At 65.8% G+C, this 56,157-nt stretch carries 50 protein-coding genes; 29 read left to right on the forward strand and 21 right to left on the reverse strand.

Features of this window, described 5'->3' with window-relative positions; translation table 11 throughout:
- Window positions 1–99 precede the first annotated feature (99 nt).
- Complete coding sequence (locus tag IVB46_RS09300) at window positions 100–1,608, forward strand: glycosyltransferase family 39 protein (protein ID WP_247314286.1); 1,509 nt, start codon at window positions 100–102, stop codon at window positions 1,606–1,608.
- Between the two features lie 144 nt (window positions 1,609–1,752).
- Here the strand turns inward: IVB46_RS09300 and IVB46_RS09305 are convergent, their stop codons facing one another.
- Window positions 1,753–2,559, reverse strand: coding sequence for a uracil-DNA glycosylase (locus tag IVB46_RS09305; RefSeq protein WP_247314283.1), 807 nt, complete (start codon window positions 2,557–2,559; stop codon window positions 1,753–1,755).
- 139 nt (window positions 2,560–2,698) lie between these two features.
- Between IVB46_RS09305 and IVB46_RS09310 the strand changes: the two genes are divergently transcribed.
- From IVB46_RS09310 to IVB46_RS09320, 3 genes are all read left to right on the forward strand, one after another.
- On the forward strand, window positions 2,699–4,360 hold the full coding sequence (locus IVB46_RS09310) for an electron transfer flavoprotein-ubiquinone oxidoreductase (RefSeq protein ID WP_247314282.1): 1,662 nt from the start codon (window positions 2,699–2,701) through the stop codon (window positions 4,358–4,360).
- A gap of 315 nt (window positions 4,361–4,675) precedes the next feature.
- On the forward strand, window positions 4,676–6,469 hold the full coding sequence (locus IVB46_RS09315; protein WP_247314279.1) for a tetratricopeptide repeat protein: 1,794 nt from the start codon (window positions 4,676–4,678) through the stop codon (window positions 6,467–6,469).
- A gap of 25 nt (window positions 6,470–6,494) precedes the next feature.
- Window positions 6,495–7,379: a 4-(cytidine 5'-diphospho)-2-C-methyl-D-erythritol kinase gene (locus tag IVB46_RS09320; RefSeq protein WP_247314277.1), complete on the forward strand. Its 885-nt coding sequence runs from the start codon at window positions 6,495–6,497 to the stop codon at window positions 7,377–7,379.
- Window positions 7,380–7,487: 108 nt separating this feature from the next.
- Here IVB46_RS09320 and IVB46_RS09325 read toward each other — a convergent pair whose 3' ends face one another.
- Entirely contained in the window at window positions 7,488–8,423 is a 936-nt protein-coding gene (locus tag IVB46_RS09325) for an AEC family transporter (RefSeq protein ID WP_247314275.1), read from the reverse strand.
- 99 nt (window positions 8,424–8,522) lie between these two features.
- Between IVB46_RS09325 and IVB46_RS09330 the strand changes: the two genes are divergently transcribed.
- Window positions 8,523–9,416, forward strand: a complete 894-nt coding sequence (locus tag IVB46_RS09330) for a LysR substrate-binding domain-containing protein (RefSeq protein WP_247314273.1) — start codon at window positions 8,523–8,525, stop codon at window positions 9,414–9,416.
- Here IVB46_RS09330 and IVB46_RS09335 read toward each other — a convergent pair.
- Entirely contained in the window at window positions 9,413–10,279 is an 867-nt protein-coding gene (locus tag IVB46_RS09335; protein WP_247314271.1) for an alpha/beta hydrolase, read from the reverse strand. The genes IVB46_RS09330 and IVB46_RS09335 overlap by 4 nt on opposite strands.
- 483 nt (window positions 10,280–10,762) lie before the next feature.
- Here IVB46_RS09335 and IVB46_RS09340 point away from each other — a divergent pair, with 483 nt between their 5' ends.
- Window positions 10,763–11,026, forward strand: a complete 264-nt coding sequence (locus IVB46_RS09340) for a hypothetical protein (RefSeq protein WP_247314269.1) — start codon at window positions 10,763–10,765, stop codon at window positions 11,024–11,026.
- A gap of 64 nt (window positions 11,027–11,090) precedes the next feature.
- Here the strand turns inward: IVB46_RS09340 and IVB46_RS09345 are convergent, their stop codons facing one another.
- The 4 genes from IVB46_RS09345 to IVB46_RS09360 all read right to left on the reverse strand — a co-directional run bounded on the left by IVB46_RS09345 (window position 11,091) and on the right by IVB46_RS09360 (window position 15,001).
- Complete coding sequence (locus IVB46_RS09345) at window positions 11,091–11,723, reverse strand: LysE family translocator (protein WP_247314267.1); 633 nt, start codon at window positions 11,721–11,723, stop codon at window positions 11,091–11,093.
- Between the two features lie 44 nt (window positions 11,724–11,767).
- Complete coding sequence (gene fabF, locus IVB46_RS09350; RefSeq protein ID WP_247314266.1) at window positions 11,768–13,030, reverse strand: beta-ketoacyl-ACP synthase II; 1,263 nt, start codon at window positions 13,028–13,030, stop codon at window positions 11,768–11,770.
- Window position 13,031: 1 nt separating this feature from the next.
- Window positions 13,032–13,547 (reverse strand): helix-turn-helix domain-containing protein, encoded by a 516-nt coding sequence (locus IVB46_RS09355; RefSeq protein WP_247314264.1) that lies wholly within the window; start codon window positions 13,545–13,547, stop codon window positions 13,032–13,034.
- 446 nt (window positions 13,548–13,993) lie between these two features.
- Complete coding sequence (locus tag IVB46_RS09360; protein WP_085402593.1) at window positions 13,994–15,001, reverse strand: polyprenyl synthetase family protein; 1,008 nt, start codon at window positions 14,999–15,001, stop codon at window positions 13,994–13,996.
- A gap of 133 nt (window positions 15,002–15,134) precedes the next feature.
- Here IVB46_RS09360 and IVB46_RS09365 point away from each other — a divergent pair, with 133 nt between their 5' ends.
- From IVB46_RS09365 to glyS, 6 genes are all read left to right on the forward strand, one after another.
- A complete protein-coding gene (locus IVB46_RS09365) occupies window positions 15,135–15,362 on the forward strand; it encodes a DUF2007 domain-containing protein (protein WP_014497336.1) in 228 nt (75 codons plus the stop codon).
- Window positions 15,355–16,185 carry a methyltransferase gene (locus IVB46_RS09370; RefSeq protein ID WP_247314261.1) on the forward strand — a complete coding sequence of 277 codons (831 nt, stop codon included), beginning with the start codon at window positions 15,355–15,357 and terminating at the stop codon, window positions 16,183–16,185. The genes IVB46_RS09365 and IVB46_RS09370 overlap by 8 nt, the downstream gene beginning before the upstream one ends.
- Before the next feature lie 151 nt (window positions 16,186–16,336).
- Window positions 16,337–17,245, forward strand: coding sequence for a S49 family peptidase (locus IVB46_RS09375; RefSeq protein WP_247314258.1), 909 nt, complete (start codon window positions 16,337–16,339; stop codon window positions 17,243–17,245).
- A gap of 104 nt (window positions 17,246–17,349) precedes the next feature.
- Window positions 17,350–17,541 carry a hypothetical protein gene (locus tag IVB46_RS09380; RefSeq protein WP_071916131.1) on the forward strand — a complete coding sequence of 64 codons (192 nt, stop codon included), beginning with the start codon at window positions 17,350–17,352 and terminating at the stop codon, window positions 17,539–17,541.
- A gap of 256 nt (window positions 17,542–17,797) precedes the next feature.
- Complete coding sequence (locus tag IVB46_RS09385; RefSeq protein WP_028153882.1) at window positions 17,798–18,745, forward strand: glycine--tRNA ligase subunit alpha; 948 nt, start codon at window positions 17,798–17,800, stop codon at window positions 18,743–18,745.
- Window positions 18,745–20,844, forward strand: a complete 2,100-nt coding sequence (gene glyS / locus IVB46_RS09390) for a glycine--tRNA ligase subunit beta (protein ID WP_247314256.1) — start codon at window positions 18,745–18,747, stop codon at window positions 20,842–20,844. Before IVB46_RS09385 ends, glyS begins: the two co-directional genes overlap by 1 nt.
- Before the next feature lie 312 nt (window positions 20,845–21,156).
- Here the strand turns inward: glyS and IVB46_RS09395 are convergent, their stop codons facing one another.
- On the reverse strand, window positions 21,157–21,510 hold the full coding sequence (locus IVB46_RS09395; protein ID WP_038944551.1) for a DUF1236 domain-containing protein: 354 nt from the start codon (window positions 21,508–21,510) through the stop codon (window positions 21,157–21,159).
- Between the two features lie 223 nt (window positions 21,511–21,733).
- Between IVB46_RS09395 and IVB46_RS09400 the strand changes: the two genes are divergently transcribed.
- The 3 genes from IVB46_RS09400 (at window position 21,734) to IVB46_RS09410 (ending at window position 26,887) form a co-directional block, all read left to right on the forward strand.
- Window positions 21,734–21,889 carry a DUF3096 domain-containing protein gene (locus tag IVB46_RS09400; RefSeq protein ID WP_014497329.1) on the forward strand — a complete coding sequence of 52 codons (156 nt, stop codon included), beginning with the start codon at window positions 21,734–21,736 and terminating at the stop codon, window positions 21,887–21,889.
- A 96-nt stretch (window positions 21,890–21,985) separates the two neighbouring features.
- Window positions 21,986–24,925 carry a pyruvate, phosphate dikinase gene (gene ppdK / locus IVB46_RS09405; protein WP_247314254.1) on the forward strand — a complete coding sequence of 980 codons (2,940 nt, stop codon included), beginning with the start codon at window positions 21,986–21,988 and terminating at the stop codon, window positions 24,923–24,925.
- 507 nt (window positions 24,926–25,432) lie between these two features.
- Window positions 25,433–26,887 carry a cell wall hydrolase gene (locus IVB46_RS09410; protein ID WP_247314253.1) on the forward strand — a complete coding sequence of 485 codons (1,455 nt, stop codon included), beginning with the start codon at window positions 25,433–25,435 and terminating at the stop codon, window positions 26,885–26,887.
- A 108-nt stretch (window positions 26,888–26,995) separates the two neighbouring features.
- Here IVB46_RS09410 and nadC read toward each other — a convergent pair whose 3' ends face one another.
- Genes nadC through nadA form a run of 3 tightly spaced genes read right to left on the reverse strand, consistent with a single transcriptional unit; the run spans window position 26,996 to window position 30,609 of the window.
- Window positions 26,996–27,874, reverse strand: a complete 879-nt coding sequence (gene nadC / locus IVB46_RS09415) for a carboxylating nicotinate-nucleotide diphosphorylase (RefSeq protein ID WP_247314251.1) — start codon at window positions 27,872–27,874, stop codon at window positions 26,996–26,998.
- An 11-nt stretch (window positions 27,875–27,885) separates the two neighbouring features.
- Window positions 27,886–29,493, reverse strand: a complete 1,608-nt coding sequence (locus IVB46_RS09420) for an L-aspartate oxidase (protein ID WP_247314249.1) — start codon at window positions 29,491–29,493, stop codon at window positions 27,886–27,888.
- Window positions 29,494–29,502: 9 nt separating this feature from the next.
- Window positions 29,503–30,609 carry a quinolinate synthase NadA gene (gene nadA / locus IVB46_RS09425; RefSeq protein ID WP_247342554.1) on the reverse strand — a complete coding sequence of 369 codons (1,107 nt, stop codon included), beginning with the start codon at window positions 30,607–30,609 and terminating at the stop codon, window positions 29,503–29,505.
- Window positions 30,610–30,945: 336 nt separating this feature from the next.
- Here nadA and IVB46_RS09430 point away from each other — a divergent pair, with 336 nt between their 5' ends.
- The 8 genes from IVB46_RS09430 (at window position 30,946) to IVB46_RS09465 (ending at window position 42,328) form a co-directional block, all read left to right on the forward strand.
- Window positions 30,946–32,199, forward strand: a complete 1,254-nt coding sequence (locus tag IVB46_RS09430) for an MFS transporter (RefSeq protein WP_247314244.1) — start codon at window positions 30,946–30,948, stop codon at window positions 32,197–32,199.
- Between the two features lie 41 nt (window positions 32,200–32,240).
- Window positions 32,241–33,227, forward strand: a complete 987-nt coding sequence (locus tag IVB46_RS09435) for an MDR family oxidoreductase (protein WP_247342557.1) — start codon at window positions 32,241–32,243, stop codon at window positions 33,225–33,227.
- Window positions 33,228–33,339: 112 nt separating this feature from the next.
- The gene (locus IVB46_RS09440) at window positions 33,340–33,939 is read left to right on the forward strand and encodes a hypothetical protein (RefSeq protein ID WP_166086373.1); all 600 of its coding nucleotides are present in this window, start codon (window positions 33,340–33,342) and stop codon (window positions 33,937–33,939) included.
- Window positions 33,940–34,093: 154 nt separating this feature from the next.
- Window positions 34,094–34,327, forward strand: a complete 234-nt coding sequence (locus tag IVB46_RS09445) for a hypothetical protein (RefSeq protein WP_028152150.1) — start codon at window positions 34,094–34,096, stop codon at window positions 34,325–34,327.
- A 223-nt stretch (window positions 34,328–34,550) separates the two neighbouring features.
- Window positions 34,551–36,293 carry a HAMP domain-containing methyl-accepting chemotaxis protein gene (locus IVB46_RS09450; RefSeq protein WP_247314242.1) on the forward strand — a complete coding sequence of 581 codons (1,743 nt, stop codon included), beginning with the start codon at window positions 34,551–34,553 and terminating at the stop codon, window positions 36,291–36,293.
- Between the two features lie 179 nt (window positions 36,294–36,472).
- Complete coding sequence (locus tag IVB46_RS09455; RefSeq protein WP_247314240.1) at window positions 36,473–38,179, forward strand: methyl-accepting chemotaxis protein; 1,707 nt, start codon at window positions 36,473–36,475, stop codon at window positions 38,177–38,179.
- Window positions 38,180–38,384: 205 nt separating this feature from the next.
- Window positions 38,385–40,355, forward strand: coding sequence for a HAMP domain-containing methyl-accepting chemotaxis protein (locus tag IVB46_RS09460; RefSeq protein ID WP_247314238.1), 1,971 nt, complete (start codon window positions 38,385–38,387; stop codon window positions 40,353–40,355).
- 284 nt (window positions 40,356–40,639) lie between these two features.
- Window positions 40,640–42,328: a methyl-accepting chemotaxis protein gene (locus tag IVB46_RS09465; RefSeq protein WP_247314236.1), complete on the forward strand. Its 1,689-nt coding sequence runs from the start codon at window positions 40,640–40,642 to the stop codon at window positions 42,326–42,328.
- Window positions 42,329–42,331: 3 nt separating this feature from the next.
- Here IVB46_RS09465 and IVB46_RS09470 read toward each other — a convergent pair whose 3' ends face one another.
- The 6 genes from IVB46_RS09470 to IVB46_RS09495 all read right to left on the reverse strand — a co-directional run bounded on the left by IVB46_RS09470 (window position 42,332) and on the right by IVB46_RS09495 (window position 48,888).
- On the reverse strand, window positions 42,332–45,088 hold the full coding sequence (locus IVB46_RS09470) for a DUF2339 domain-containing protein (RefSeq protein ID WP_247314233.1): 2,757 nt from the start codon (window positions 45,086–45,088) through the stop codon (window positions 42,332–42,334).
- Window positions 45,089–45,139: 51 nt separating this feature from the next.
- On the reverse strand, window positions 45,140–46,108 hold the full coding sequence (locus IVB46_RS09475) for an NAD regulator (RefSeq protein ID WP_071916118.1): 969 nt from the start codon (window positions 46,106–46,108) through the stop codon (window positions 45,140–45,142).
- A 19-nt stretch (window positions 46,109–46,127) separates the two neighbouring features.
- Window positions 46,128–46,634, reverse strand: coding sequence for a protein-tyrosine-phosphatase (locus tag IVB46_RS09480; RefSeq protein ID WP_028152156.1), 507 nt, complete (start codon window positions 46,632–46,634; stop codon window positions 46,128–46,130).
- Between the two features lie 144 nt (window positions 46,635–46,778).
- Window positions 46,779–47,393: an HD family hydrolase gene (locus IVB46_RS09485; protein ID WP_085402572.1), complete on the reverse strand. Its 615-nt coding sequence runs from the start codon at window positions 47,391–47,393 to the stop codon at window positions 46,779–46,781.
- Entirely contained in the window at window positions 47,390–48,016 is a 627-nt protein-coding gene (locus IVB46_RS09490; RefSeq protein WP_247314229.1) for a DNA-3-methyladenine glycosylase I, read from the reverse strand. The genes IVB46_RS09485 and IVB46_RS09490 overlap by 4 nt, the downstream gene beginning before the upstream one ends.
- On the reverse strand, window positions 48,013–48,888 hold the full coding sequence (locus IVB46_RS09495; protein WP_247314227.1) for a folate-binding protein: 876 nt from the start codon (window positions 48,886–48,888) through the stop codon (window positions 48,013–48,015). Before IVB46_RS09495 ends, IVB46_RS09490 begins: the two co-directional genes overlap by 4 nt.
- Before the next feature lie 101 nt (window positions 48,889–48,989).
- Between IVB46_RS09495 and IVB46_RS09500 the strand changes: the two genes are divergently transcribed.
- The 5 genes from IVB46_RS09500 (at window position 48,990) to IVB46_RS09520 (ending at window position 53,115) form a co-directional block, all read left to right on the forward strand.
- Window positions 48,990–50,324 (forward strand): dihydroorotase, encoded by a 1,335-nt coding sequence (locus tag IVB46_RS09500; RefSeq protein ID WP_247314225.1) that lies wholly within the window; start codon window positions 48,990–48,992, stop codon window positions 50,322–50,324.
- A 168-nt stretch (window positions 50,325–50,492) separates the two neighbouring features.
- Entirely contained in the window at window positions 50,493–51,362 is an 870-nt protein-coding gene (locus tag IVB46_RS09505; RefSeq protein WP_247314223.1) for a sulfurtransferase, read from the forward strand.
- Window positions 51,363–51,473: 111 nt separating this feature from the next.
- Complete coding sequence (locus IVB46_RS09510) at window positions 51,474–52,163, forward strand: RNA polymerase sigma factor (RefSeq protein ID WP_247314221.1); 690 nt, start codon at window positions 51,474–51,476, stop codon at window positions 52,161–52,163.
- Window positions 52,164–52,251: 88 nt separating this feature from the next.
- Complete coding sequence (locus IVB46_RS09515) at window positions 52,252–52,785, forward strand: DUF4142 domain-containing protein (protein ID WP_247314219.1); 534 nt, start codon at window positions 52,252–52,254, stop codon at window positions 52,783–52,785.
- Window positions 52,786–52,794: 9 nt separating this feature from the next.
- Window positions 52,795–53,115: a cupredoxin family copper-binding protein gene (locus IVB46_RS09520; protein WP_028152164.1), complete on the forward strand. Its 321-nt coding sequence runs from the start codon at window positions 52,795–52,797 to the stop codon at window positions 53,113–53,115.
- 196 nt (window positions 53,116–53,311) lie between these two features.
- On the opposite strand, the gene IVB46_RS09525 is transcribed toward IVB46_RS09520, so the two are convergent.
- The 4 genes from IVB46_RS09525 to IVB46_RS09540 form a co-directional block, all read right to left on the reverse strand.
- Window positions 53,312–53,578, reverse strand: a complete 267-nt coding sequence (locus IVB46_RS09525; protein WP_014497305.1) for a hypothetical protein — start codon at window positions 53,576–53,578, stop codon at window positions 53,312–53,314.
- A gap of 277 nt (window positions 53,579–53,855) precedes the next feature.
- Window positions 53,856–54,233 carry a TIGR02301 family protein gene (locus IVB46_RS09530; RefSeq protein WP_011085347.1) on the reverse strand — a complete coding sequence of 126 codons (378 nt, stop codon included), beginning with the start codon at window positions 54,231–54,233 and terminating at the stop codon, window positions 53,856–53,858.
- Between the two features lie 47 nt (window positions 54,234–54,280).
- The gene (locus IVB46_RS09535; RefSeq protein WP_247314217.1) at window positions 54,281–54,715 is read right to left on the reverse strand and encodes an NUDIX hydrolase; all 435 of its coding nucleotides are present in this window, start codon (window positions 54,713–54,715) and stop codon (window positions 54,281–54,283) included.
- 30 nt (window positions 54,716–54,745) lie between these two features.
- Window positions 54,746–55,246, reverse strand: coding sequence for a hypothetical protein (locus IVB46_RS09540; protein ID WP_028152167.1), 501 nt, complete (start codon window positions 55,244–55,246; stop codon window positions 54,746–54,748).
- A 63-nt stretch (window positions 55,247–55,309) separates the two neighbouring features.
- Here IVB46_RS09540 and IVB46_RS09545 point away from each other — a divergent pair, with 63 nt between their 5' ends.
- On the forward strand, window positions 55,310–56,074 hold the full coding sequence (locus IVB46_RS09545) for an SOS response-associated peptidase (RefSeq protein ID WP_247342562.1): 765 nt from the start codon (window positions 55,310–55,312) through the stop codon (window positions 56,072–56,074).
- Window positions 56,075–56,157 lie beyond the last annotated feature (83 nt).

Raw genomic sequence — 56,157 nt, forward strand, 5'->3', positions numbered from 1 at the left:
GGCAGACGGTCGTTGCCACAACGCGCAGCGCCCTTTATCAAAACAGATCTGAGCGAATAGGGCCGGCTGGACGGGTTGGCTGCATCTTTCGGACGTTGCATGCGGTTTACCTCCCTGGTCATCGAGCTCATTCGCGCCCGGCCGCGGCTGATCGTGTGGATCGCCGTGCTGCTCCAGGCCGCGATGTGGCTGTTCGTGGCGCTGGTGTTCTATCGCAGCCCGCCCGGCACGCTCGCGACCCTGCTCGCGTTCGGGCGCGAGTACCAGGTCGGTACCGATCTGGGCCCGCCCTTGCCGGTCTGGCTTGCCGACATCGCCTATCGCGCCGCCGGCGGCCACATGTTCGGCGTCTATGTCCTCGCCCAGCTCTGCGAGGTCGCGACCTTCATCGCGCTCTATCATCTCTCCCGCGCCGTGGTCGGCTCACAGCAGGCGGTGCTCGCTGTGCTGCTGACCATGACCGTGCTGGCCTTCTCCTCGCCGGCGCTCGACTTTGGCCCGCTGGTGCTGGCGCGGCCGCTCTGGGCGCTGCTGCTGCTGCATTCCTGGCAGATCATCGGCCAGCGCCGCGGCAATGCCTGGTTTGCCTGGTCGATCGAGGCGGGCCTGCTGCTATTGACCACGCCCGCGGCGATCTTCCTTCTCCTCCTGCTCGTCGTCTTCGCGATCTCGACCGCCGGCGGACGCCGGACGCTGCGCGCGCTCGATCCGCTGTTCGCGCTGATCGTCGTCGCCGTGCTGGCGCTGCCCTATGCGGTCTGGCTGATGCGCGCGGAGACGCTTGTCATGCCGACCCTGCCTGAGGTCGCCGCGCTGAACGCCCGCGCGCTGCACGCGGCCTGGCTGCTCGGCGGGCTCGTGCTCGGCGCGGCGGCGATCCCGGCGCTGACCTTTCTCAATAGCGGCCTGTTCGTCGCCAAGGGCGAGGAAGCGCCGATCATCTACCGGCCGCCGGTCGAGCCGCTCGCGCACAACTTCGTCTATTTCTTCGCGCTGGCGCCTGCGCTCGGCGCGGTCCTGATCTCCGGCGTGCTCGGGCTCGATGCCGTTGTCGGCGGCGCCGGTGTCGTGCTGGTGGTGTCGGGACTTGCTGTGGTGGTGGCGGCTGGCGACCTCATCGCGATGCGCCGCGCGCGGGTGCTGCGGACGGTGTGGGGTGCCGCCGTCCTGGCGCCCGCAGCCGGCGTCGTGCTCGCCGTGTTGTTTCTGCCCTTGACCGGCGCCAACGAGATTGCGACCTCGATGCCGGCGCGCGCGATCTCGGACTTCTTCGACGAGAGCTTTGCCCGCCGCACCAATCATCGCCTGCGCGCGGTCGCCGGCGAGACCCAGCTCGCGAGCCTGATCACGCTGCATTCCGGCCGGCCGCATCTCTTCATCGATGCCCAGCCCGCGCGCACGCCGTGGATCAATCAGGCCAAATTCAGCGAGACCGGCGGCGTCGTGGTCTGGCGCGCCTCCGACACCGCCGGCACGCCGCCACCCGAAATCCTCGCGCGCTTTCCCGGCATCGTTCCGGAAGTGCCGCGCGCCTTCGAATGGCTGGTGACCGGCCGCCAGCAGCTGCTGCGCATCGGCTGGGCCATCGTGCGGCCGAAGGGGATGTAAGTCGGGAATCGTAGGGTGGGCAAAGCGACTTGTCCGCCGTAGCTCGAAGAGCGAAGGCGGAAGCGTGCCCACCACGCATCCATGATCGCGGAGAGAGACGGTGGGCACGGCGCTTTGCGCCTTTGCCCACCCTACGACAGCTCGCTATCCCGCCATCACCTTCGCGATCGCGCGCAGATCCTGCCAGGCCAGCCGCTTGTACGATGGCGAGCGCAAGAGATAGGCCGGGTGAAACGTCGGCAGCGCGCGGATGGTGCGCCCACCCGTCTCATAATCGAACCAGCGGCCGCGGGTGCGCATGATGCCTTCGCGCGTCGACAGTAGCGTCTGCGTCGAGGGATTGCCGAGCGTCACCAGCACGTCGGGATTCACCAGCTCGATCTGGCGCTGGATGAACGGCAGGCAGATCTGCGTCTCCTGCGGCGTCGGCGTGCGGTTGCCGGGCGGCCGCCAGGGAATCACGTTGGCGATGTAGGCGGTGGTGCGGTTGAGCCCGATCGCGCCGATCATGAGGTCGAGCAGCTTGCCGCTGCGCCCGACGAAGGGCAGCCCCTCGATGTCCTCGTCGCGGCCCGGCGCCTCGCCGACGAACATGATGCGCGCCTGCGGATTGCCGTCGGCGAACACCAGCCGCGTCGCGGTATGCTTCAGCGCGCAGCCTTCAAAATTCTGCATCAGCTCGCGCAGTGCCTCGAGCGTCGGCGCGGTACGCGCGGCCTCGCGCGCGGAGGCGATCGCAATGTCCGGCGCAGGTGCGGCCTCGCCGCGCATCACCGCGGGCGCGGCAACAGGCCGTGGTGCCTCGACCGGAGGTGCGGCGCGTGGGGCCGGCGGCGGAGCATCCAATTCCGCCAGGCGGTCGACAGGTTCCTCCGCGAGCGCGCAATCGACCCCGGCCTCCAGATAGAAGGCGAGAAGCTCTCGGACGGTGGGTGCGGGTTCGGGGATCATTTGGAAAGTCAGACTTTTACTATATCAGTTTGGGGTGCCTTGCATCCCAGTGGAACGCATTTCCGTGGTTGTCCTACCCGGAAAAATCGGAAACAAGGGGGCGCAAATGACGAGGAACCGTCTCAAGGGCTGAGATCAGATGAGCACCGAAGAACTTCCCCCGCGCGAATCCATGGAATTCGACGTCGTCATCGTCGGCGCCGGCCCGTCTGGCCTGGCGGCCGCGATCCGGCTGAAGCAGCTCAATGCCGATCTCAACGTCGTCGTGGTGGAGAAGGGCTCCGAGGTCGGTGCGCACATTCTCTCCGGCGCCGTGATCGATCCGGCCGGGCTCGACAAGCTGATCCCGGACTGGCGCGAGGATTCCGACTGCCCGCTGAAGACGCAGGTGAAGGACGACCGCTTCTACTGGATGACGGGAGGCGGCGCGATCAAGCTGCCGAACTTCATCATGCCGCCGCTGATGGACAATCATCACTGCTATATCGGCTCGCTCGGCAATGTCTGCCGCTGGCTGGCGCGCAAGGCCGAGGCGCTCGGCGTCGAGATCTATCCGGGCTTTGCCGCAGCCGAAGTGCTCTATGACGAGCAGGGCGCGGTGAAGGGCATCGCCACAGGCGACATGGGCATCGGCAGGGACGGCAAGCCGAAGGACTCCTTTACCCGTGGCATGGAATTGCTCGGCAAGTACACCCTGTTCGCCGAAGGCGCGCGCGGCAGCCTGACCAAGCAGCTGATCGCGAAGTTCGCGCTGGACTCCAAGAGCGAGCCGGCGAAGTTCGGCATCGGCCTCAAGGAAGTCTGGCAGATCGATCCCGCCAAGCACCAGAAGGGCATGATCCAGCATTCCTTCGGCTGGCCGCTCGACCTGAAGACCGGCGGCGGCTCGTTCCTCTATCATTACGACGACAATCTCGTCGCCGTCGGCTTCGTCGTGCATCTCAACTACGACGATCCGTATCTGTCGCCGTTCGACGAGTTCCAGCGCTTCAAGACCCATCCCTCGATCCGCGGTACTTTCGAAGGCGCCAAGCGGCTCGCCTATGGTGCGCGCGCCATCACCGAAGGCGGCTATCAGTCGGTGCCGAAGCTGAGCTTCCCCGGCGGCGCGCTGGTCGGCTGTGCGGCCGGCTTCGTCAACGTGCCTCGCATCAAGGGCGTGCACAATGCGATGGGCACCGGCATGCTCGCCGCAGAGCATGTCGCGGCGGCCCTTGCTGCCGATCGCGCCAATGACGAGATCGTCGCGTACGAGAACGCCTGGCGGTCCTCGTCGGTCGGCAAGGATCTGTTCCTGGTCCGCAACGTCAAGCCGCTATGGTCGAAGTTCGGCACCGTGCTCGGCGTCGCGCTCGGTGGCTTCGACATGTGGTGCAACACGCTGTTCGGTGGCTCGCTGTTCGGCACGCAGTCGCATGCGAAGCCCGATCGCGCCACCCTCGATCCGGCGAAGAGCCACGCGCCGAAGAACTACCCGAAGCCGGACGGCAAGATCTCGTTCGACAAGCTCTCGTCGGTGTTCCTGTCCAACACCAATCATGAGGAGGACCAGCCGGTCCATCTCAAGGTCACCGACATGAACCTGCAGAAGACCTCGGAGCACGACGTCTTCGCCGGTCCCTCGAATCGCTATTGCCCGGCCGGGGTCTATGAGTGGGTCGAGGAAGGCGCGAGCCCGCGCTTCCAGATCAATGCCCAGAACTGCGTCCACTGCAAAACCTGCGACGTGAAGGACCCCAACGGCAACATCACCTGGGTTCCCCCGGAGGGCGGCGGCGGTCCGAACTACGAGGCGATGTAAGCCGGGATCATTGGACCAAAGCGATCGGGCCGGGGCCAATGTGACGTGCCCCCGGCATTGTGACGCACGTTCGCGTGAGAACCGGCCCGGGGTAGCGGTCTGCGGCCACGATAAGGCCATACTGGCAGCGTCTTGGGGCGTAGTCGGCCGATTTGGGGCGTGCGGAGGGGATCGCATGCCCGAATCCTTGCGGTGAAGCGCCAAAAGCGGCATTGTCGGCCCGACGGTTCCGGGTCCCCATGCCACCGGCCGCGTTCGCATGCGATACGGCCTACTGCTGCAAACCCAGGCACTACAACTCAAGGCGAGCCCCTGATGTTCTCAAATCGTTTCAACCGCTGGACTGTTGCCGCCATCGCCCTCATGGGCACCGCGATTGCGACGGTCCCCGGCGCGGTCCTGGCGCAGACGCCGGACCATCCGTCCGACACGGCGGCGCAATTCCCGACCCGGAACGATCTGAAGTCGCTGACCACCTCCGGCAGCTATCTCGCCGCCCGCCACGCCAGCGTCGAGCGCGACGCGGCCTCGGCCGCCGCATTCTACCGCTCGGCGCTCCGCACCGATCCCAAGAACAATGAGCTGCTCGATCGCGCCTTCATCTCGTCGGTTGCCGACGGTGACATCGACGAGGCGGTCAAGCTCGCCGAGCGCGTCCTGACCATCGACAAGACCAACCGCGTCGCGCGCCTCGTCGTCGGGGTGCACGATCTCAAGATGAAGAAATACGCCACCGCGCAAACCAACATCAACCAGTCGATCCGCGGTCCGATCACCGATCTCGTCGCCACGCTGCTGTCGGGCTGGGCCGCCTATGGCGCGGGCGATGCCAAGGGCGGCGTCGCCACCATCGACAAGCTCGCCGGTCCGGAATGGTATCCGCTGTTCAAGGACCTCCATGCCGGCATGATCCTCGAGCTCTCCGGCAAGGAGAAGGACGCCGGCATCCGTTTCGAGCGCGCCTACAAGCTCGACGATTCCATGCTGCGCGTCACCGAGGCCTATGCGCGCTGGCTGTCGCGCAACAAGGATTCCGCGGCCGCGACCACCGTCTACCTGGCTTTCGACAAGAAGCTCGCCCGCCATCCGCTGATCGTGGAAGGCCTGCGCGACACCAAGGCCGGCAAGAAGATGCCGCCGCTGGCCGACTCCGCCCAAGCCGGTGCCGCCGAAGCACTCTACGGCATCGGCGCCACGCTGACCCGCCGCGGCGGCGAGGATCTGGCGCTGGTCTATCTCCAGCTCGCGCTCTATCTCCAGCCGACCCATCCGTTGGCGCTGCTCTCGCTCGCCGACCTCTATGAATCGGTGAAGCGGCCGCAGATGGCGATCAAGGTTTATGAGCGGGTGCCCGCGACCTCGCCGTTGAAGCGCAACGCGCAGATCCAGCTCGCGATCGACCTGGATTCCGCCGACCGCACCGACGAGGCGATCAAGATCCTCAAGGGCGTCACATCGGACGATTCCAAGGATCTCGAAGCCATCATGGCGCTCGGCAACATCGAGCGCGGTCGCAAGAAGTTCGGCGATTGCGGCGCGACCTATTCGCGGGGCATCGACGTGCTGCCGGCCGGCAACGACAAGGCCAACAGCGTCTGGTATTATTATCGCGGCATTTGCGAGGAGCGCTCCAAGGAGTGGAGCAAGGCCGAAGCCGACATGAAGAAGGCGCTCGAGCTCCAGCCCGACCAGCCGCATGTCCTCAACTATCTCGGCTATTCCTGGATCGACCAGGGCGTGAATCTCGACGAAGGCATGAAGATGATCAAGCGTGCCGTCGAGCAGCGTCCCGACGACGGCTACATCGTCGACTCCCTCGGCTGGGCCTATTACCGCATCGGCAATTACGAAGAGGCGGTGAAGAACCTCGAGCGCGCGATCGACCTCAAGCCCGAGGATCCCACCATCAACGATCACCTCGGCGATGCCTATTGGCGCGTCGGCCGTACGCTGGAAGCAAAATTCCAGTGGGCCCATGCCCGCGATCTCAAGCCCGAGCCGGAGGAGCTTCCGAAGATCGAGGCCAAGATCGCCAACGGTATGACCGACGATTCGAACTCTTCGGCCGCGCAGGCGGACAAGAAGAAGGACGACGGCAAGGGCGGCTAAGAGTGCGTTTGGGGGCTGATCGCCAATGTCGGCGTTGATTGAAGAAGGGCGCGCGAAGGTCAATCTGAGCCTTCGCGTCGTCGGCCGTCGTGCCGACGGCTATCATGATCTCGAAAGCGTGGTCGCGTTTGCCGACTGCGCGGACCAGCTGACGCTGGAGCCGGGCGGCGAGCTGAAGCTCGACACCACCGGGCCGCTGGCCGCGGCCTGCGGCGATACCGCGGACAATCTCGTGGTCAAGGCGGCCAGGCTCCTGGGCGAGGCCGTGCCGAACCTGAAGCTCGGGGCCTTCGCGCTCGACAAGGTGCTTCCCGTCGCGGCCGGCATCGGCGGCGGCTCGGCCGATGCCGCGGCGGCGCTGCGGCTGCTCGCCCGTCTCAACAATCTGTCGCTCGATGATCCGCGCTTGCAGAAAGTCGCGCTCGCGACCGGCGCCGATGTGCCGGTGTGCCTGGTCTCGCGCGCCTGCGACATGACCGGCGTCGGCGAGCAGCTGCTGCCGCTGGCGCTGCCGAGCATGCCCTGCGTGATGGTCAATCCGCGCGTGCCGGTCGCAACCAAGGACGTGTTCCAGGCGCTGGGCCTGCGCAACGGCGAATTGCTGGTGGGCGCCACCTCCGTCCTCGACGCGCCGGCCTGGCCGGACGAGGGCGCCTCCATTGCCGATTGGGTCGACGTTCTCGAAACCGTGGCCAACGATCTCGAAGCCCCTGCGCTGCGCATCGAGCCTGTGATCGGCGAGGTGCTGGAAGCCTTGCGTGACTCCGCCGGCGTCAAGCTTGCCCGCATGTCGGGCTCCGGCGCGACGTGCTTTGCGATCTACGGCGCAGCGAACGAGGCGCATGCCGCCGCGGAAAAGATCCGGCGCGACCACCCCGGCTGGTGGGTGCATGCGGGGACGTTGAGTTAGGTCTCCCCTGGGTCGAGGCTGTCGTAGCCCGGATGGAGCGAAGCGCAATCCGGGATTCTTCCGCCGCGGCGTCCCGGATTGCACTTCGCTCCATCCGGGCTACGATCGCTACCTTGCCAGCGCCAGATAGCCGCTGATGGTCACGATCGACGTGATCGTCGATGCCAGAATGACATTGGACGTCATCGCCGCCTCGCGCTTGTAAAACTCCGCCAGCATGAACGGGCCCGTACCGGTCGGGAGCGCGGCCAGCAGCACGGCTGCATGCGTGAGCAGCGGGGAGAGGCCGAACACGGCGGTCGCCATCACCCAGGTGATAGCCGGCTGAAGCACGAGCTTGAAGCTCACGAGCAGCGCCGCCGATCCGACGTTCGTTTCCGAACTCTCGCGCCTGGTCGCAAGGAACAACCCGAGTGCAACAAGGGCACAGGGTGAGGCCGCGCCCCCCAGGAGTTTCAGGAAGCTTTCGGCGGCATCGGGCACGCTGAGACCGGTGACCGGAACGATCGCAGCCACGGCGGGAGCGACGAGCAGCGGATTGCGCATCAGGGAGCCGCCAACCTTGGTGACGAGGTGCCTGCGCCGCTTCTCGGTCTGCAGCCCGGTCTCGATCAGCACGATCGCGATCGCAAAGAGCACGCAGACCGTGATGATCGTGGCAATCAGCGTCGGCGCCAGCGCCTCGCGGCCGAGCGCCGCGAGCGCAAGCGGGAAACCGACGAAACCGGTGTTGGCGTAGCCGGCATTGAGCGCGTCGATGGCAGCGTCGGCGAGATGGCGCGGGCGGCGCAGCCGAACGGCGATGGTCAGGCAGAACACCAGCGCCGCGCCGATGCCGAAGGCGGCGATGAAGCGCGGTTGCCAGACCTCGGCCCATTGCGCGTGGGCGACGATGTCGAACAGCAGAGCGGGAAGGGCGAGATAGACGACGAAGCGGTTCAGCTCGCCGGTGGCATGCGGGCCGAGGACGCCGATCCGCCGGGCCAGCCAGCCGGCGAAGATGAGCGCGAAAATGGGGAGGACGGCCGCGAGGGTGGAGAGCATCGGGAAACCAGGCATTGGAGGGACGAATTAGCCCTATCCAATCCAATCGATGTCATCCAATACTGATTGCTGCACTGCTTCATACCTTTTCGGTATAAAATGATCGACATCAGACAGATGCGCTACTTCGTGGCCGTCGCCGAGACGTTGCATTTCGGCCGTGCTGCCGAGCGCCTCCACATCAGCCAGCCGCCGCTCAGCCGGCAGATCGCGGCCCTGGAGAAGGAACTCGGGGTTCGCCTGTTCGACCGCCAGTCGCGGCGTGCGACGCTGACGCCAGCGGGCCGGCGCTTCCTGGAGGACGCGCGGGTGGTGCTGATCGGTTTCGATCAGGCCTGCCAGAACGCGCGCATGGCCGAGCGGGGCGAAATCGGCGAACTCTCGGTCGGCTTCATGATGCACGCGGCCTACACGGTTCTGCCGGGTCTGACGCGGCGCTACATGGCGAGCCATCCCGGCGTGCGCGTCGAGCTGCGCGAGGTGATCCCGGGAATCCTCGGCGACGCGGTGCTGACCGGGCGCTTCGATGCCGCGATCCTGTTCGATCCCGGTCCCGTGCGCGGTCTTGCGACGCAAGTCATCTTTCGTGAGCCGCTCAGCCTTGCGGTGCACGTCAGTCATCCGCTCGCCGCGCAGAAGACGGTATCTGCGGGGCAGCTCAATGGTGAAGCCTTCATCGCCGCGCCGGCCGAAGTCGCGCCGAGGCTGCGCCAGTCGATCGCCGGCTATTGTCGTTCGGGCGGGTTCGAGCCGACGTTCAGGCTCGAAGTCGAACTGCAGCAGACCATCGTCAGCCTCGTGGCGGAGAATCTCGGCATTGCGCTGATACCGCGGTCGATGGCGAAGCTCGGAATTGCAAACCTGGCCTTCCGCGATCTCGAAGATGCGCCGATCATCGAGCACGTCGTCGCATGGCGGCCGGGCAATCTCAATCCGGCGCTGGCGCCATTTCTGGCGGAAGCGCACAGCGATGTCGCGGCTGGTCTGGATTAGCCCTCGGCCAGCCCGAGAAACCGCAGGATCTCACCCAGCACCTCTTGCGGCTTGTCATGCTGCAGCCAGTGCCCCGCGCCGGCGATGGTCTCGACACGCGCCTGCGGGAAATAGCGCTCCAGGCCTGCAGCCCTGGCGCCCGCGAGAAAACTTTCTCCGGCATTCAGCAGCAGCGTCGGACTGGTGATGCGCGACCACAGCGCGACGTGATCGTCCGGCCAGAGCCGGTGCGGCGCAGAGGCGCGCTGGTAGGGATCGAACTTCCAGCTATAGGTGCCGTCCTCATTCCGCCGCGAGCCGTGCGTTGCAAGATGCAGCGCGAGGTCGCGGGCGAGGCGCTTGTTGTGAAGCACCATCTGCGCGGCCGCGTCTTCGAGGGTCGAATAGCGGCGCGGCGTGCGGTCGTGCAGCCTGTCGAGCTGGCTGACCCATTTGCTGATGCGCTCATGCGTCGGCGCTTTGGGGGTGTCCGGCAACATGGTGACGCCGTCGAGGACGACGAGCTTCGTGACCAGCTCGGGGAACGACCCCGAAAAGATCAGGCTCACCATGCCGCCCATGGAATGGCCGATCAGAGTCACTTGAGGCGCTGCGATGCTGCGAATGAGCTGCGCGAGGTCGTAGACATACTCGGTCAGCGCGTAGCTGCCGCCCTTGGTCCAGTCGGAATCGCCATGACCGCGCAGATCGGGCGCGAGTACGTGAAAGTGCGGCTGAAGCGAGCGGGCGATGGCGTCCCAGCTCCGGCAATGATCGCGGCCGCCATGGACCAGGATGGCGACGGGCGCGCCGTCATTGCCCCAATCGGCATAGTGCAGCCGCAGGCCGTGTGACTCGTAAGTGCGACTTTGCGGGGCAAGCATCGGGCGCCGATCCTTCGAAATGCCGGACGAGATAACAGCACGACTGGAGTAGCCTGCTGCCGGCCATTCCACAAGCAAGCCGCAGGTCACGGGCGCTTCGGCGGCGAGCTCCTGCCGGCTAGGCGGCGCATGGCGCGTCGGCGCTGCCGGGTCTTGCGCATCTTCGCGTCGTGACAGCGACGCGCGGTGCGCGACAACGACCTTGTCAGGAGGCGATAACGCGACCAGGACATCATCCTCATCGAACTCTCCATCGCAACAGCCATGGGTGAGCCGCAAGCGATGGGTCGTTCGAATTCCACGCGTTACGTCTTGGTCATTACGGGTCGGAAAGTCTTTCGGGCCGATGGCGACAATGTCGCGCGCACGCCGTCATCAGTTGCGGATCGCCTCATCGAAATCGTTCATCGGTATTAAACCTGCGTAAGGCGCCGAACGCAGGACGCACTCGTCGCCTCCAACGGATGTTAGGAGGTGAACATCATGAAACTTGTATCTGCGTTTGTCGGCCTTGCCGCGCTTGGCGGGGTCACGCTGTCGAGCGGGGCTGCGTCAGCAGCACCGATCGAGGTGCCGACCGGCTATGTCTGCAATGAATGGGGTAATTGCTGGCAACGGCACTACCATGGAGGCTACTACCGTCCGCACTACTGGGGTGGTTACGGCTGGCACCATCATTGGGGTGACGGCTGGCGCTGGCATCATTGGGCTCGCTGGCACCGCTGGCATCATTGGCACCACTGGTGAAATCTGAGAAAGGGGCTTCGGCCCCTTTCTTTTTTCGGTGGATGCCCGTCGGGAATGACGCGAGCTAGCTCTGCGCCGGCCGCCGCGCCAGCGCCAGCGAGAGGCCAAGGCCCGCGATGAAGACACCGGAGCCCTGCGTGAGACGCCGCATCAGATGCGGCCTGCCAATCAGCTGCGTGCGCGTTGCAGTTGCCATCAGCACGACGACGACATCGGCGAGCGTGTTCAGGATCACCGAGATCGCGCCGAGCACGATGAATTGCAGCGTGGGGCTCGATCCCGCGGGATCGAGGAACTGCGGAATGAAGGCGAGGAAGAATGCGGCGGTCTTCGGGTTCAGCGCCTCGACCAGCACGCCGTCGCGGAATGCGCGCCTGTCGCCGACGGGCTCGCTCTCCAGCGAGAGCGCGCGACCGGCGTTGCGGAAGGTCTTGATGCCGAGCCAGATCAGGTAGAGCGCGCCGATGAATTTTACGGCGGCAAACAGCTCCGCACTGGCAAGGATGATCGCGGAGATGCCGAGGCTGCCTGCGACGACATGAACCAGCCCGCCCAGCGCCGTGCCCGCGGTTGATGCAAAGCCGCTGGCGCGCCCTTCGGACAAGGTCCGTGCCGCGACGTAGAAGATGCCGGGGCCGGGAACGGCGGCAATGAGACACGCTGCGGCCAGGAACAGCCAGAAATTCGTTTCGATCATCCCGTTTTGGTAACGTAGCGTGCTGCGATTGCAAGGCCTCTCGTTCAGCCCATCCGGCGGAAGATCACGCTGGCATTCACCCCGCCGAAGCCAAATCCGTTGGAGATGGCGTTGAGCATCGGCATCGGCCGCGCGCTGCCTGCGACGATGTCGATGCCATCAGCGCCGGGATCTGCGTTTTCGAAATTGCGCGTCGGCGGCGCGACCTGGTCGCGCAAGGCGAGGACGGTGAAGATCGCCTCGAGGCCGCCGGCGGCGCCGAGCAGATGGCCGGTGGCCGATTTGGTCGCGCTGACCGCGATGCCGCGGTTGCGGCCAAACAGCGCGGCGATCGCACCGAGCTCGCTTTCGTCGCCGGCCGGCGTCGACGTCGCATGTGCGTTCAAATGCTGCAAATCCGCGGGCGCAAGCTTCGCCTGGCGCAGCGCGATCTCCATCGCACGGCGGGCGCCGTCGCCGTCGGGCGGCCCCGACGTCATGTGATAAGCGTCCGCCGTCGTGCCGTAGCCCACGATTTCCGCAATCGGGGAGGCGCCGCGCGCTAGCGCATGCTCCAGCTCCTCGATCACCAGGATGCCCGCGCCTTCGCCCATGACAAAGCCGTCGCGGTCGCGATCGAACGGGCGCGAGGCGCGCGCGGGCTCGTCGTTGAATCCGCTCGACAGCGCGCGGGCTGCGGCAAAGCCGCCAATGCTGACGATATCGATGCAGGCTTCCGCGCCGCCGCAGATCGCGACATCGGCTTCGCCTGCGCGGATCATGCGCGCGGCATCGCCGATTGCCTGGACGCCGGCGGCACAGGCCGTGACCGGTGTGCCCAGCGCGCCCTTGTAGCCGTATTTGATCGAGACGTGGCCGGCGGCGAGATTGGCGAGAAATGAGGGAATGGTGAAGGGCGAGAGCCGGCGCGCGCCGCGCTGCTCGGTGATGCGCACCGCCTCCGCCATTGCCGGGAAGCCGCCGACGCCGGAAGCGATGATCGTCGCGGTGCGTTCCTGTGCGCTCGCGTCCTGCGGCGCCCATTTGGCCTGCGCGACCGCCTCTGCGGTCGCGAGCAGGGCGAACAGGATGAAGCGGTCCATCTTGCGCTGGTCTTTTGGCGCGGCGGCTTGCGCGGGGTCGAAGCCGCCTTCGGCATCGTCGGCCTTGTCGGGCACGAGACCGGCAATGCGGGCAGGGAGTGCCTGCGACCATTCGGGCAGAGGACGCAGTCCGCTCTGGCCGGCGAGCAGCCGGCGCCAGGAGAGTTCAACACCACAGCCGAGCGGCGACACCGCCCCCATTCCCGTCACGACGATACGACGCATGTCAGTCTCCAGCCGGCGCAACGGCCGGGTTCATGGCTTTGAGCGAGCCGAGCCGCTTGCGCATCCCGCGGCTGGCGCGGGGACCCGGGACGACGACCGCATTGGCGAGGGTGATCGGACGCATGTCGGCGGCATCGACCACGATCGGATCGAACGGGCGAGCGTCGCTCCGATTCGCCAGCACGATGGATTCGCCCTTGGGCGCGAGATGCCTGTTGCCCCAGGCCAGCAGTGCCACGACCACAGGGAAGAAATCCCGCGCCTTCTCCGTCAGCACATATTCGTACCGCGGCGGCCGTTCATGATAGCGGCGGCGGACGAACATGCCGCTCTCGGTGAGATGGGCAAGGCGCCGCGACAGGATGTTCGGCGCGATGCCGAGGCTTTGCGAAAATTCGTCGAACTTCGTCGCGCCCTGGAACGCATCCCGCAGGATCAAGATGCTCCACCATTCACCGACCGTCTCAACAGCGCGGCCGACCGGGCATTCCAGGATTGAGGGGGATTTGGGCTGCATGGCGGGAACGTAGGAGAGTGGCTTGCAAAATGCAAGTCACTGGGCAGGCGGCGGCAGGTAGAGTGAGCGGTGAGGATGCGGAGGTGGGGCTGGCGGTGAGGTGCGCGGCGGGCGAGCGGTAAGTATGTGAAAGCAGGTCTGGTGGTGGGATTAAGGTAGCCGCCGGATAGCCGCTATCGTGCCCCGGACGCAGCGCAGCGCCTCTTGGCGGTGCGCTGCAGAGCCGGGGCCCATGTTGCGGAGAGCCTTGCGTGTCGCTTCCCGGCTCTGCGCACAGCAGCGTTTCCCGCTGCAGCGCGTCCGGGACAAGAGGGGGAATGCGCCGTTGCCTAGCTCTCCGTCATTGCGAGCGCAGCGAAGCAATCCAGACTGTCTCCGCGGAGGGATTCTGGATTGCTTCGCTGCGCTCGCAATGACGACGTGGAAAGAGCGTCAGGCCCTCGCGCCTAATGCGACCGGGCCAGGCAGAAAGCGACCACCTGCTCCAGCGCGCTCTTCATCGGCGAGGACGGGAACAGCGCCAGCGCGTCGACGGCCATGGCGCCGTAGTGCTGGGCGCGGCTGAGCGTATCTTCCAGCGCGCGGTGCTTGTTCATCAGGCCGAGGGCGTGGTCGAGGTCGGTGTCGCCGATCTCGCCGCGCTCCAGCGCGCGGATCCAGAAGGCGCGCTCGGTGTCGTTGCCGCGGCGGAAGGCGAGCACGACCGGCAGCGTGATCTTGCCCTCGCGGAAATCGTCGCCGGTGTTCTTGCCGAGCTTGGCGCTCTTGCCGCCATAGTCGAGCACGTCGTCGACGAGCTGGAAGGCGATGCCGAGATTCATGCCGACCGAGCGGCACGCGGTCTGCTCCGCCTTCGGGCGGTTGGCGATCACGGGGCCGACCTCGCAGGCGGCCGCGAACAGCTCGGCGGTCTTGCCGCGGATCACGGCGAGATATTCGTCCTCGGTGGTCGCGGTGTTCTTGGCGGCGGCAAGCTGCATCACCTCGCCCTCGGCGATGGTGGCGGCGGCCGCGGAGAGGATGTCGAGCGCGCGGAGCGAGCCGACCTCGACCATCATGCGGAACGCCTGGCCGAGCAGGAAGTCGCCGACCAGCACGCTCGCCTCATTGCCCCAGAGCATGCGCGCCGACAGCTTGCCGCGGCGCATCTCGCTCTCGTCGACCACGTCGTCGTGAAGGAGCGTCGCGGTATGCATGAACTCGACGCTTGCAGCGAGCTTGATGTGACCGTCGCCGGCGTAGCCGGCGAGGTTGGCCATGGCGAGCGTCAGCATGGGCCGCAGGCGCTTGCCGCCGGAGGAGATGAGGTGGTTGGCGACCTCCGGGATCATGGTGACATCCGACCCGGTCCGCGACAGGATCGTGGCGTTGACGCGCTCCATGTCACCAGCGACAAGGGCAACCAGCTGTTCGATCGACGCGCCGGGAGTTTCGAAAGGTACGATGACGGCCACGCCGGTCTCCAATATTTGCCCCGGAGGGGCTATTCTGATGCAAATACAATAGAAACTGGCAGCGGATGCGGCAAGTGCCGCGGAACCATTGACATTTGCCGCTTTAGCCCCTTTCAGGCAGGAGACCTGCGTTTTGCGTGAACTGGTTCGGACCAACGACATGGTGCTGGTGTCGGCGATCGGCGCGCTGCTCGACGGCGCCAACATCCATCATCTGGTGCTGGACCAAAACATGAGCATCATCGAGGGCTCGCTGGGCATCCTGCCGCGGCGGATCCTGGTCCATGAGGACGACGCCCAGGAGGCCAGGGAACTCCTCACCGAGGCGGGCCTCAGCCATGAACTGCGCGGCGATGATTGAGGCCGCGGCAGAAATTACCGAGGACGCCTTTCTCGGCGGGCAGTTGCGGCTGAAGCAAAAGCGCTCTGGCCACCGCGCCGGCCACGACGCCATCCTGCTCGCGGCGGCGACGGAAGCGCGGGCGGGCGACCGTGTCGTCGATCTCGGCGCCGGCATCGGCGCGGCTGGGCTGGCGCTCGCCCGGCGCGTGGCTGGCATCAGCCTCAGCCTGGTCGAGATCGATCCGGAACTGGCCGAGCTTGCGCGCGCCAATGCGGTGGCGAATGCGATTGCTGCCGAGACGATTGTGCTCGACGTCACGGCGGACGCGCAGGCGTTTGCGGCAAATGGCCTCGTGCCCGACAGCGTCGATGTGGTGCTGATGAACCCGCCCTTCAACGATCCCGCACGCCATCGCGGTTCGCCCGATCAGGCACGCCGCACCGCGCATGTTGCGCGGGAGGAGACGCTGAATGCATGGGTGCATGCGGCGCGGCGCATCCTCCGATCGGACGGCGCGCTGACCCTGATCTGGCGCGCCGATGGGATCGCGGAGGTTTTGACTGCGCTGTCACGCGGTTTTGGAAGCCTGTCGATCCTGCCGGTTCACGGCGAGGCAGGACGGCCCGCGATCCGCGTGCTGGTGCGCGCAGTCAAAGGCGGCCGGGCTCCGACGCGGCTGCTGCCGGGCCTCATGCTCAACGACGAGTCAGGCGTGCCTAAAAATCAGGTGACGGAGATTCTGGAGGGGAGGGCGCTCTTGCCGCTGGCGGAGCCGCGACGACTTACTGCGGAAGCGATTCCGACTGCTGCTCTTGCGGGGTCGTCAGACGGATCGCCATGAACAGCGCACCGACCAGCAGCAACAGCAGATAGATTTTCATGGTGTTCTCCGCTGCCTCATTGCAGCTTCCCAACGGGGAATCTGCAAAACACGTTCCGGGCACTTCCAATGACAGTCGCGTGATAAGAAATGGTTAAGCAGGGGTAACGGCATGGCCGAACAATTGAACGATCGCGCAGGTTCCGGCCTGGCCGACAAGCTCATGCAATATCTGCCGGCGCGCTTCCGTCCCGGCACGGCGGTGGTGCCGGTGGTGCGCCTGTCCGGTGTGATCGGTGCGGTGACGCCGTTGCGCCCGGGCATGACGCTTGCGGGCGTCGCGCGGGTGCTGGAGCGGGCGTTTTCGTACCGGAACGCCAAGGCGGTGGCGCTGGTGATCAATTCGCCCGGCGGCTCGCCGGTGCAGTCGCGCCAGATCTATCTGCGCATCAAGCAGCTCGCGGCGGAGAAGAAGCTGCCCGTGCTGGTGTTCGTCGAGGACGTCGCGGCGTCCGGCGGCTACATGATCGCCTGCGCCGGCGACGAGATCATCTGCGATCCGTCCTCCATCCTCGGCTCGATCGGCGTGGTCGGCGGCAGTTTCGGTTTCCAGGAGGCAATCAGGCGGCTCGGCATCGAGCGGCGGCTCTACACGGCCGGCGCGCACAAGGCGATGCTCGATCCGTTCCTCCCGGAAAACCCCGACGACGTGGCGCGGCTGAAGGCGCTCCAGCGCGAGATCCACCAGATCTTCATCGCGCTGGTGAAGGAGAGCCGCGGCGCGCGGCTGAAGGGCGCCGACGACACCCTGTTCACCGGCGAATACTGGGCCGGCGAGAGTTCGATCGCGCTGGGGCTTGCCGACGGCATCGGCGATCTCCGCTCAACTCTTCGTGCCCGCTATGGCGAGAAGGTTCTCACCCCTGTGATTGCGCAGCCGACCGGTCTGCTCTCGGGCCTTTTGGGGCGGAAATCGCCCGGTGCGGGCCAGCTTTCGGCCATGGAATCAATGGCCGGCCTGCCGGACGAGTTGATCTCGGCGGTCGAGACGCGGGCGATTTGGGCGAAATTCGGGTTCTAGGCGACACCCTCCCGCGCCATTTGGTCCGAGCCGAGCCAATTGCGGCGCGGCCCGGTCTGCGCAAGAATGTCTGTGGGGGCTGAGCACTAGACAAGGATCGACCGATGCCGCCGTTTGTCGCTTTCGCGGGCGTCCTGGGCGGGCTTGCCGTGGTCCGCTGGGCCTACAAGACCGCTGTCCGGATCAACCATGAGCTGGAGGAGATGCGCCTGTCGCGCGTCGCTGAAGCCGCCCATGCCGGGGATATTCAGAAGCTGAAACGTGACCCCGTGACCGGAGCGTATCGGCCCGGCTAGGCCGCGCTGCCGTAGGGTGGGCAAAGGCGCTCTTGCGCCGTGCCCACCATTCCTTTTGCAATTGTGGTGACGATGGTGGGCACGCTTCCGCCTTCGCTCTTCGAGCTACGGCGGACAAGTCGCTTTGCCCACCCTACCGCACCGTCTCAGGACGAAGGCGATCGGCCCGAACCCGCCCCCTTTGCCTTGATTCCCATCCCCGCCGTCGATACGGTCCCGCGCGATTCAAAACCCCCCGCGAGAGCCTGATCTGACGATGGACGCCTCATTGCCCGCCCATATGCGCCCGGAACGCTCGTTCCAGGGCTTTATCCTCGCGCTCCAGCGGTTCTGGGCCGAGCAGGGCTGCGTGATCCTGCAGCCCTACGACATGGAGATGGGCGCAGGCACCTTCCATCCAGCGACCACGCTGCGCGCGCTCGGGCCAAAGCCGTGGAACGCCGCCTATGTGCAGCCCTCGCGCCGGCCCAAGGATGGCCGCTACGGCGAGAATCCAAACCGGATGCAGCACTACTACCAGTTCCAGGTGATCATGAAGCCGTCGCCGCCGAACCTTCAGGAGCTGTACCTGAAGTCGCTCGCCGCGATCGGCATCGATTCCGCCGTGCACGACATCCGCTTCGTTGAGGACGATTGGGAAAGCCCGACACTGGGCGCCTGGGGTCTCGGCTGGGAGTGCTGGTGCGACGGCATGGAAGTCAGCCAGTTCACCTATTTCCAGCAGGTCGCCGGCTTCGAATGCGCGCCTGTTGCCGGCGAGCTCACCTACGGGCTCGAGCGCCTCGCGATGTATGTGCAGGGCGTCGACCGCGTCTACGACCTCAACTTCAACGGCCGCGAGGGCGACGCCAAGGTGACCTATGGCGACGTGTTCCTGCAGGCCGAGCGTGAATATTCGAAGCACAATTTCGAAGTCGCCGACACCGCGATGCTGTTCGAGCAGTTCAAGATGGCGGAAGCCGCGTGCCGGAAGTACCTCGACGCCGGCTGGCAAAAAAACTCAGAGTCCGGCAAGCGCGAGGCGCACCTGATGGCGCTGCCGGCCTACGATCAGTGCATCAAGGCGAGCCACGTCTTCAACCTGCTCGATGCGCGCGGCGTGATCTCCGTGACCGAGCGGCAGAGCTACATTCTTCGCGTGCGCGAGCTGGCCAAGGCCTGCGGCGAGGCCTGGATCCATACTGAAGCGGGCGGAGCGGCCTGATGCCCGATCTTTTGCTTGAACTGTTCTCGGAAGAAATCCCCGCGCGCATGCAGGCCAAGGCGGCCGACGATTTGCGCCGCATGGTCACCGACAAGCTGGTCGCCGAGGGCCTCGTCTACGAGGGTGCGAAAGCGTTCGCCACGCCGCGTCGCCTTGCGCTCACCGTGCACGGCATCCCCGCGCGCCAGCCCGATCTGAAGACCGAACGCCGCGGTCCGAAAATGGGCGCGCCCGATGCGGCCGTGCAGGGTTTTCTGAAAGCGACAGGTCTAAACTCGCTCGACGAAGCCAAGATCCAGCGCGACCCGAAGGGCGACTTCTACATCGCGCTGATCGAGAAACCCGGCCGCGACGCGATCGACGTGCTCGCCGAGATTCTGCCGGTCATCATCCGCACCTTCCCCTGGCCGAAATCGATGCGCTGGGGCGCGCGCTCAGGCAAGCCCGGCTCGCTGAGCTGGGTGCGGCCGCTGCACGCGATCACCGCGACCTTCGGGCCCGAGACGGAAGAGCCCGATGTCGTCAAATTCTCAATCGATGGCATCGAGACCGGCCAGACCACCTACGGCCATCGCTTCATGGCGCCGGCTGCGATCAACGTACGCCGCTTCGAGGACTATGAGGCGAAGCTGAAGGCTGCAAAAGTCATCCTCGATCCGCAGGCGCGCAAGGACATCATCTTCGCCGACGCCAAGGAGCTGACGTTCGCACAAGGGTTCGAGCTGGTCGAAGATCAGGTGCTGCTGGACGAGGTGTCGGGCCTCGTCGAATGGCCCGTCGTCATGATGGGATCGTTCGAGCCGGAATATCTCGCGATCCCGGAAGAGGTGATCCGCGCCACCATCCGCAACAACCAGAAGTGCTTTGTCGTCAGGGATTCCAAGACGGGCAAGCTGACCAACAAGTTCGTCCTCACGGCGAATATCGAGGCGGCCGACGGCGGCAAGACTGTCGTATCAGGCAACGAGCGCGTGATCCGCCCGCGCCTGTCGGATGCGAAGTTCTTCTACGAGACGGATCTCAAGACGAAGCTTGAAGACCGGCTGCCGAAGTTCGAGCAGATCGTGTTCCACGAGAAGCTCGGAACTCAGGCTGAGCGCATCAAGCGCATCGAACGCCTCGCCGCCGAGATCGCGCCTTTGGTCGGTGCCGATGTCGCCAAGGCCAAGCGCGCCGCGCATCTCGCCAAGGCCGATTTGCTGACCGAAGTCGTCGGCGAATTCCCGGAGGTGCAGGGTCTGATGGGCAAGTACTACGCGCTGGCGCAGGGCGAGGATACCTCGGTCGCCGCCGCGTGCGAGGAGCACTACAAGCCGCAGGGGCCTACCGATCGCGTGCCGACCGATCCGGTCAGCGTCGCGGTCGCGCTCGCCGACAAGCTCGATACGCTCGTCGGCTTCTGGGCGATCGACGAGAAGCCGACCGGCAGCAAGGACCCGTATGCGCTGCGGCGTGCGGCGCTCGGTGTGATCAGGCTGATCGCTGAGAACAACCTGCGTCTGTCGCTCATGAAGGTGGCAGCATCTGCACTCGCGGGCCTGTCGGTGAAGTCGGCCGACGCGGAGAAGCTTCCAAGCGATCTCCTCGCCTTCTTCGCCGACCGCCTGAAGGTCCAGCTGCGCGAGCAGGGCGCGCGTCACGATCTCGTCGACGCCGTGTTTGCGCTCGGCGGCCAGGACGATCTCCTGATGATCGTCCGCCGCGTCGAGGCGCTCGGAAAGTTCCTCGAGAGCGATGACGGCAAGAACCTGCTCGCCGGCATCAAACGCGCCAGCAACATCCTCGGCATCGAGGAGAAGAAGGACAAGCGCGCGTTCGACGGTGCACCCGATGCTGCGCTCTATGGCCTCGCTGAAGAGAAGGCGCTGGCGAAGGCGATCGGCGAGGTGCAGGCGGAAGCAAGCGCCGCCGTCGCCAGGGAAGACTTTGCCGCCGCGATGAGCGCGATGGCAAAGCTGCGTCCGCCGGTCGATGCGTTCTTCGAGAAGGTGCGCGTCAACGACGACGATCCGAAGGTGCGTGAGAACAGGCTGAAGCTGCTCAACGAGATCCGCAGCGCCACGCGTGCGGTCGCGGATTTCTCGAAGATCCAGGATTGAGGCTCTCGTGCCCCGGACGCAGCGCAGCGCTTCTTCAGCGGTGCGCTGCAGAGCCGGGGCCCATGTTAACCTCGTGCTCGTAGCTTCTGGGTCCCGGGTCGCGCTGCGCTTGCCCGGGACACGAGAGCGTGCACAGACGAGGCTCAAAAAAGCCCCGCCCGGCGGGGGGAGAACCGGGCGGGGCCTGATGTCCGTACTACGCGATGCGCGCCAGCCTGATTGAAGTGACACGCCGGACATCGAGTTGATCGGAAGCGTTTTCAAGCGAAGTGGATACCGGTTCGCGTGAAGAAAACGCGTTCAGACGAGAATCTAATCCATCACCTCGACGACGCGCCGCGAGCGCGGCTCGACCAGCACGGTTGCGCCGTTTACGACGGTGTAGCGGTAGGTGGTGGCGCCGAAACGTTGCGGCACGTCATAATAAGTGACGCCGCTTTCAGGTAAGGTGGCGCCGACCACCACGCGATCCGGGACACGGAAGGCCGGCACACGTTGCTCGACGACATATTCGCGGAATGCCGGCCTCTGTTCGACCGCAATCGTCGGGCCGCTGTCGACGACAACAGGCGCGCGGCCAACGGTGAGACCGGATTGCGCAGACGCTGCGATCGGCGAGCCGAGCGCGGCGCCAAGCGCAGCGAGGGCGAGAATCCTGTTCCGCATGGGCAACTCCTTCGAACTGATTTCAGCCGGCGCTACTGGCGCGACCGGTTGCCAATGCATGTCCCCTTCGCAATGTTCCGGGAAAAGCCCTGCCGCATCAGCGGCAATTTCGGGCAGTTTTCGCGAAGCCGGGAACCTGTTCGCGCCTTGTGCGTCTCTACCCGCGGAACCCGGTCCGGTATGATCCAGCCGCGATTCGCCTCACGTCACGGAAAGACAATTCATGCACATCACCGTCGCCCACATCTCGCCGCTTCTGTCGCTGCTTGCGGGCGTGCTCATCCTGATCATGCCGCGCCTTCTCAACCTGATCGTCGCGATCTTTCTCATCATAAATGGTGCGATCGGGCTCGGATTGTTGAAGTGGCTCCATCTCTAGGCCTTCATTTTCCGGAACTCTTCGACTTGCGCGGGCCTGCCCAAAGTGGTGTAAGGCGCGCGATTTCCCTTTCCTCTCGCAGGTTGTGTGCAAGCTATGGCCAAAGCCGCCTCGAAGCCCAATAAAACTCCAGCGAAAACGCCAGCGAAATCAAAGTCCTCCGCCGCGGCGAAAGCCGCGCCGGCGGCTCGCAAGGCGCTTGCCAAGAGCGCCCCGAAGCCGGTCGCCAAGGCGGCTGTAAAGCCGGCTGCGAAGCCCGCGGCGAAGGCTGCGACCAAGTCGGCTGCGCCGAAGGTTGCCGTGAAGCCCGCCCCCAAAAAGGCCGCGCCCGCCAAGGCGGCGCCAGCCGCGGCCAAGGCCGGCAAATGGGTGTTCACGTTCGGCGACGGCAAAGCCGAGGGCCGGACGGAGATGCGCGACCTGCTTGGCGGCAAGGGCGCCAACCTCGCCGAGATGGCCAATCTCGGCCTTCCCGTGCCTCCCGGCTTCACCCTCCCGACCTCGGTCTGCACCTACTTCTACGCACACGACAAATCCTATCCGAAGGAATTGCAGTCGCAGGTTGAGAAGGCGCTCGACCATGTCGGCAAGTTGACCGGCAAGGTGTTCGGCGACGTCAAAAACCCGCTGCTCGTCTCCGTGCGCTCCGGCGCGCGTGCCTCGATGCCGGGCATGATGGACACCGTGCTCAATCTCGGCTTGAACGACGAGACCGTGGAAGCGCTGTCGGAACTGTCGGGTGACCGTCGCTTCGCCTATGACAGCTATCGCCGCTTCATCACGATGTATTCGGACGTGGTGCTCGGCTTCGAGCATCATCACTTCGAGGAAATCCTCGACACCTTCAAGGACAGCCAGGGCTATACGCTCGATACGGACCTCAGTGCCGAGGACTGGGTCGGACTGGTCGGCAAGTACAAAGACGCGGTCGCGCGCGAGACCGGCAAGGATTTCCCACAGGATCCGCACGACCAGCTCTGGGGTGCGATTGGCGCGGTGTTCTCATCCTGGATGAACGCGCGCGCAGTGACCTATCGCAAGCTGCACGACATTCCGGAATCCTGGGGCACCGCGGTCAACGTGCAGGCCATGGTGTTCGGCAACATGGGCGAGACGTCGGCGACCGGCGTCGCCTTCACCCGCAACCCCTCGACCGGCGAGAGCAAGCTCTACGGCGAGTTCCTGATCAACGCGCAAGGCGAAGACGTGGTGGCGGGCATCCGCACGCCGCAGGACATCACCGAGGAAGCGCGCAAGGAATCCGGTTCCGACAAGGCGTCGATGGAAGCGGCGATGCCGGAAGCCTTCAAGGAGCTGACGCGGATCTACACGCTGCTCGAGAAGCACTACCGCGACATGCAGGACATGGAGTTCACGGTCGAGCAGGGCAAGCTGTGGATGCTCCAGACCCGCGGCGGCAAGCGCACCGCCAAGGCGGCGCTGCGCATCGCGGTCGAGCTCGCCAATGAAGGGCTGATCTCGAAGAAGGAAGCGGTGACGCGGATCGATCCCGCCTCGCTCGACCAGCTGCTGCATCCGACCATCGATCCCGACGCCAAGCGCGACGTGATCGCGACCGGCCTGCCGGCCTCGCCCGGTGCTGCCTCCGGCGAGATCGTGTTCTCCTCGGACGAGGCGGCCAAGCTCCAGGCCGACGGCCGCAAGGTGATCCTGGTTCGCATCGAGACCAGCCCGGAAGACATCCACGGCATGCACGCCGCCGAAGGCATCCTGACCACCCGCGGCGGCATGACCTCGCACGCGGCGGTGGTCGCGCGCGGCATGGGCAAGCCCTGCGTCTCCGGCTGCGGCACCATCCGTGTCGATTACGGCCGCGGCACCATGAGCATCGGCTCCCGGACCTTCAAGACCGGCGACGTCATCACCATCGACGGTTCGCTCGGCCAGGTGCTCGCCGGCCGCATGCCGATGATCGAGCCGGAGCTCTCCGGCGAGTTCGGCACGCTGATGAAATGGGCCGATCAGGTCCGCAAGATCGGCGTGCGCGTCAACGGTGACACGCCGGAGGACGCGCGCACCGCGATCAAGTTCGGCGCGGAAGGCATCGGCCTGTGCCGCACCGAGCACATGTTCTTCGAGGAGACGCGCATCCGCACGGTGCGCGAGATGATCCTCTCCGAGGACGAGCAGTCGCGCCGCGCCGCGCTCGCCAAGCTGTTGCCGATGCAGCGCGCCGACTTCGTCGAGCTGTTCGAGATCATGAAGGGCCTGCCCGTCACGATCCGGCTTCTGGATCCTCCCCTCCATGAATTCCTGCCGCACACCCATGCCGAGGTCGAGGAAGTGGCACGCGCCATGAACACCGACCCGCGGCGCCTGGCCGACCGTGCGCGCGAGCTCTCGGAGTTCAATCCGATGCTCGGTTTCCGCGGCTGCCGCATCGCGATCGCTTATCCGGAGATCGCCGAGATGCAGGCGCGTGCGATCTTCGAAGCCGCAGTCGAGGCCGAGAAGCGCACCGGCAAGGCCGTCGGACTCGAGGTGATGGTGCCGCTGATTGCCACCAAGGCGGAGCTCGACCTCGTCAAGGCGCGCATCGATGCCACCGCGAAAGCCGTGATGCGCGACACCAACACCAAGATCGCCTACCAGGTCGGCACCATGATCGAGCTGCCGCGCGCCTGCCTGCTCGCGGCCGAGATCGCCGAGAGCGCGGAGTTCTTCTCGTTCGGCACCAACGACCTCACGCAGACCACCTACGGCATCAGCCGCGACGACGCGGCGAGCTTCCTCGGAACCTACGTGTCCAAGGGCATCCTCCCGGTCGATCCCTTCGTCGCGCTCGACCAGGAAGGCGTCGGCGAGCTCGTCAAGATCGGCGTCGCGCGCGGCCGCAAGACGCGCCCGAAGCTCAAGGTCGGCATCTGCGGCGAGCACGGCGGCGATCCCGCCTCCGTCGCCTTCTGCCACGACATCGGCCTCGACTACGTCTCCTGCTCGCCCTACCGCGTGCCGATCGCCCGCCTCGCGGCGGCGCAGGCGGCGCTCGGCAAGGCGATCGCGAGCCAGGCGTAAGCGCGAAGATCAGGATTGAGTTGAGAGAGGCGGGGCAAAGCCCCGCCTCTTTTCATTTCAGACGACACTCCATCCACGCGTCTTTGCGAGCGCCACACACTCGGTGTCGTCGCCCGGCTTGACCGGGCGATCCAGTACGCCGAGGCCGTTGTGGTTGAGCGGAAAGGCCGCGGCGTACTGGATGCCCCGGTCAAGCCGGGGCATGACACCGATGAAGCGGACTCATTGCGCAAAAACAACGGAACTCGTCGCGCGTCCCGTAATGAGACGCACGCGCAAGAGTTCCTTCACCATTCGCGTTGACCGAATGTTTACCGCTTTACGAGAGGCGGTGTTTACCAACGCGCATCATTGCCCGTGAAACCACCTGCAATCGCTTGAGTGTGCCGCACGCGCAACGCCGATTAACGCCCCGGCAACCTAAATTGGATATTGACGATAAAGATCGAATTGTACGGACGTACTGCGGTTCGATTTTTCTGGCGTAAGCGTAGCGTGAGCGTGTCGATGTCAGTGTTGCGTAACCATCCGAAGGGCGCGCGGTTCGCGTCCTTCGGAATCGGTCTCTGCATCTTCGCATTGATGCCGAGAGAGACCGGCTATCAGGATATCGCCTCGTTGCTGGCGCGTCAGCCCGGCGTCGCCGAGCGCTGGCAGAAGCAGGTGTTTTCCGCCGCGTCCTCGATCCAGCTCGCCACCTACAGCTTTTCCCGTCCGATCGGCACGTCGCTTCCGCAGAGCGCGATGGTTCGCCTCGCGAGCCTCGATGGTCGCGACGTCACCGGCGCGATCGGCCGCAATCCTGCGCTTCAGGCGCCGCCGCGGTACCAGGCCGCCGATTTTCCCAAGGTCGATCGCTCCATGAAGGGGGATCGCCTCGCAAGCGTCACGCCCACGCAGGCTCCCGAGACGACCGCACCATCGGCCGCGCCGGCACAGCAAGATCCCGCGACATCGAACAGCTCGGTGTTCGGCGCCAAGACCGCCGCGTTGCCGCAAATCATGTCGCCGGAGTCCGCGGCGGCGCTCGATCCCGAGCTTCAGGAAGCGCTGCGCGCGCCGCCGCTGCCGCAATATGCCAATCCGCCACAAGCCAGTGACGCGGCGCGCGCGTTCGCGGTTCAGCCGCTCGAGGCGCTGAAGCAGGCGACCCTCCCGGACGTGGCGCCGCGCGATCCCTTCCGCGTCAAGACCTCGAACCTGTTTTTCGGCAGCTCCTCGCTCGGCGGCAATCTCGAGAGCATCGAGAGCTGGCAGCCCGGCGCCGAGCCGCTAATCGTGATGCCCGATCCCGATATGAAGGTGACGGCCGCGCTGTCGCCGCCGTCGGCCGAGATCGCCAAGGACATCGAAAGCGGCGAAAGCGTCGCGCCGAAGGGCGAGGTCAACGCCGACAACCAGCGCGCCAGATCGCCGGCGGAGCGGCTCGCGCTCGACGAAAAGTCGCGCGCAAAGTCCGAGAAGTGTCTCGCCGAAGCCATCTATTTCGAATCGCGCGGCGAGGCCGTGCGCGGCCAGATGGCGGTTGCACAAGTCGTGATGAATCGCGTCTTCTCCGGCAAATATCCGGACACCGTGTGCGGCGCGGTCTATCAGAACAAGCACCGCCATTTGGCGTGTCAGTTCACCTTCGCCTGCGACAACAATGCCGACGTGATCCGCGAGCCCGAGATGTGGGAGCGCGCGAAAAAGATCTCGAAGGCGATGCTCGACGGCCAGATCTGGCTGCCCGAAGTGGGCAAGTCCACGCACTACCACGCCTACTGGGTGCGTCCGTCCTGGGTCGCCGAGATGAAGAAGATGTACAAGACCGGCGTCCACACCTTCTATCGCCCGCGCGCCTGGGGCGACGGCAGCGAAGAACCGAGCTGGGGCACCCCGGCCCAGACTGCGGCACTCTCCGCCGAGCTCGCCCAGGAAGCCAAGAGCTCCGCCGAGATGGGTGTGACCGAGCGAAGGTAATCATTCACGAAAGTTCGTCATGCCCGGGCTTGTCCCGGGCATCCACGTTCTTTGTGTTGCGAGGCGAGGCGTGGATGGCCGGGACAAGCCCGGCCATGACGGTGTGGCTCACGCCTCGATATCCAGCGCGCAGTCGAAATTCGGCGCCGAATGTGTCAGCGCGCCGGATGAGACGTAGTCGACGCCGGTCGCCGCGATGGCCGCGATCGAGTCCAGCGTGACGCCGCCGGATGCCTCCAGCTCGAGGCGCCCCTCGTTGAGCCGCACCGCCTCGCGCAGCGTCGCAAGGTCCATGTTGTCGAGCAGCACGGCATCGGCGAGCCCGGTGCCGAGCACCTCGCGGAGTTGCGCGAGCGTATCGACCTCGATCTCGATCTTGACGAGATGACCGGCATGCGCGCGGGCGCGCTCCAGAACCGGGCGGATGCCGCCGGCGACCGCGATGTGGTTGTCCTTGATCAGGATCGCATCGTCGAGCCCGAAGCGATGGTTGAAGCCGCCGCCGCAGCGCACGGCGTATTTCTCCAGCGCCCGGAGCCCCGGCGTGGTCTTGCGCGTGCAGCAGATGCGCATTGTCGTGCCTTCGGTCCGCGCGACGTAGTCGGCCGTGAGCGTCGCAACGCCCGACAGCCGGCCCACGAAATTCAGCGCCGTCCGCTCCGCCGTGAGAATGGCGCGGGCCGGGCCCGTGATCGTCAGCACGTGCTGGCCGCGGGCAACCCGTGCGGCGTCGCGGACATGCGCGCGCACGTCGATGTCGGGCGAGAGCTTTTGCAGCGTCGCCAGCGCCAGCGGCAGGCCGGCGATCACGCCGGACTGGCGCGCGACCAGGATCGCCTGCGCCTTGGTCGCCTCCGGGATCGTCGCAAGCGAGGTGATGTCGCCGGCGCGGCCGAGATCCTCGTCGAGCGCGCGATGCACGGCCTCGTCGATCGCAAGCGGCGACAGGAAGGCGTCGGGATAGAGCAGTGACGTCGGGGTGATCATGAGGGACTCCATCAGGCGATCATCGGTCGGGCGGTGCGTGGCAGCGGACGCTCGCTCAGGCTCTCCGCGATCTCACGTGCTTCCGTGAGCGTCGTCATCGTTCTCCGTGCCAGCGTGGGGACATCCGCCGGATGGTCGGAGCGGAAATGCGCGCCGCGGCTCTCGCGCCGGGCCCAGGCGGACGCAGCGACGAGCAGGGCTGAAGCCGCCATGTTGCGGAGAGCGATGCTTGCGGGCCCGCGCTCGACTGCGGCGAAGCTGCGCACGGCCTCCGCAAGCCCGTCACTGTTGCGGATCACGCCGACATGCGCGCTCATCATCGTTCGCAACCGCTTCACGGCGGCAGCGTCCGGCGTGCCGCCACGCGACGTCACCAACGCATCGGGAAGGCGGGCAGGCGAGGGGATGGCGCGGCCGGCGATGTCGTCGGCGATGCGGGCGGCGTAGACCACCGCCTCCAAGAGCGAATTCGACGCCAGCCGGTTGGCGCCGTGCGCGCCGGTGGAGGACACTTCGCCGCCGGCCCACAGCCCGTCGATCGAGCTGCGGCCGCGCTCGTCCACCGCGATGCCGCCCATGTGGTAATGCGCGGCCGGCGCGATCGGGATGGCCTGCGTGGCGGGATCGATGCCGGCCGCGATGCAGCTTGCATGAACGGTCGGAAATTTGTCGGCGAAGCGCGCACCCAGCGCCTGCCGGGCATCGAGGAAGGCACCGCGCCCGGCCGCGATCTCGGCGAACACACCGCGCGCCACGATGTCGCGCGGCGCGAGCTCTGCGAGCGGATGGAGCGTGAGCATGAAACGTTCGCCATCGCCGTTGATCAGCGTCGCCCCTTCGCCGCGCAGCGCTTCGGTTGCGAGCGGCGCCGGATCGCGGCCGACCATGATGGCAGTGGGGTGGAACTGCACGAACTCGGGATCGGCGATCACGGCGCCGGCACGTGCTGCGATCGCAAGGCCGGAGCCGCTGGCTTCTAGCGGGTTGGTGGTGACGGCATAGAGATGGCCGAGGCCACCGGTCGCCAGCACCACCGCGCGAGAGGCAAGCAGGAGCGGACTTGCAGCGGGATTGCCGGCCTCGCGCAATTGAAGACCCGTGACCGCGCCGTCCTCGGTCAACAGCGCTTCGGCGACGAGACCTTCGATCAGTCGGATCGACGGCGTGCGGCGTACGGCCTCGCTCAGTGCCGCGATGATCGCGGCTCCGGCCCCGTCGCCGCGCACATGCACGATGCGCCGCGCCGAATGCGCAGCTTCTCGTCCGACAGCGAGCCGGCCTTCGAGGTCGCGGTCGAACGGCACGCCATAGGCGAGTAAATCGTGAATCCGAGGCGCGGCCTCGCGCGCGATGCCGAGTGCGACCGCCTCGTCGACAAGACCGCCGCCGACGGCGATGGTATCAGCGGCGTGCGCCTCCGGCGTATCGCCTTCGGCCACGGCCGCAGCGATGCCGCCCTGCGCCCATGCGGACGACGCGCCCTGTCCGAGCGGGGCGGCCGAGATCAGCGTTACCGGCCGCGGCGCGAGCTTCAGTGCACAAAAGAGTCCGGCGAGGCCACCGCCGACGATGACGACGTCATCGGTGCTGCGGGTGAGGTTGTGAATGTTGTCTTGCATGCTTCACTCTCAATTCTTCAGATTGATCATCCGCTCGACCGAGCGCCGCGCGCGTTCCGCGAGCGCGGGATCGATCGTGACTTGCTCGCCAAGCGTGAGCAGGCTGTCCAGAATGTTGGCGAGCGTGATGCGCTTCATGTGCGGGCAGAGATTGCAGGGGCGGAGCATTTCGACATCAGGCAGCTCGGCGCGGACATTGTCGGCCATCGAGCATTCCGTGATCATGACGAGCCGCCGCGGCCGCCGCTCGCGCACCCAGTTGATCATGTGCGCGGTCGAGCCGGTGAAGTCGGCTTCCGCCAGCACATCAGGCGGACATTCGGGATGCGCGATGATCTGCACCGACGGGTCGGCCTCGCGATAGGCGCGCAGCTCCTCGCCGGTAAAGCGTTCGTGCACCTCGCAGGCACCCTTCCAGGCGATGATCTTCACGTCGGTCTTCGAGGCGACATACGTTGCAAGGTAGCGATCGGGCAGGAAGATCACGGTCGGTGCGTTCAGGCTCTCGACCACTTGCACCGCGTTCGACGAGGTGCAGCAGATGTCGACCTCCGCCTTCACCTCTGCGGAGGTGTTGACATAGGCGACGACCGGTACGCCCGGAAATTTTTCGCGGAGCAGGCGAACGTCCGCGCCCGTGATGCTGTCCGCGAGCGAGCAGCCGGCGCGGCTATCCGGGATCAGCACCGTCTTGTCCGGATTGAGCAGCTTCGACGTCTCCGCCATGAAGTGCACGCCGCATTGCACGATGATGTCGGCCTTCACCTTGGTCGCTTCGACCGCGAGCTGCAGCGAGTCGCCGCCGATGTCGGCGACGCAATGAAAGATCTCCGGCGCCTGATAGTTGTGCGCGAGGATGACCGCGCCGCGGGCCTGCTTCAGCTCGTTGATCGCCTTGATCGTCGGCGCCATCAGCGGCCACTCGATCGGGGGGATCACGTGCTTCACGCGCTCATAGAGCGGCGCAGTGGCCCGCTCGACGTCCGCAGTCCATTCCAGTGAGGGCTTCGGCAGCGCGGGGCCGGTTCGCGCTGGTATGGCGCGAGGAGGGGCGGGGACTTGGCCCTGCGGCCAGGTGGCAAAGTCGTCGGGGCCGTAAATTCCAGTGATGGGCATCGAAGCCTCCCGTGAATGCTAATTATGCTCCATGTGAGTATATATAGGGCCTGAGAAATCCGGCCGAGGGGCCGGTGGGGTTTCGCCAGAGCTTACATATACTCAATCTGAGTAAATCAAAGATAACACGCGCCCGAGCAGGCCGCTAGCCCCAGCCGCACACATTCCCGTCAAATCGCGCTGGGCGCGTCGGAGAAGGCGCGATGAAACGCAATGCTCCGGCGGCAGCCCTTCGTGGAACGCAATCACTTTTGACTTGGGATCTTCATGCATCTGCATTAAACGCGTGACTCGCGGTTGCCTATTCCGGATCCGCCAGCGACTGATGAGGAACCCATGTCCACTCAAGCGGGCGAGCTCGGTCCGGTCACGCGTTCCTCCACCTGGCGTACCCCGGCCATCATCATTCTCTGCGGCTGCGCCATCGGCATGCTCGGCTTCGGCCCGCGCTCGGCGCTCGGCTTCTTCGTGCAGCCGATGAGCCACGAATTCGCCTGGGGCCGCGACGTGTTCGGCCTCGCGATCGCTTTCCAGAATTTGCTGTGGGGATTGGGCCAGCCCCTTGCCGGCGCCGTCGCCGATCGCTTCGGCCTGTTCCGGGTGATGTGCGTCGGCGCGCTGCTTTACGCCGGCGGCCTGCTGCTGATGCGCTATTCCTCGACGCCGCTGTCGCTGAATCTCGGCGCGGGCGTGATGGTGGGATTCGGTCTCGCCGGCTGCTCGTTCAACCTGGTGCTGTCGGCCTTCACCAAGCTGTTGCCGGCCGAGAAGCGCGGCCTCGCGCTCGGTGCCGGCACCGCGGCGGGCTCGTTCGGGCAGTTCCTGTTCGCGCCCATTGGCGTCGCGCTGATCGACAATTTCGGCTGGCAGCAGGCGCTCACCGTGTTCGGCTTCCTGATGCTGCTGATCATCCCGCTGTCGCTGGCGCTCTCGACGCCGCCGGTCGCAACCACGGCCAACACGGCGCCTGCGGATGAGCAGACCTTTACGAAAGCGCTCGCCGAAGCCTTCGGCCATCGCTCCTATGTGCTGCTGGTGCTCGGCTTCTTCACCTGCGGGTTCCAGCTCGCCTTCATCACCGTGCATCTGCCGGCGTTCCTGGTCGATCGCGGCATCTCGACCCAAACCGGCGGCTGGGTGATCGCGGCGATCGGCCTGTTCAACATCATGGGATCGCTGAGCGTCGGCTATCTCCAGAACTCGCTGCCGAAGCGCTACATCCTCTCCGCGATCTATTTCACGCGCGCGCTTGCGACGCTCGCCTTCATCTCGTTCCCGATCACGCCGTTCTCGGCGATCGCATTCGGTGCGGTCTCCGGTCTGACCTGGCTGTCGACGGTGCCGCCAACCTCGGCGCTGGTGGCGCTGATGTTCGGCACGCGCTGGCTCGCCACGCTCTACGGCTTTGCCTTCGTCAGCCATCAGGTCGGCGGCTTCCTCGGCGTCTGGCTCGGCGGCATCGTGTTCGAAAAATTCGGTTCCTATACGCCGATCTGGTGGCTCTCGATCCTGTTCGGTGTGCTGTCCGCGCTGATCAATCTTCCGATCGTCGAGAAACCGGTTCAGCGAGCGGTTGCGCAGCCTGCCTGATCGGCTAAACATCCCCTGAAACGAGCCTAGGGAGTTCAGTCGTGGCCACATTCAAGGCGATCCGGATCGACAAGGCGGACAAGGGCACCACCGCCGCACTCACGCAGTTCGACGATTCCGAGCTTATGGACGGTGATGTCACGGTCCGCGTGGAATGGTCGACGCTGAACTACAAGGATGGCCTCGCGCTCACCGGCAAGGCGCCGGTGGTGCGTCGCTTCCCGATGATCGCCGGCATCGATTTCGCCGGCACGGTTGAAACCTCCGCCCATCCGCAATGGAAGGCGGGCGACAAGGTCGTCTGCACCGGCTGGGGCATGGGCGAGACCCATCTCGGCGCCTATGCCGAGAAGGCGCGGGTCAAGGGCGACTGGCTGGTCGCTCTGCCGCAGGGCCTGTCGGCGCGTGACGCCATGGCGATCGGCACCGCCGGCTTCACCGCGATGCTGTCGGTGCTGGCGCTGGAGAAGCACGGCCTGTCGCCGAAGAGCGGCCCTGTGGTGGTGACGGGCGCGGCCGGCGGCGTCGGCTCGGTCGCCACCGCCGTGCTCTCGAAGCTCGGCTATTACGTCATCGCCTCGACCGGCCGCGCCTCGGAAGCCGACTATTTGAAAGAGATCGGTGCGGCCGAGATCATCGACCGCAATGAATTGTCGGCGGCGGCCAAGCCCCTCGCCAAGGAGCGCTGGGCCGGCGGCGTCGACAGCGTCGGCTCGACCACGCTCGCGAATCTCCTGTCGATGACGAAGTATGGCGGCGCGATCGCGGCGTGCGGCCTGGCGGCCGGCATGGACCTGCCGTCTTCTGTCGCACCCTTCATTTTGCGCGGGGTGTGCCTTCTCGGCATCGATTCCGTGATGTGTCCGATCGAGCCGCGGAAAGCCGCCTGGCAGCGTCTGGCCTCGGATCTGGATCGGACAAAACTATCTGAAATTACTCATGAAATTCCGCTCGACGAAGTTTCGGAATGGGGCGCGAAAATCCTCGCCGGTCAGGTCCGCGGCCGCATCGTGGTAAAAATTGTCTAACGGCGTTCAGACTTTACCAACCAAGCTGCTTCAATGTTGCCTTGGTTAGTATGGTAAGCAGCGGGTAAAGAGATAAGGCATCGCCCGCGCTGGGGTTGGTTCGGAGTTGAGCATGCTTGCGCGTATTGTGTTGGGGGCTGTCACGGCGGCAGCGACGTTTGCGCCGGCCATTGCAGGAAGCATGAACGCCGACGAGGCGCGCCGCTTCGTTGCCGGTAAGGTGTTCGCCTTCACCTGTTTCGACGGTACCCGCGGCGCAGGCCGCATCCTGGACGACCTCGGCGCCGCCGGCGCGGTGCAGTTCTCGGGCGCAGGCCCGGTGAAGCATCTCCGCCTGCCCGGCAACACGCTCCAGATCCGCGGGCAGAACGTCTGCGCCTCGATCAAGGGCATTCCGTTCGAGCCCTGCTTCAACCTGGAAAAGACCGACGATCGCAGCTTCCGCGGCTCGGTGTCGGGCATGGGCTTCGCCTATTGCGACTTCCACCACCAGGGCGGCAATCAGATGCTGATGGCCCGCGCGACGGCGCGTCCGCGCTCGCTGCGCTCTTCGGAGCGCACCGGTTCGGTCGCTGCGTCCAACACTGAAGTCGCCGCGCGCGTCGAGACGCCACGTGTCGAGAGCAGCCGGCTCGAGCCGGTGAAGTCCGAAGCCAAATCGGAGCCCGCCAGGAACGACGCTCCGCTGGAATTGCGCCGCTCGACCCAGTGACCTGGCTGCGCGGGACCGCCCGCGCATTTTGTCGTTGAGAATATTCATCGGTCACCAAGCCGCCGCGCCGTAGTCATACGGACGGCGGCTTTCATGCCTTGGTAGCGACTGGCGTCCCAGTTTGCCCAGGGCCGGGGGGTGCAAGGGTTCTACGATGTCGCTGTATTTCTTTCGCATCAGCACCGGTCGTTATTCCGGCGCCGCCGACCAGCCGTACGAGTTCGAGGATCGCGCCGCCGCCTGGGCCGAGATGAGCGAGGTCTGCGCCAACCTGCTCGGCAGCATCGCGCGCAACCTGAAGCCGAATGCGAAGTGGAGCATGGAGCTGCTCGACGAGAACAAGAAGCCGGTCTTCCGCGTCAGCCTGGTCGGTGAGACCGTGTGCTGATGACGGCGAACGGGCAACCGTTAACGGACGCCAGCGCGTGCAAATCCGCGAGTTCCATTTCATTGCACGTGAAAAGTGCGTAACTGCAGTAGTTTAAGCACCATTTCAGTATTTTTACCCAGGCTGCCGCGGCCACCCTTAACGTTAATGAGCAACCTCGCGGTTAACCTCCTCGGACTTTCACGCGCGTCGGCGCGGCAATGCGTATCCGGGGATTATGTCGATGATGTTCATTCAGAACCTGCGAATTGGCACCAAGCTCGCCGTGACCTCGGCGCTCACCATCGCGCTCGTCGCGCTGATGATCGTCCTCCAGATGAACGGCGACGCTGCGGTTCAGAAGCTCAGCAATGGGGCATCGGGGCAGCAGTCGATCGCGCAAAGCGCCGCGGAAGCCAAAGCGTCGGTCCGCGGGATGCAGATCGGCATTCGTGACATCCTGAGCTCCACGTCGCCGGCCGAGTTGCAGAAGGCCGTCACCTATTTCAACGATCGGCAGACCGCGGCCCTGAAATTCGCGGACGAGATGGCGAAGCTGTCGCGCTCGCCGGAGAACCACAAGCGGATCGACCGCCTGATCGTGTTGGTCGGCAATTTCAGCAAGGGGCAACAGCAGATCGAAGCGATCCGCAAGCAGGAACTCGCCCTGAGCGCGAAGAAGGACGGCGAGGCGGCAGCGCCGCTCGCAAAGCTCGTGGCCGAGGTCGACCGCATCCGCAAGGAGATGCTGGCGCCGATCAACGAAGAGATATCGGAGCTGACCAACGAGATCATCAACTTTGCCAAGCAGAAGAGTGCCGAAGCCCGCACCGAAGCCGAAGCTGAGGCCGCGTCCGTTGCGCGGACCTCGTTCGTCGCCGGCGTGCTGGTCGCGCTGGTTCTGATCGGGGCGTGCATCTTCTCCGTCTTCAGCATTGCGCGGCCCATGCGCGCATTGACGGCGGCGATGGAGAAGCTCGCCGGCGGCGATTTCTCCGTGGTGCTGCCGGGCCTCGGCCGCAAGGACGAGGTCGGCGAAGTCGCCGGTGCCGTCGAAAAATTCAAGATCGTGTCCGAACAGAAGGCGCGAGAGGACGCGGAAGCCAAGTCGCGGCAGGATCAGCTCGCGGCCGAGCAGCGCAAGTCCGAGATGCGCAGGCTCGCCGACAGCTTCGAAGGCGCCGTCGGCGAGATCGTCGGTACGGTGTCGTCGGCTTCCACGGAGCTTGAAGCATCCGCCACCACGCTCACCTCGACCGCGGAGCGCACGCAGCAGCTCACCACCGTGGTCGCGGCGGCCTCCGAAGAGGCCTCCACCAACGTGCAGTCGGTGGCGTCGGCAACGGAGGAGCTGTCGTCGTCGATCACCGAGATCAGCCGGCAGGTGCAGGAATCCGCGCGTGTAGCGAGCGAAGCCGTCGGCCAGGCCCGCATCACGACCGACCGTGTCAGCGAGCTGTCGAAGGCGGCGACGCGGATCGGCGACGTCGTCGAGCTGATCAACACCATCGCCGGCCAGACCAACCTGCTGGCGCTCAACGCCACGATCGAGGCCGCGCGCGCCGGCGAAGCGGGCCGCGGTTTTGCCGTGGTCGCCTCCGAAGTCAAGGCGCTCGCCGAGCAGACCGCGAAGGCGACCGGTGAGATCGGCCAGCAGATCGCCAGCATTCAGGCCGCGACCGAGCATTCGGTCGGCGCCATCAGGGACATCAGCGACACCATCGAGAAGCTGTCGGAGATCTCCTCGGCGATCGCGGCTGCGGTCGAAGAGCAGGGCGCCGCGACGCAGGAGATCTCCCGCAACGTGCAGCAGGCGGCGGAAGGCACCCATCAAGTGTCGTCTAACATCACCGACGTTCAGCGCGGTGCGAGCGAGACCGGCTCGGCGTCCTCGCAGGTGTTGGCGGCGGCGCAGTCGCTGTCCGGCGACAGCAATCGACTCAAGCTCGAGGTCGGCAAGTTCCTGGGTACCGTTCGCGCGGCCTGACCAAAACCGCAGGGAGAGCCTTGCTCGCTGCGCAACTCTCGGAATGCAAGAGCGGCGTCGATCGCGGTGAAAACTCCGTGTTTCTACGGCAAACGTGGTTAAGGGAAGCGGAATGGTTTTGGACGAAGTTCATGGGAATTCAGCCGCTTGAGCGGCAACGTCCATGAAGGATTCCAGTCATGCATTTTCTCGGCCGCTTCCGCATCCTGAGCAAGATCCTCGGGATCGTCCTCCTGCTGTGCGGGATCGGTGCCGCGATCGCCTGGATTGGCGTCTCCGCCCTCAGCGATCTCAGCGAAAAGGCCGACGTGATGTCGACCGCGGCCAAGCGGGCCTTGCTCGCCGCGCGCGCCAACCAGAACGTCATCGCGCTGAACCGCGCTGAATTCCGCAGTGCGCTTGATCCGCGTGACGACAATCGCCTCGCCGCGCGTGATGTCATCAACGCCCAGCTCAAGCAGTATCAGGAGCGTTTCGACGAGGTCAGCCAGACCCCGGACGAGAAGGCCAAGACGCTGCTCCCGGGCGTACGCGAGGCGTTCTCGGCCTACAAGAGCCAGATGGACACGACGCTCGCGGCCGTCGATGCCGAGAAGTCGGCGAAGCTCAGCGACAGCGCAGACAAGCTGCGCGACATCGCGATGAAGAGCAGGACCGCTGCGGAGAACCTTCAAGGCAAGATCCGCGAACTCGCCGATCGGCTGAATACGCGCGTCGAGGAGAAGAGCAAGGAAGCGCGCGAGCAGTATGAATCGACGTCACGCTTTCTGATCATCCTCGCAGGCCTCGGTGTCATCATCGGCGGCGCGTTGGGCTTCATCATCGGTCAGTACGGCATCGCGCGGCCGATCCGCATGATCGTCGGTGTGCTCCAGGAGCTTGCCGCTGGCCGCTATCAGGTCGAGATCGCCGGCCTTGATCGCAAGGACGAGGTCGGCGAAGTCGCCAAGACCGCGGAAGTGTTCCGGGAGAACGGCCTTACCAAGATCCGGATGGAAGCCGAGCAGAAGGAGATGGAGCAGCGCAGCGCGGCGCAGCGTCGCCAGGACATGCTCCGGCTTGCCGATCAGTTTGAAACCGCCGTCGGCGAGGTGATCGAGACCGTGAGCTCGGCCTCGACCGAGCTCGAGGCTTCCGCGACGACGCTGACCTCGACCGCGGAACACGCGCAGCAGCTCGCCACCGTGGTCGCTTCGGCCTCTGAGGAAGCCTCCACCAACGTGCAGTCGGTGGCCTCGGCAACGGAAGAGCTGACGTCCTCGATCACCGAGATCAGCCGCCAGGTGCAGGAATCCGCGCGCGTGGCGAGCGAGGCCGTCGGCCAGGCCCGCACCACCACCGAACGTGTCAGCGAACTGTCGAAGGCGGCAACGCGGATCGGCGACGTCGTCGAGCTGATCAACACCATCGCCGGCCAGACCAACCTGCTGGCGCTCAACGCCACGATCGAGGCTGCGCGTGCAGGCGAAGCTGGCCGTGGCTTCGCCGTCGTCGCTTCCGAAGTGAAGGCGCTTGCCGAGCAGACCGCGAAGGCGACCGGCGAGATCGGTCAGCAGATTTCCGGCATCCAGTCTGCTACCCAGGAATCGGTCGGCGCCATCAAGGACATCAGCGACACCATCGAACGCCTGTCGGAGATCTCTTCGGCGATCGCGGCAGCGGTGGAGGAGCAGGGCGCGGCGACGCAGGAAATCTCCCGCAACGTGCAGCAGGCGGCGGAAGGCACCCATCAAGTGTCGTCCAACATCACCGATGTGCAGCGCGGCGCGAGCGAGACAGGCTCGGCGTCGTCGCAGGTGCTTTCGGCTGCGCAGTCGCTGTCCGGTGACAGCAACCGCCTCAAGCTCGAGGTCGGGAAGTTCCTCACCACGGTGCGCGCCGCCTGAGGGCGGCCGTCCTCACCCCATCATCCGCCGATTGCAACCGCCGCGCGAGAACGCGTGGCGGTTCGCATGCGTCCGCAGCCGATGCCGCGGTGAGAAGGTCTGCACGGTTAACCTTCCGGAAAACCGATGCAGTCATGATCTCGCAATATTCGGGTGCCGAGTCGCCCTCCCTGTATTGCGTATCGAACGTATCGGAGCACATTCAATGAGCGGCCTTTCCATTCGCCTCACCCACAAGGTCATGGCGATCGGACTCTTCGGCCTTGTCGGTCTCGTCGTCTTCGGCGCGATCTACGAGATCGGCAGCCTCTCTCAGGACGCCTCCCGCACCGTTGCCAACCGCGCCCGCGCGATCGCTGACCTCAACAAGCAGCTCACGATCGAGATGCTGGAGGCGCGCCGCAACGAGAAGAATTTTCAGCAGCGCCGCAACGAAAGCTACGCCAAGGCGCATGCCGAGCTGATGGGACCGATCAACCGCGATTTCGACGAGGTCGAGCGGTTGATGGCGGCCGGCGGCATGAGCGCGCTGTCCGACAAGACCAGGCAGGCGCATGACGGCTTCAAACGTTATGCCGAGGATTTCAAGGCGCTCGTCGTGGCCGAGACCAGACTCGGGCTGAACGAGACGCTTGGCTTGTCCGGCTCGCTCCGCGCCGCCGTGCACGACATCGAGGTGAAACTCAAGGAGATCGACGATCCCAGGACGACGAGCTGGATGCTGATGATGCGCCGGCACGAGAAGGACTTCATGCTGCGGCGCGACCCCAAATACATTGCCGAAGTGAAGAAGGCCGCGGTCGAATTCTCCAAGGCGATCGAGGTGGTCGCAGTCCCGACGGCGGTGATGAACGACATCACGGCCAAGCTCCAGAAATACCAGTCCGAGTTCGCGGCCTGGGCCGAGACCGCGCAGCAGAGCGCCGCGCTGGACGCGAGCATGATGAAGACATTCCGCGAGCTTGAGCCTTCCATGGTCGAGGTGCGGGCCGCGGTCGACGCCATGTACAGGCAGGCGGACGCCGCGGAGGCCGCAACGCGCGATGCCGTGCGCATGTGGATGATGATCGCCTTCGCGCTCACCGTCGTCGTGCTCGCCGTGGTCGGCTTCTTCCTCGGGCGCTCGATCTCGAAGGCGCTGTCTGGCATGGTCGGCGCGATGACGCGGCTGGCGCGCGGCGAGCTCTCGATTGCGGTCCCCGGCGTCGGGCGCAAGGACGAGATCGGCGAGATGGCCGGCGCGGTCGAGGTGTTCAGGACCAACATGGCGGAGGCCGAGCGGCTGCGTGCGGAGCAGGCCGAAGCTGACGCGCGCGGGCGCGAACGGCGCAAGGCGGACATGCACCGCCTCGCCGACGGGTTTGAAGGCGCCGTCGGCGAGATCATCGACACGGTGTCGTCGGCGGCAACCGAGCTCGAGGCGTCCTCCAACACGCTGACGCAGGCCGCCGAGCGCGGCAACGGGCTCGCCACGGCGGTGGCGGCGGCCTCGGAGGAGGCGTCCGCGAACGTGCAGTCGGTGTCGTCCGCGAGCGAGGAGATGACCACATCGATCTCGGAGATCAGCCGCCAGGTGCAGGAATCGGCCCGCGTCGCCGACGTCGCGGTCGAGCAGGCCCAGCGCACCAACGCGCGCGTCGCCGAGCTGACCAAGGCGGCAGGCCGCATCGGCGACGTGGTCGAGCTGATCAACACCATCGCCAGCCAGACCAATCTGCTGGCGCTGAATGCCACGATCGAGGCGGCACGTGCGGGCGAGGCCGGCAAGGGCTTTGCGGTGGTCGCGACCGAAGTGAAGGCGCTCGCCGAGCAGACCGCGAAGGCCACCGGCGAGATCAGCCAGCACATCGGAGCGATCCAGACCGCGACGCAGGATTCGGTCGGCGCGATCAAGGAGATCGGCGACACCATCGCGCGGATGTCGGAAATTTCCTCGGCCATCGCCGTAGCGGTGGAGGAACAGGGCGCCGCGACGCAGGAGATCTCCCGCAACATCCAGCATGCCGCGCACGGCACCTCGGAAGTCTCCGCCAATATCGGCAACGTCCAGCGCGGCGCAGGCGAGACCGGCGCTGCGTCGGCCCAGGTGCATTCGGCAGCACAATCGCTGTCTCAGGAGAGCAACCGGCTGAAGAGCGAGGTCGCGCGCTTCCTGGAGTCGGTCCGGGCGGCCTGAGGTCGTCAGCTGTTCTGTTCGAGCCGCGCATCGCGGTGCGCCAGTGTGGCGTCGCGCGATGTCTGCTGCGCTGCAACCAATAATTGCGGAACATATAACGGCGGCGACAGCGAATTCCGTAGTTTCACGTAGGTTCCTGTTAACGCCTGTTTGCAACTATGAGCGCAATCTTACGGGATAAAAATCAGCCAGCATTGTTGAACTGACTTCCGCCCTGTCGTCCGTCGTGACGATGGCGGCGCAGGTGATTTGCGCGTTGCTAGGTCTCATCGGGATTTGCTGTGATGTCGAAGTTGTCGATCGTGTTCAAGCTTCTGACCGTGTTGTCGGTCCTCGTGCTGTCGCTCGCCGGCGTCGGCGTGACGGCGATCGGCACCATGCAGAGTATCAATTCCCACACCGTCGAGATCGCGGAGAGCTGGCTGCCGAGCGTGCGTGCGCTCGGCTCGCTTCGCGCCGATATCAACGAGCTGCGCGTCGCGCTGCGCCTGCACCTGATGCAGGACACCGCCGAGGGCAAGGAAGCCGCCGAGAAGCGCCTCGCCTCGCTGCAGGCGCGCATCGACCAGACCCGCAAGGTCTACGAGCCGCTGATCACCTCAGCCGAGGAGCGTTCGCTCTATGAGCAGTGGAGCAAGGCGTGGGCCGAGTACCTGAACGGGGTGCAGGACGTCATGGCGCTGTCGCGCAAGGGCGTCGGTCGCTTCCCGACCGATGCCAACGAGCTGTTGCAGACCAAGGTCGCGAAGATGGCCCAGGCCGCCGACCCGCTGCTCCAGAAGGGCATCGAGATGAACAACCGGGGCGCCGAGCTGGAGACGAAGCAGGCGGCCGACAGCTACGCCACGATCTTCCGCGTGCTGGTCGGCATCATCGTGTTCTCGGTCGTGATCGCGATCGGTGCCGCCTATTATCTCGTGCGTGACGTGTCTCGCGGCATTGCCTCGATCATCCATCCGATGCAGTCGCTTGGCGAAGGCGACCTCTCCGCCGAGGTGCCGCATCGCGGCGAGAAGACCGAGATCGGCTCGATGGCGGATGCGCTCCAGATCTTCAAGGAGGCGTTGATCGCCAAGAAGGCCGCCGACGAAGTCGCTGCGGCCGACGCCGAGGCCAAGATCGAACGCGGCCGCCGCGTCGACGCCATCACCCGCAAGTTCGAGGCCATGATCGGCGAGGTCGTCGGCACCGTGTCGTCGGCCTCGACCGAGCTCGAGGCCTCCGCGACCACGCTGAGCAGCACCGCTCAGCGCGGACAGGAGCTTGCGACCGTGGTCGCTGCGGCGTCCGAGGAAGCCTCCACCAACGTCCAGGCGGTTGCGTCCGCATCGGAGGAGCTGTCGTCCTCCATCACCGAGATCAGCCGCCGCGTGCAGGATTCGGCGCGGATGGCCGCGGAGGCCGTCGAGCAGGCCACACGGACCAACGACCGCGTCAACGCGCTGTCGCAGGCGGCATCCCGAATCGGCGACGTGGTCGAGCTGATCAACACCATCGCCGGCCAGACCAACCTGCTGGCGCTCAACGCCACCATCGAGGCGGCGCGTGCCGGTGAAGCCGGCCGCGGCTTCGCGGTCGTCGCCTCCGAGGTCAAGGCGCTGGCCGAGCAGACCGCGAAAGCGACCGGCGAGATCGGGGCGCAGGTCTCCGGGATCCAGTCCGCGACGCAGGAATCCGTCAGCGCCATCCAGGAGATCGGCGGCACCATCGAGCGGCTGTCCGAGGTGGCGGCGGCCATCGCAGCCGCCGTCGAGGAACAGGGCGCGGCCACGCAGGAGATCTCGCGCAACGTGCAGCAGGCTTCGGTCGGCACGCAGGAGGTCTCGATGAACATCACGGACGTTCAGCGCGGTGCGATCGAGACCGGCTCGGCGTCGACGGAGGTGCTGTCGGCGGCGAAATCGCTGGCGACCGACAGCACGCGGCTCAAAGTCGAGGTCGCGCAGTTCCTGGAGTCGGTCCGCGCGGCTTGATCCTCAAGTGCTCGCCTGCGGAGCCGGCGGCGGTGCTATCTGCCGCCGGAACAGGATGCGCTGGTAGAGCCACCCGATCGCGACCAGCACGATGCCGAGGCACATGAACGACAGCGCGCGGTAGACGCCTGTCAGCGTCGACATGTCGATCACGAAGGCCTTCAGGATCGTCAGCGCGATCACCGCGGCCGACGCCAGCCGTGCCCGCTCGGAGTTGACGAGAATGCCGACGCCGAGCAGCACCACGCCGAAGCCGAGCCAGCCGATCGAATAGGTGTATTGCTCCGCGCCCGTGGTGGCGCCGTAGAGCAGGACCGGGCCGTGATAGAAGCGGCGGATCTCCAGCGTCAAATAGGTGAGCGCGAACACCAGCGCAGCGCCGGCAATCGTGTTCGCATAGGCGACGGGGCGATGTCCGGCCACCGCATAGGACAGCAGCAGCATCAGCACCGCCGGGAGAGCGTAGCCGAGCAGCAGCAGGTTGAAGACGAGACCGCCGACATCGACGCTGGAGAGCAGCCACGGATTCTCCAGGATCAGCAGGCCGAACACGCTGATGAGCCCGGCGATCGCGGTGAGCGCGATCGCGCCGACGTTGTGAACGATGCTGTGGCTCCTCAGCCGCAGCCGCTCCAGCCCGATCGCCATGGCGAGCGCGACGCAGACTTGCAGGGCAAATTCGAGCAGCGAGGGCGGCGACGTCATGCGGCCGCCGGTGGCGAGATGCCGGATCTCCATGAAGGCGAGCAGCGCGGTGAACAGGATCGCGGCGGCCTCCACGATGCGCAGCGGCGGATCGTCGCCGCGGCGGCGCAGGAAGATGCTCGCGCCCCAGAACGAGGCCGCCGGCAGGCCGTAGCCCCACAATAGCCAGTTGAAGATCGGCGTGGTGCCGACGGCATCGCCGACGATGCGCGGATCATAGCCGATGCGCGCGGTCACGATCGCGGCAAAGATGGCGGCGAGCCGGCGCAGGACCGGGATCGGCCGCGGCAGCGAGATCCAGGCCGTGCCGAGCGACATCAGCGCCAGCGCGATGGTGAGCCAGCCCTTTTCGAGGGCGAAGGTCAGCGCCAGCGCCAGCGCGCCGAGCGTGCCGGTCGCGAACAGCGCGACGGAGGTCGCAGTACCCGGCCGATCTTCGCGGCGCGCCAGCGCTTCGGTCGCAGCGCCAAAGGCGGCGGCGAGCAGCACCGCGAGGATCGCGAACGGGATCGAGCGGTCGAGATGGGCGATGCGCGCGTAGAGCGCAACGAGGATCGCGATCGGCGTCGCAACGGCTGCCGCCGACCACACCACCGGAATGACCGCCGAGCTCGAGCGGCCCTGCGCGAGGAAGCCCGCGATGCCGAAGCCGGCAGCGAAGATTGCGGCCATCACCAGATGCAGCGTCACCGAGCTGTCGGTGGCGACCGGTCCAACGCCGGGCATCGGGCCGCCCGGCAGCACCAGCATGTCGGGATTGGCGCGCACCGCCCATTCGGCGAACACGATGAAGACGGTCGCTGCGGCCGCGCCCAGCGCGCCGGTCGCCGCCGGCGCGCGCCAGGCGACGAGTAGCGTCGCACCAACGAGAAGCGTGAAGGCGATCAGCGCAAGGTCCGCATGCGCGCTCGACAGCACGATCAGCATCGCGCCGAACAAATAGGCGCCAAGCGAGCTCGACGACACCGGCTCGATCTCGCCGTCCTCGATGGTCGGGCCGAACATGAAGCCGCAGACCACGAGCAGAGCGGCGAGCACGAAGCCCGCGATTGCATGGAAGGTGTGCGGCGCGACCTGCAGCTCGCTGGTATCGAGACCCGGGAAGATCCAGAGCACGGCGAAGGCGATGGTGGTCACCGCGAGCCAGCGCCACAGCCGGATGCGCGCGAGGCCGAAGCTCGCGGCGGTGACGATCGCAAGATAAATATAGAGCGCCCAATAATCCGGCTTGCCGCTGGAGACGAGGATTGGCGTCACGAACGCGCCGACCACGCCGAGGCCCGCGAGTGCGGGCCCATGCAACAGTGCCGCGGCGAGCGTGCCCATCGCGACGATGCCGAGCAGCACGAAAGCGGTGGCGGGCACGAGGAAGCCATAGAGCGCATAGGCCGCGTAGATGGTCGCGAACGCCACGGCCGTTCCAGCCGCGGTGAGGATCGCGGGGATGTTGGCGATCGGCAGCGCCGCGATGTTGGAGATGCTCTCCTTGCGCCGCGACCATTCGCCGGCGCCCAGCAGCGCGGCTGCGAACAGCCCGCCGAGGAACACGCGCACGCCGGGGCCGACGAGACCTGCCTCGATCGAATAGCGCACCATGAAGAAGCCGCCGAGCGCGAGCGCAAGGCCGCCGATCCAGACCACCCAGCGCGTGCCGAGCCGCTCCTCGAAGCCAGGCTCTCTAATATCAGGCGCCGGCGCGGGCAAAGGCGGCGGTGCGTAGGCCTCGGTGCTCGCCGCAAGCGGCGGCGGTGCATCGGCTTCGGTGCTCGCTGCGAGCGGCCGCGGTGAAACCTCTTCGGTGACGAGCGGAGGCGGTGCTGCCTCGGCTTCGGGCGCGAGCGGCGGCGGCTCGGCGGCCGTCGTCGCGGGCGCCTCGGCCTGCACCTGCGTGGGCATCAGCGGCGGTGGCTGCACCTGCCGCTGCGCGTAAAACATCTCTTCGAGCGAGGCCAGCCGGCGCCGCAGCTCGGCCGCCTGGCTGGAGGCCTTGATCGCGATCAGGACAGCGATGATCGCAATGATCAGCGCAAAGACGTCAAACGGGCCGTCGAACATGAAGCCTCCAGGCAACCGGCGGGCAGGGGCCGGTCACGCAAATCCTAGGATCTAGCGCCGGGAGCGTACGCGCAAGCCCGGCGCGGGTCGTTCCTGGAGCACGTCGCGGCGGAAGCGGTAGAGCGCCGCCGGCCGTCCGCCGGTCTGTGTCGACATCACCCCGGTCGGTTCGACCAGGGCTTCGGTTTCGACCAGGCGGCGGAAATTTTGCTTGTGCAGGTGCCGGCCGGAGATCGCCTCCACCGTGTACTGCAGTTCAGTGAGTGTGAACTCCGCGGTCAAAAGTTCAAAGACCACAGGACGATACTTCAGTTTTGCGCGCAGCCGCGCGATCGCGGTTGCGAGAATCCGGCGGTGATCGAATCGCATCGAGGTGCCGAGCGTGGGAAGCTGCTTGCGCGCCAATGCCGCAGGGCGGCCGTCGCGCCGCGCCTCCTCGATCAGCCCGGCCTCGTACAAGAGCTCGTAGCGGTCGAGCACGCGCTCCTCGTCCCAGGGCGCGCCGTCGAGACCGAAATAGAACCGCACGCGATCCCGGCGCGGCAGAGCGCGTGTGGTCTCCGGCGTCTCCTCCTCGGCCCATAGCGTCAGCGCCGGAATGATGTCACGGGCGATGATCGCGGGCGGCTCCTCGCGCCAGTCTTCCCAGGGGAGGAAGCGATACCACGGTTCGAAGCTCGCGCCTGTTGCTGCGAGTTCGCCGCCCACCGCGCGCGTCAGCGCGAGATAGCCGATCGACACCATATGCGCACCGGTGTCGCCGGCCTCGGCGTGACGGCCACGATCGCCGAACGTGTAGAGCTGTTCGACATAGCCGAGCCGCAAGCCCGCCTGCGCCTCGACCCAGGCGCGCAGGCCGATCTCGAACGTGCGATGGCTCGGCGCATCGAACGGCCCGAACGGCAGGCCCGCCAGCCCATCACTGCTGTGCGCGGTGAGGATCAGCGGCTCATGATCCTCGATCGCGACGATCGCCGCGGTCAGGCCGATCTCGATCGGCGTCAGCTGCGTGTCGCTCATGCGGCTGATGTCGCAGTTGTCATTCGAGCTCGATCACGAAGGGGCGGCCTTCCACCATCATGGCGCCCGGGCCCATCTCGTCGAGCGCGCGCAGCATGCGGCCGTTGCGCCCAAGCGCGCGGTCGGCAAGGCCGACGATGCGGCGGTTCGGCGAGGCTATCGGCGAGGCCGCGCGGATCTTCTTGGCGATCTCGATCTCGTCGCGATCCGGATTGAGGGCGCAGACGGCCGCGAATGCGCTCGCGGTGGAGCGGCTGATGCCGGCATAGCAATGCACCACCAGCGGCGCGCTGCGGTCCCAGCCGCGCACGAAATTCAGCACCTGGTCGATATGAGCTTCGGATGGTGCGGTGAAGCCGTCCATCTCCTCGGTGATGTCGTCCATCGACACTTTGAGATGGTTGGCCGGCAGCACCGACACCGGACGTGCCACCTGCTCGACATTGGCCATGACGGTCAGCACATGGCTGGCCCTGGTGAGGCGGACGGTTTCGGGAAGGGCGGCGAGGGAACAGACGTGGATCATGGCGGACCTTTTTGCCGCTGATTATAGCGAGCGCTCGTAGGGTGGGCAAAGGCGCATCGCGCCGTGCCCACGGTTTCGCACCGCGCACATTGCGGCTAGTTTGGTGGGCGCGCTTCGCTTTGCCCACCCTACGAAGGGATGATGCTAGGCGAACACCGCGTTGAACCGCTCAAGAAACTGCTTCTCGGCCCGCGCCGCGGTCCAGGGCGTGAGGTAGTCGCGGCGGACGCTGTCGGAGAGGCCGGGGTCCCTGCCGAACAGGCGCTTCGCCTCGCTTTCGCTGAAGCCGGCAAGCTCGGTTGCCTCCAGATAGGCCGCACCGCGATCGGCGGCCTTGATGGCTTGCGTGATCTCCTCGGGCAGCGCCGGCGGCAGGCCGAAGCGGATGTGGATGGCGCCGAGCAGGCGCTTCTCGACCGCCTTGTAGTGGCCGTCGAGCACGGCCTTGAACGGCGAGATCATGTCGCCGATCACGTATTCGGGCGCATCGTGCAGCAGGGCGGCGAGCCGCATGCGCTCGTCGACGCGCGGCATCTCGTGCCGCATCACGGTCTCCACCAGAAGCGTGTGCTGCGCGACCGAGAAGATGTGCGCGCCGGTGGTCTGCCCGTTCCAGCGCGCCACGCGCGCCAGCCCATGCGCGATGTCGGCGATCTCGACATCGAGCGGAGAGGGATCGAGCAGATCGAGCCGGCGGCCCGACAGCATGCGCTGCCAGGCGCGGGATGCCACGTCGCGTGCCGTTTTCTTCGCGGTCATTTGGCCTTGAGGCGCGGCTTGCGCTGCGTCTTGCCGCAGCTCGCGTGACAATGGCAGTCGACGAGATGGTCGTTGACCATGCCGGTCGCCTCCATGAAGGCGTAGACGATGGTCGGGCCGACGAATTTGAAACCGCGCGAGGACAGTTCCTTGGAGATCTGCATCGACAGCGGCGTCGAGGCCGGCACGCTCGCAGTGGTCTTGTAATTGTTGACCTTGGGCCGTCCGTCCATGAAGTCCCACAACAGCTTCGAGAAGCCCGGGCCCTTCGCCATGATGTCGAGATACGATTTCGCGCTCAGGATCGCGCCGTCGATCTTGGCGCGGTTGCGCACGATGCCGGCATCGTTCATCAGCGCGTGCACCTTCTTGTCGTTGTAGCGCGCGATCTTCTCCGGCTGAAAATCATCGAAGGCTTTGCGGAAATTGTCGCGCTTGCGCAGGATCGTGATCCAGGAGAGGCCGGCCTGGAAGCCGTCGAGGATCAGCTTTTCATACAGCGCACGGTCGTCATATTCCGGCACGCCCCATTCGGTGTCGTGATAGGCGACATAGAGCGGGTCTTCGCCGGGCCAGGGGCAGCGGGTCTTTCCGTCGGGATGCAGGCGGGGGGCTCGGCTCATGCGATGGGCTGCTTCAGGGGAATGCGGACGACGTCGGGTTCGGCGAGCCTCACGGCGAGGCCGCCGGCGGTGAGCGGCTGGCCGGCATCGAGCGCGTCCGCAACGCGGTCGATACGCACCAGCGCGATGCCTTTGCCTTGCGCGGACGAGCCCATCGTGCCGACCGGCTTGTCACCGGCCATAACACTGACGCCGGCCTCCGGCGAGAGGTCATCGAGCAGCACCTTGACGCTGCGGGTGCGCGCGGTGCCGCGATGCTGCATGCGCGAGACGACCTCCTGGCCGACATAGCAGCCCTTGTCGAAATCGACGCCGGCAAGGCGGTCCATGTTGGTCTCGTGCGGGAATGCATCGCTGTACATGAAATCGAGTCCGCCGCGCGGCACGCCGAGCGCGATACGATGCGCCTCGTATTCGGCGGCATCGACCAGCTCGGCGCCGATGAGGTCGGACAGCTTCTGCTTGAGGTCTTCGGGGATCAGGATGCGAGTGCCGAGCGCATCATTGCGCGGATCGGTGAACGCGAGGTCCGGCTGCGCCGCAAGCTGGCCGTCCCAGGCCGCGAGCACGCCGAGATCGAGGTTTTCCACCGTGACCTTGGCGCGCAGCTTGTAGAATTTCAGCTTGGTGGCGAGGCCCTCGGCCAGCGCCTTCGGACAGTCGATCAGGAACCCGCCGCCATGGCCTGCGGGCACCTCTGTGATCAGGAAATCCACGATGATCTTGCCCTGCGGCGTCAGCAGCGCACCGAATCGCCCCAGGCCCGGCTTCAGCCTGTCGAGATCGGTCGTGATCAGGCCGTTGAGGAAGTTGCGCGCGTCCTCGCCCGCGACCTTGACCACGCTCCGGTCGGGAAGAAACGCTGATTTCATGTGAAAATCTCTTGCGACATGTTGCTCCGGAACGTAAGCCCGCAAGGCATAAACGACAAGACCTCAAGCCCCGCGCTTGGGGACGAGAGAGGCCTTCAGCCATGACCCAGCGCTTCGATGTGATCCTCAAAGGCGGCACCGTCGTCAACCAGGACGGCGAGGGTGTTCGCGATATCGGCATCACCAACGGCCGCATCGCGGAGCTGGGCCCGCTGTCGCAGGCCTCCGCCGCGGAGGTGATCAACTGCAAGGGCCTCCACATCCTGCCCGGCGTGATGGACACCCAGGTGCATTTCCGCGAGCCCGGGCTGGAGCAGAAGGAAGACCTCGAGACAGGTTCGCGCAGCGCCGTGATGGGCGGCGTCACCGCCGTGTTCGAGATGCCGAATACGTCGCCATTGACCGTGACGGAGGCCACCTTCACCGACAAGGTGAAGCGTGCCCATCATCGCATGCACTGCGATTTCGCCTTCTTCATCGGCGGCACCCGCGAGAACGTGCAGGACCTGCCGGTGCTGGAGCGCGCGCCCGGCTGCGCGGGCGTCAAGGTGTTCATCGGCTCGTCGACCGGCGCGCTGCTGGTGGAGGACGACGAGAGCCTGCGCCGCATCTTCCAGGTGATCCGCCGCCGCGCCGCCTTCCACGCCGAAGACGAATACCGCCTCAACGACCGCAAGTCGCTGCGCATCGAGGGCGATCCGCGTTCGCATCCGGTCTGGCGCGACGAGACCGCGGCGTTGATGGCGACGCAGCGGCTGGTCAAGCTCGCGCACGAGACCGGCAAGCGCATCCACGTGCTGCACATCTCGACCAAGGAAGAGATCGAGTTCCTGCGCGACCACAAGGATGTCGCGTCCTGCGAGGCGACGCCGCATCATCTGACGCTGGTCGCGCCCGAATGCTACGAGCGGCTCGGCACGCTGGCGCAGATGAACCCGCCGGTGCGCGGGGCCGATCACCGCGCCGGCATCTGGCGCGGCATCGAGCAGGGCATCATCGACGTGCTCGGCTCCGACCATGCCCCGCATACGCTGGAAGAGAAGTCGAAGACCTATCCAGCATCGCCCTCCGGCATGACCGGGGTGCAAACGCTGGTGCCGCTCATGCTCGACCACGTCAACGCCGGCCGCCTGTCGCTGGCGCGCTTCGTCGATCTCACCAGCGCCGGCCCCGCGCGTCTCTACAACATGGCCTGCAAGGGCCGCATTGCCGCGGGCTACGACGCCGACTTCACGGTCGTCGATCTCAAGCGCAGCGAAACCATCACCAACAAATGGGTGGCGTCCAAAGCCGGCTGGACCCCCTATGACGGCGTCCGCGTCACCGGCTGGCCCGTCGGCACCTTCATCCGCGGCCGCCGCGTGATGTGGCAGGGCGAGATCGTGACACCGTCGCAGGGCGAGCCGGTGCGGTTTCTGGAGACGCTGAAGCAGTAAGGGGCAGGGCTGCGCCGTTCACTCCGGTGTCATGCCCCGCGGAGGCGGGGCATCCAGTACGCCGCGGCTTTTCGGTTCGATCGCCGCCGCCTCTGGAATACTGGATTGCCCGCTTTCGCGGGCAATGACAGAGTGCCAGGAAGCGCAAGCTCAAATTGGGAGAGAGCAATGTCCCAACCGACACCCCTCATCACCACCGCGCAACTCGCCGCGATACTCGGTGATCCCAACCTCCGCCTCTACGACTGCACGACCTACAACGAGCCGGTGCCGCCGGGCAGCGATGTGCCCTATCGCGCGGTGCCCGGCGACAAGACGTTCGCGGCCGGCCACATCCCCGGCGCGGACTTTCTCGACCTGCAAGGCGAGTTCTCCGACACCTCCGCGCAACAGCTCTTCATGATGGCTGGCGTGCCCCAGCTAGAGGCCGCCTTCGGTCGCCACGGCGCTGACGCATCCAAGACCATCGTGCTCTACAGCATCGGCACCATGATGTGGTCGACGCGATTCTGGTGGATGCTGCGCTCGCTCGGTGTCGATGCACAGGTGCTCGACGGCGGTTTTGACAAATGGAAGGACGAGGGGCACCCGGTCGAGACGGGCGCGCCGAAGGGCTATCCCGCCACAACCTTCAAGGCCGCGCCGCGCGCGGGCTTCTTCGTCGACAGGAACACTGTGAAGGCGCGGATCGGCGATCCCTCGACCGTGATCGTCAACGCGCTCGGGCCGCTATTTCATCAAGGCCTCGAGCCGAGCCGCTACGGCCGGCCCGGCCGCGTGCCCGGTAGCGTCAACGTGCCGGCGGCCACGCTCGCCAAGGCCGACAAGACACTGACGACGCTTGCCGACGCCGAAGCGAAGTTCGCGGCCCAGGGCGTTACGCGCGACAAGAATGTGATCTGCTATTGCGGCGGCGGCATCTCGGCGACGATCGACCTGCTCATGCTGACACAGCTCGGCTACGACAAGCTGACGCTGTACGATGCCTCCATGGGCGAATGGGCGAGGGATCCGGCACTGCCGATCGAGACGGACTAGGGGGCACTCTTACCCTCCCCCTCCGGGGGAGGATAAGGAAAAAAGTCGGGAACCTTTTCGCCGCCCCCGCATCCAATGTCCGAGAGCAACGGAAACAAGCAGGTGACCACCATGCAGCGGATCGCAGCCGGCCTGTCCGCCGGCGCCAGAGCATCGGAAGCCGAACTGGTCGATCGCGCGCGGGGCCGTGACGAGGCCGCGTTGCGCGAGATCATGCAGGCCAACAACCGCAGGCTCTACCGTCTAGCGCGCGGTATCCTGCGCAGCGACAGCGAAGCTGAGGACGTGGTGCAGGAAACCTATGTCCGGGCCTTTACCCATCTGGACGACTTTCGCGGCGAGTCCGGGCTGTCGACCTGGCTGTCGCGCATTGCCATCAACGAGGCGCTTGGCCGGGCGCGAAGCCGCAAGCCGCATGTCGAGCTCAGCGCTCTGCCGGAAGAGGCGCTCGACGCGCAGATCATAAAATTTCCCGTTTCTCCCGCAGGCGATCCGGAAAGGACCATGGCCCAACGTGAAATCCAGCGCGTCGTCGAACGCGCAATCGACGAACTGCCGGATGTGTTCCGCATGGTCTTCGTCGCGCGCGTCATGGAGGGAATGAACATCGAGGAGACCGCCGATCTGCTCGGCGTCAAGCCCGAGACCGTGAAGACGCGGCTGCACCGTGCGCGCACCATGCTGCGCGAGAACGTCGAGAAGGAGATCGGTCCGGTTATGATGGATGCGTTCCCGTTTGCCGGGTGGCGCTGCGAGCGGCTGACCGTATCGGTGCTGAAGCGGCTCGGCAGCGGCGGCTGAAGTTTTTCGGGAACGTTTGCGCGAAAATCCCATCCAATGCCTGTGAAGCAACGCCGGCAAACCGTCCGGCAGCACAGGAGTTTCAAACATGTTTACCCGATGGAGCACGGCGATCGCCGCGGCAATTCTGTTGTCGAGCCCAGCGCTGCTGCAAGGCGCGAGCGCAGCCGACAAGCCCACCGATCCGCAGATCGCTCACATCGCCTACACCGCGGGCGTGATCGACATCAACGCGGCCAAGCAGGCGCAGAAAAAGGCCAAGAACAAGGACGTCAAGGCGTTTGCCGAGGACATGCTGCGCGACCACGAGGCGGTCAACAAGCAGGCGCTGGCGCTGGTCAAGAAGCTGAACGTTACGCCTGAAGACAACGATACCAGCAAGGCGCTGTCGAAGCAGGCGAGCGACAAGCTGGCGGAGCTCGACAAGCTGAGCGGCGCGGCCTTCGACAAGGCCTATGTCGCGAACGAGGTCGCCTACCACAAGGCGGTCAACGGCGCGCTGGAAACCCAGCTCATCCCGTCCGCCGGCAATGCCGAGCTCAAGAGCCTGTTGCAGACCGGCCTGAAGATTTTTCAGGGCCATCAGCAGCACGCCGAGCATGTCGCGGCCGAGCTGAAATAGGGGGGTGGCATGAAGCCGGGACACCTCGCTTCGATCGCGCTTGCGGTCGTCTTGCTGTCGATCGTCGTCCCGGCGCGCGCCGCGACCATTCAGATCACAATGGACAATCTCGTGGTTTCACCGGCCGAAACGTCCGCGAAGGTCGGCGATACCATCGAATGGATCAACAAGGACGTGTTCGCGCACACCGCCACGGCGAAGAGCGGCGATTTCGACGTGATGCTGCCACCGAAGAAGTCGGCAACGTTTGTTCTGAAGAAGGCGGGAACAGTCGATTATTACTGCCGCTATCATCCCAACATGAAAGCGACGCTCAAGGTCGCGCCGTGAGGGAGGAGGGAGTGCATTCCCGATCGTAGTGGGAATATCTCCCGGTCATCGCGAGACTAATGCTTGTCCGGGGGAGGCGGCTTCCGTGCGATAAACGCGGCAGACTTCGCGAACCTGTTCGCCAGAGCCCGTTCGCCAGGTCATTCATCCGTAGACTGGCCCCGCCCGTGTGGCGGGGTCATTTTTCGCAAGAAGCTTACTGCCTTGCGAGAGTGACCGAGAATTCGCCGTTGCGGATGCGGCCCGGAAAGCCCTCGACGAATTTCGCCACCGCATCCTCGCCGTAGGTGCCGACGAGCTCGGCGAATGCCGCAAACAGGCTCGCCTGCGCCAGGCAGTCACCGTCGACGCCATCATGGCGCGCTTCGGCCCAGGCCTCGTTGAGATAGCTCAGCGCGGCCTGTTTCTGCTCGTGATCGGGCAGCGGCGCGCGGGCGGGGGCGTAGGACACTGAATGGCTCATGAAACTCGATCAGGGCTGGGGCGCGATCCACGGCGATGCGCTGTACGAAAGGTGTAGCACGCGTATTAACGCCCGCTAGGCCACATCTTTAGGAACGGTTAACGGCTGTGAACAAAGTCGATGACAGGGTTCCGGATGCGCGTTCGAAGGTTCGACCCTCATGGTGAGGAGGCGCGTTAGCGCCGTCTCGAACCATAGAGGCCGTGCTGCGGCAGCGGGGCCTTGCATCCTTCGAGACGCGCGCGAAGAGCGCGCTCCTCAGGATGAGGAGATGCGCTCAGTTTGCGTAACGCGCCGTGAGATCCCGCGAGATCTTCGAGCCTTCCTCGATATAGCGCCGGATCGCCACCGTCGCGGCCGGCGTGCAGCTCCGATAGGTCTGCTGGAAGCCGTTATAGCCGCGGTTGAAGCCGGCGATCATGCGGGTGCGGCGCTCGCCCGAGGGGGTTTCGGCATCGATCAGCGCCTGCATCTCGCTGCGCCATTTGTTGCCCTCGTTGGACCCGCAGATGCCGCGCAGATAGTGCAGGCCGCCCAAAATCTCCGCCAGACGCTGCAAATCGGCGTCAAACGGCGCCGCCACGTCCTGGGCCCTCGTGGGCACGGAGGCGCAGGCGAGAATCAGGGCAAAAATGGCCAGAAATCGCGTGGACATCGGCGGGGTGTATGCCCCCTTGGGGCGGATGACGCAAGACGGGGCAGTCAGGGCCCGATCAGCCGGGCGGCCGACAGGATGACCTCCTCCAGCCCCCCGGTCAGCTTGAGGTCGCCGAGGCTCGCCAGGGCGTCGGGCGCGATCCAGCGGTAATCGTCGAGCTCCTCGTTGAGAGCCGGCTCCTTGGCCACCCAGCGGGCGGCAAAGGACATGATCAGGTAGTGGCCGGCGCCGGGGGCGGTCGGCAGCACCTCGCGCCAGCCGGCGAGGCCAATGATCTCGATGGCGAGCCCGGTCTCCTCGTCGACCTCGCGCGCCAGCGCCTGGTGCAGCGATTCGCCGAACTCGACCCGGCCGCCCGGCAGCGAATAGAACCCCTTGGCGGGCGAGCGGGCGCGGCGGGTCAGAAGCACCTTGCCGTCGCGGAAGATGGCGGCGCTGACCGCGATCTGGGGGTGGGTGGGCTGGATGACCGCAGACATATCTTCAACAACCCTTCAACAGCCCTTGGCTCAATTCGCCATGATGGTGTCGACGTCGGCTTCCGCGCCGCCATTGATGATGCCGCCGCAGGCCGCGATCAGCGGCTTGACCCAGAGCGTGGCCTGCTCGGCGAGGCGGACGCGCGTCGTGTCCTTCTCGACCTCGCGCATGGCCGAGCCGACCGCGGTCAGGATCGAGGTCATGGTATCAGTGATGTGGTCGAACTGGGCGCGCACGTTCGGATCGGCCTTCTCATAGGCTTCGATGGCCAGATCCCGTGCCTTGAAATTTGACGCGGTGAAATGCTCGGCATAGGACAGCGGCGACCAGGTCAAAAAATCTTCGGCGCATTCCGGCATGTCCGGGACCATTTCCAGGAGCATCACGGCTTCATTGAAATGGTTGAGATAGTCGGTGGCAAGCCCGGTTCGCGGGTTGATGTTGGCCACGCGCAGCCGCTCGGCCCAGGCGGCGGCCTCGGGGCCCGTCTGTACATGCGTCCGCGCGGGTTGGGAGGCCTTTGAGCTCATCTGCCGCAGTGTTAGCGTTCGGGGTTAAAACGACCTGAACGGACCCTATATAGATAGCCAAGGATGTGTGGACGCTTCGTCATAACTTCGGCCCCCGCGGCTTTGCGGCAACTGTTCGGCTATGTCGAGCAGCCGAATTTCCCGCCACGGTACAACGTCGCGCCGACACAACCGATTCCGGTCGTGCTGCTCGAGAACGGCGCGCGCCATTTCCGCTTGATGCGCTGGGGATTGTTGCCGAGCTGGGTCAAGGATCCCAAGGGATTTACGCTCCTGATCAACGCGCGCTCCGAGACGGTGCTGGAAAAGCCTGCCTTCAAGAACGCGATTCGGAGGCGCCGCGGCCTGATCCCGGCCGACGGCTATTATGAATGGAAGGCGGAGGCCGGCCCCAAGCAGCCCTTCTTCATCCACCGCGCCGATGGCGAGCCGCTCGGCTTTGCTGCGGTATTCGAGACCTGGGTCGGGCCGAACGGTGAGGAGCTCGACACCGTCGCGATCGTCACGGCGGCGGCGGGCGAGGATCTCGCCGCCCTGCATGACCGCGTGCCCGTCACCATCAGCCCGCGCGATTTCGAGCGCTGGCTCGACAGCCGCAGCGACGATGTCGACGCCGTGTTGCCGCTGATGTCCGCCCCGCGCATCGGCGAATTCGCCTGGCACCCGGTCTCCACCCGCGTCAACCGCGTCGCCAATGACGACGATCAGCTCGTGTTGCCGATCAGTGCGGAGGAGATGGAGGCGGAAGCTGAGGCGGCGAAACCGAAGAAGGCGGCCCGGAAGGTTGCTGCTAGCTCGTCAGATGACGGGCAGGGGTCGTTGTTTTAGGCGGCAGTGCCGTAGGGTGGGCAAAGCGAAGCGTGCCCACCATCGTGTTTCAAGCAAGTGGATAGATGGTGGGCACGGAGCGT

It is taken from the genome of Bradyrhizobium sp. 61 (assembly GCF_023073075.1).
GTDB classification, from domain to species: domain Bacteria; phylum Pseudomonadota; class Alphaproteobacteria; order Rhizobiales; family Xanthobacteraceae; genus Bradyrhizobium; species Bradyrhizobium barranii.

Excerpts from the sequence above, each read along its gene's own strand:
- IVB46_RS09455 (WP_247314240.1), top strand. The coding sequence starts at position 36,473 with ATGCATTTTCTCGGCCGCTTCCGCATCCTGAGCAAGATCCTCGGGATC.
- IVB46_RS09300 (WP_247314286.1), top strand. The coding sequence starts at position 100 with ATGCGGTTTACCTCCCTGGTCATCGAGCTCATTCGCGCCCGGCCGCGG.
- IVB46_RS09500 (WP_247314225.1), top strand. The coding sequence starts at position 48,990 with ATGACCCAGCGCTTCGATGTGATCCTCAAAGGCGGCACCGTCGTCAAC.
- IVB46_RS09380 (WP_071916131.1), top strand. The coding sequence starts at position 17,350 with ATGCCGCCGTTTGTCGCTTTCGCGGGCGTCCTGGGCGGGCTTGCCGTG.
- IVB46_RS09340 (WP_247314269.1), top strand. The coding sequence starts at position 10,763 with ATGAAACTTGTATCTGCGTTTGTCGGCCTTGCCGCGCTTGGCGGGGTC.
- nadC (WP_247314251.1), bottom strand. The coding sequence starts at position 27,874 with ATGATCACCCCGACGTCACTGCTCTATCCCGACGCCTTCCTGTCGCCG.
- IVB46_RS09510 (WP_247314221.1), top strand. The coding sequence starts at position 51,474 with ATGCAGCGGATCGCAGCCGGCCTGTCCGCCGGCGCCAGAGCATCGGAA.
- IVB46_RS09520 (WP_028152164.1), top strand. The coding sequence starts at position 52,795 with ATGAAGCCGGGACACCTCGCTTCGATCGCGCTTGCGGTCGTCTTGCTG.
- IVB46_RS09345 (WP_247314267.1), bottom strand. The coding sequence starts at position 11,723 with ATGATCGAAACGAATTTCTGGCTGTTCCTGGCCGCAGCGTGTCTCATT.
- IVB46_RS09325 (WP_247314275.1), bottom strand. The coding sequence starts at position 8,423 with ATGCTCTCCACCCTCGCGGCCGTCCTCCCCATTTTCGCGCTCATCTTC.
- glyS (WP_247314256.1), top strand. The coding sequence starts at position 18,745 with ATGCCCGATCTTTTGCTTGAACTGTTCTCGGAAGAAATCCCCGCGCGC.
- IVB46_RS09530 (WP_011085347.1), bottom strand. The coding sequence starts at position 54,233 with ATGTCCACGCGATTTCTGGCCATTTTTGCCCTGATTCTCGCCTGCGCC.
- IVB46_RS09430 (WP_247314244.1), top strand. The coding sequence starts at position 30,946 with ATGTCCACTCAAGCGGGCGAGCTCGGTCCGGTCACGCGTTCCTCCACC.
- IVB46_RS09465 (WP_247314236.1), top strand. The coding sequence starts at position 40,640 with ATGTCGAAGTTGTCGATCGTGTTCAAGCTTCTGACCGTGTTGTCGGTC.
- IVB46_RS09355 (WP_247314264.1), bottom strand. The coding sequence starts at position 13,547 with ATGCAGCCCAAATCCCCCTCAATCCTGGAATGCCCGGTCGGCCGCGCT.
- IVB46_RS09305 (WP_247314283.1), bottom strand. The coding sequence starts at position 2,559 with ATGATCCCCGAACCCGCACCCACCGTCCGAGAGCTTCTCGCCTTCTAT.
- IVB46_RS09420 (WP_247314249.1), bottom strand. The coding sequence starts at position 29,493 with ATGCAAGACAACATTCACAACCTCACCCGCAGCACCGATGACGTCGTC.
- IVB46_RS09400 (WP_014497329.1), top strand. The coding sequence starts at position 21,734 with ATGCACATCACCGTCGCCCACATCTCGCCGCTTCTGTCGCTGCTTGCG.
- IVB46_RS09485 (WP_085402572.1), bottom strand. The coding sequence starts at position 47,393 with ATGACCGCGAAGAAAACGGCACGCGACGTGGCATCCCGCGCCTGGCAG.
- IVB46_RS09505 (WP_247314223.1), top strand. The coding sequence starts at position 50,493 with ATGTCCCAACCGACACCCCTCATCACCACCGCGCAACTCGCCGCGATA.
- ppdK (WP_247314254.1), top strand. The coding sequence starts at position 21,986 with ATGGCCAAAGCCGCCTCGAAGCCCAATAAAACTCCAGCGAAAACGCCA.
- nadA (WP_247342554.1), bottom strand. The coding sequence starts at position 30,609 with ATGCCCATCACTGGAATTTACGGCCCCGACGACTTTGCCACCTGGCCG.
- IVB46_RS09535 (WP_247314217.1), bottom strand. The coding sequence starts at position 54,715 with ATGTCTGCGGTCATCCAGCCCACCCACCCCCAGATCGCGGTCAGCGCC.
- IVB46_RS09480 (WP_028152156.1), bottom strand. The coding sequence starts at position 46,634 with ATGATCCACGTCTGTTCCCTCGCCGCCCTTCCCGAAACCGTCCGCCTC.
- IVB46_RS09450 (WP_247314242.1), top strand. The coding sequence starts at position 34,551 with ATGATGTTCATTCAGAACCTGCGAATTGGCACCAAGCTCGCCGTGACC.
- IVB46_RS09370 (WP_247314261.1), top strand. The coding sequence starts at position 15,355 with ATGATTGAGGCCGCGGCAGAAATTACCGAGGACGCCTTTCTCGGCGGG.
- IVB46_RS09330 (WP_247314273.1), top strand. The coding sequence starts at position 8,523 with ATGATCGACATCAGACAGATGCGCTACTTCGTGGCCGTCGCCGAGACG.
- IVB46_RS09395 (WP_038944551.1), bottom strand. The coding sequence starts at position 21,510 with ATGCGGAACAGGATTCTCGCCCTCGCTGCGCTTGGCGCCGCGCTCGGC.
- IVB46_RS09375 (WP_247314258.1), top strand. The coding sequence starts at position 16,337 with ATGGCCGAACAATTGAACGATCGCGCAGGTTCCGGCCTGGCCGACAAG.
- fabF (WP_247314266.1), bottom strand. The coding sequence starts at position 13,030 with ATGCGTCGTATCGTCGTGACGGGAATGGGGGCGGTGTCGCCGCTCGGC.
- IVB46_RS09515 (WP_247314219.1), top strand. The coding sequence starts at position 52,252 with ATGTTTACCCGATGGAGCACGGCGATCGCCGCGGCAATTCTGTTGTCG.
- IVB46_RS09525 (WP_014497305.1), bottom strand. The coding sequence starts at position 53,578 with ATGAGCCATTCAGTGTCCTACGCCCCCGCCCGCGCGCCGCTGCCCGAT.
- IVB46_RS09460 (WP_247314238.1), top strand. The coding sequence starts at position 38,385 with ATGAGCGGCCTTTCCATTCGCCTCACCCACAAGGTCATGGCGATCGGA.
- IVB46_RS09540 (WP_028152167.1), bottom strand. The coding sequence starts at position 55,246 with ATGAGCTCAAAGGCCTCCCAACCCGCGCGGACGCATGTACAGACGGGC.
- IVB46_RS09445 (WP_028152150.1), top strand. The coding sequence starts at position 34,094 with ATGTCGCTGTATTTCTTTCGCATCAGCACCGGTCGTTATTCCGGCGCC.
- IVB46_RS09320 (WP_247314277.1), top strand. The coding sequence starts at position 6,495 with ATGTCGGCGTTGATTGAAGAAGGGCGCGCGAAGGTCAATCTGAGCCTT.
- IVB46_RS09385 (WP_028153882.1), top strand. The coding sequence starts at position 17,798 with ATGGACGCCTCATTGCCCGCCCATATGCGCCCGGAACGCTCGTTCCAG.
- IVB46_RS09310 (WP_247314282.1), top strand. The coding sequence starts at position 2,699 with ATGAGCACCGAAGAACTTCCCCCGCGCGAATCCATGGAATTCGACGTC.
- IVB46_RS09440 (WP_166086373.1), top strand. The coding sequence starts at position 33,340 with ATGCTTGCGCGTATTGTGTTGGGGGCTGTCACGGCGGCAGCGACGTTT.
- IVB46_RS09490 (WP_247314229.1), bottom strand. The coding sequence starts at position 48,016 with ATGAGCCGAGCCCCCCGCCTGCATCCCGACGGAAAGACCCGCTGCCCC.
- IVB46_RS09315 (WP_247314279.1), top strand. The coding sequence starts at position 4,676 with ATGTTCTCAAATCGTTTCAACCGCTGGACTGTTGCCGCCATCGCCCTC.
- IVB46_RS09335 (WP_247314271.1), bottom strand. The coding sequence starts at position 10,279 with ATGCTTGCCCCGCAAAGTCGCACTTACGAGTCACACGGCCTGCGGCTG.
- IVB46_RS09410 (WP_247314253.1), top strand. The coding sequence starts at position 25,433 with ATGTCAGTGTTGCGTAACCATCCGAAGGGCGCGCGGTTCGCGTCCTTC.
- IVB46_RS09545 (WP_247342562.1), top strand. The coding sequence starts at position 55,310 with ATGTGTGGACGCTTCGTCATAACTTCGGCCCCCGCGGCTTTGCGGCAA.
- IVB46_RS09475 (WP_071916118.1), bottom strand. The coding sequence starts at position 46,108 with ATGAGCGACACGCAGCTGACGCCGATCGAGATCGGCCTGACCGCGGCG.
- IVB46_RS09495 (WP_247314227.1), bottom strand. The coding sequence starts at position 48,888 with ATGAAATCAGCGTTTCTTCCCGACCGGAGCGTGGTCAAGGTCGCGGGC.
- IVB46_RS09470 (WP_247314233.1), bottom strand. The coding sequence starts at position 45,088 with ATGTTCGACGGCCCGTTTGACGTCTTTGCGCTGATCATTGCGATCATC.